The following is a 55,382-nucleotide window of genomic DNA, read 5'->3' on the forward strand; positions in this document are numbered from 1 at the left end:
ACCAGCTGGTGCAGGAGCTGATCAGCGACATCGCCGTCGACGTGGACGCCGCCCGGCTGCTCACCTGGCGGGTCGCCGACCTGATCGACCGCGGGCGGCCGTTCGCCGTCGAGTCCTCCAAGGCCAAGCTCTTCGCCTCCGAGGCGGCCGTCCGCGCCGCCAACAACGCCCTCCAGGTCTTCGGCGGCTACGGCTACATCGACGAGTACCCGGCCGGCAAACTCCTGCGCGACGCCCGTGTGATGACCCTCTACGAGGGCACCAGCCAGATCCAGAAGCTGCTCATAGGGCGTTCCCTCACCGGGGTCTCGGCCTTCTGAGGACGCGTCCGGCTGAGTACGCGTCTGAGTACTTCGGCGGATGTGGCGCGAGCCACATCCGCCGAAGCTCTCTGCCATGAGTGACACACCGGTCAAGCAGCAGAGTACGGCCGCCTTCTACGGCCAGGCCGTCGCCTCGTTCGCGGTCGCCATGGCGGCCACCGCCATCGGTATCTTCCGGCTGAACGCCGACGCCTGGGTGCGGGCCTTCCTGGCCGTCGCCGTCCTCTACCTCGTCACCTCCGCCTTCACCCTCGCCAAGGTCGTCCGCGACCGCCAGGAGGCCGGTCAGATCGTCAGCCGTGTCGACCAGGCACGCCTGGAGAAGCTGCTGGCCGAACACGACCCCTTCGAAAAGCTCTGAGCCGCCGCACTAAGCGCTCGCTCACCGTCGGCGGTATGGTGGTGCTCCTGTCATCGAGAGGGGCGAGCGAGCGATGAGTACGGCGGAGGAGACGACCGGCGGCGAAGTGGAGCCGTGGGAAGAGGTCACCCCTGACGCGGCCCGGCGGCTGCTCGTCGCCGCCGTGGAGGCCTTCGCCGAGCGCGGCTACCACGCGACGACGACCCGAGACATCGCGGGCCGCGCCGGAATGAGCCCGGCCGCGCTCTACATCCACTACAAGACCAAGGAAGAGCTGCTCCACCGGATCAGCCGGATCGGCCACGACAAGGCCCTCGACATCCTGCGCACGGCTTCGCGGCGGGAAGGCACCGCGGCCGAGCGGCTGGCCGACGCGGTCAGCTCCTTCGTCCGCTGGCACGCGGGCCGGCGCACCACCGCACGGGTCGTGCAGTACGAACTCGACGCGCTCGGCCCCGAGGCCCGCGCCGAGATCGTCGCGCTGCGCCGCCAGGTCGACGCCGAGGTGCGCGGGATCATCGAGGACGGCGTGGCCTCGGGCGAGTTCGACGTGCTGGACGTCCACGGCACCACGCTCGCCGTGCTGTCGCTGTGCATCGACGTGGCCCGGTGGTTCACCGTGAACGGCCCGCGCACCCCGGAGGAGGTCGGCGCGCTCTACGCCGACCTGGTCCTGCGGATGGTGGGCGCGAAGTAGCCGCCCGCCCGTCCGTCCGGCCTACACGTAGTACCGGGCCACCGACTCCGCGACGCACACCGGCTTGTCGCCGCCCTCGCGCTCCACGGTGAAGGCGACCGTCATCTGGACACCACCGGTGACGTCCTCGACGCCGGTGATCTTCCCGGTGGCGCGCAGCCGGGAGCCGACGGGGACGGGGGAGGGGAAGCGGACCTTGTTCGTGCCGTAGTTCACGCCCATCTTCACGCCCTCGACCCGGATCAGCTGCGGGCCGAAGAGCGGGAGCAGGGACAGGGTCAGGTAACCGTGCGCGATGGTGGTCCCGAACGGCCCCGCGGCGGCCTTCTCCGGGTCCACGTGGATCCACTGGTGGTCGCCGGTGGCCTCGGCGAACAGGTCGATGCGCTTCTGGTCGACCTCCAGCCAGTCGGTGTACCCCAGCTGCTCACCGACGGCCGCCCGCAGCTCGTCGGGGGAGGTGAAGGTCCTTGGTTCTGTCATGTTCCCGGCCTCTCGCTCGCATCTCTAAGCGACTGCTTAGCATGGCCGGGTGAGGGGCGCCTGTCAACGGACCGCGGCCGGTGCCGGGCCGCTAGGCTCTGAGGAGTGCCGCAGATTCCCGAGAAGATCCCTGAACTGACCGTCGGCCAGTTGTCCGCGCGCAGCGGCGCCGCCGTCTCCGCGTTGCACTTCTACGAGTCCAAGGGCCTGATCAGCAGCCGCCGCACGTCCGGCAACCAGCGCCGCTACAGCCGCGACACCCTGCGCCGGGTCGCCTTCGTCCGCGCGGCACAGCGGGTCGGCATCCCGCTGGCCACGATCCGGGACGCCCTGGCGGAGCTTCCCGAGGAGCGGACGCCGAACCGGGAGGACTGGGCGCGGTTGTCGGAGAAGTGGCGTTCGGAGCTCGACGAACGCATCAAGCAGCTGAACCGTCTGCGCGACCACTTGACCGACTGCATCGGCTGCGGATGCCTGTCCATGGAGAACTGCGTCCTGTCCAACCCGGACGACGTGTTCGGCGAACGGCTGACGGGGTCGCGCCTGCTGGCGGAGGGGCGCTGAAAGCCGGCCACGGGGCCCACGCGACGGGGCCCCGTACCGACAGGGCCCCACGCGCCTGGGCAACTGCGGCACCGTCGCCCTACTCGTACTCGGTGCCACCCTTCCGCGTCAGGTACGCCGGGCTGACCGCCTTGGCGATCGCCCGGCCCCCGGTCACCGCGCTGTACCGCTCGGCCACGGGACGGATCACCACTCCCTCCCGCAGGTGCAGCCCCCGCCCGGACACCGACTCGCGCCCGCTCGCGCACTCCAGCACCCGGTCGATGTCGTACGGCCCCGTGTACAGCCGGGGCACCACCGGCAGTTCGCCCTCCAGCGACTCCGCCGCGTCCAGCCACCGTACGGCGCCGTCCACCTCCGCCGAGACGTCGAACGCCGCGTACCCGAGCGTGTCCCGCCGCCCGTCCGCGCCGTAGGAGAGGTCCTGCACCCCCGCGCCGTACACCTCGCCGAAGATCCCGACCCGTCGCGCGCCCAGCCGCTCGCACAGCCGTGCCGCCGCCTCGGCGACCCCGTGCCCGCGCACCGCCCGCCAGTAGAGGTTGCGCGGATCCTCCCGCAGCGCCAGGGACTTGGCGCCGAAGCCCTTGGAGGACACGTACACCCGTCCCTCGTCGGCGACATACGTCAGCAGGCATGCCGAACCGTGCAGTTTCTCCGTCAGGACGACCGGCTCGCCCGGCGTGAAGATGTCCGGGTAGCGCTGGACGTTCTCGATGTCGACCCAGGGCAGCAGGTCCGGCGCCGACTCCACCTCGCCGTTCATGGTCGGCGGGATCGGCGGCACCCACTTGGTGATGCCCAGCCGCTCGGCGAAGTCCGTCCCCTCGGCCGCCGCCCTCGGCAGGTCGACGTCCGCCAGTTCCTTCGGGCGGCACACGATGCCCTGCGACAGCTCGCCGCGCAACCGTACCGCCTTGACCCGGTTGGCCTCGCCGCCCGCGAGCCGTCCGGTCAGCCCCAGCTCCTCGATCAGCCCGGGCGGGAGCACGGACTGCTCGGGGATGTAGACGGCGGCCTCACCGGTGCGGTACGCACCCTTGGCGACGACGGCCCGGTACAGGCCGACCTGGGCCAGCTCGAGCGCGTCGGCGTTCGGATGCTCGTGGACGGTCAGCACTTCGGCGGTGACCCGCAGGGTGGACATGGGACTCCCCGTGTTCATCGGTTCGGTTTCATCGCCTCCACTGTCCGCACGGGAATCGGCTGGAGCGAGCGGATTTGAGGGTGCTAACGTCGGCGCCTTCGGCCGCCGTCACCGTCGTGCACGCGGTGGCGACGCGAGCCGCTCCCAAGCACACGCCGCCGGCACCCGGACGGCGTCGGCGGGGGACGGAACCAGACCTGCGCCGCGATCCCGTGCACGATGCCCCCTGCTCGCCCGGCACGCGCCCGCCCGCGGGCGCGGGGGAAGCGACCCGGCGACACGTGCCGAGCCGCTCGGCCTGCCCTACGGCGACCGCTGGAACGACCCGTACTGGACCAGCCCCTCCGCGACCAGCTGAGCGTTGCCGTCCGCACGCCCGCCGTCCGGCAGCCACAGGGTGTCCTCCAGGCCGATCCGGGTGGCCAGGCCCAGCCGTCCGGCCAGCCGCAGCACCGGCCAGGTGCCGCCCTCCTCGCCGTGCAGCAGCACCGGCCGGTCGTGGGCGCTACCCAGTTCGGCCAGCAGGACCCGCGCCGATGCCTCGGCGGTCGCCGGGTCCGGGTCGGTCACCTCGGCCAGTACCCGCAGCACTCTCGGCCCGAGCGGCGAGGCCGCGAACCGGGCCGCACCGTCGGTGCCGGACCAGATGCCCGCCTCGACGCCCACGCCCCGCGCGAGCAGCTGCTCGGCGACCTCTTCGGCACCCGGCTCATGCCAGTCGACCGAGGCGAAGTCGGGCAGCACGGACCAGCCGCGCACCCGGGCGAGCCGTGCCGTCGGGTCGGGCTCGGCCCAGGCACCGGTGGTCACCCCGACCGGTACGGACACCCGGGACCGGATCGCCCCCAGGGCCGGCGCGAGGACGCGCGGGGAGAGGCTGTCGTGTCCGCACGGCGTCTTCGGGTGGACATGGACCGAGGTGGCCCCGGCCGTCACGGCGTCGGCCGCGGACCGGGCCAGGTCCTGCGGCGACAGCGGCACGCTCACGCCGTCCGCCGCGGAACGGCTCCCGTTCAGACACACCTGCACCATGCCTCGATGGTGCCGGTTCCCACGGACAACGGCCCCGCGGCGCCGCACAGCAGGGGGTGCGGCATCCCCTACGCACCCCCCAGAACACCCCCCGTTGAAACCACCGCTCAGGCCGACATCAGCAGCCGCCCCCGCCTTGCGAACTCCAGTGCCTGCGGGGTGAGAACCGGTCGCGGCACGAGGATGCCGCAGTCCGTGCAGACCGGGCCGGACGACGGCTCGTGGTCCAGGCCGTACCGCCAGACCAGGCGGTCGGCGCCGCACACCGGGCAGCCCGCGCCCGGTTGCCGCTCCAGCGCGGCGATCAGCCGGCGCAGCACCTCCGCCAGCGGCTCGGCGGGGTGGATCCGCGGGTCGTCGCACCAGGCGACCCCGAAGCCGCCCCAGGTCAGCCGGTGCCAGTCGTCCACGCTGCCCGGCCTGCGCAGCCCGTCGTGCTTCTCCTTCCTGCGCCGCTCGGTGAACTCGGTCTCGTAGGCGAGCCAGACACAGCGGGCCTCCTCCAGTTCCTCCAGTGCGGCCACGAGCCGCACCGGGTCGGGGGAGCGGTCCTCGGGGCCGAAGCCCGCCCGGGAGCACAGATGGTCCCAGGTCGCCCGATGCCCGTAAGGGGCGAACTTCTCAAGGCACTTGCGCAGCGAGTACCGCCGCAGTGCCAGATCGCAGTCCGGATCGCGTACCTGTCTCGCCAGACTCCGGAAACCGGCCATCGCCCTGCACCTCCGTCACACCTGCACCTGTACTTCGGTCACTTCGGCGTCATCGCACGGACGTCGCCGAATAGACGTATCGACAGGCGATTCGGCTCCATCTCTTCTCGTGATTCCGCTTGCGCACTACGGAAAGTGACGCTTGCTCATCTTCAAACCTGGGGATACCGGCGGTAACCTTCGGCCACCCCTGTCGCTAGGAGCTGCCATGCCACGGCGAACCCCACGTACCGCCCTTGACAGACTGAGAACGTCCCGCCGCCTCACCGGGTTCCTGAAGTCCGCGTCGATATGCGTGCTCGTCGCCGGACTTCTCTCCCCCCTCACCCAGACGCCGGCCGCCGCGGACGCCGCTGCCTCGAACGACTACTGCGGCGGCCAGTGTTCGGACATCCTGCCGCCCGGCGAGAACGGCAACGCGACCCTCGCGCAGATCCTGCTCAACCAGGCCTTCGGCACCCAGCCGTCGCATGCCGAGGACCAGCTCGGCCCGTACGCGAACCTCGCGAGCGGCTACTCGGGCCTGACCGACGCCAAGATCAACAACTTCTTCGACGACTCCTCCTTCGGCGTGCCGTCCGACCAGGTCGCCTCCACCGAGAAGCCGGGCGGGCGCGGCGACGTGACGATCGTCCGGGACAAGAAGACCGGTGTGCCGCACATCACCGGTACCACCCGGTACGGCACCGAGTACGGCGCCGGCTACGCGGCGGCCGAGGACCGGCTGTGGCTGATGGACGTCTTCCGGCACGTCGGCCGCGGCCAGCTGACCTCATTCGCCGGCGGCGCCGCCGCCAACCAGGGCCTGGAGCAGGAGTTCTACCGCAACGCGCCCTACACCGAGGCCGACCTCCAGGCGCAGATCGACAACGCCGTGGCGAAGAACGGCGCCCGCGGTCAGCAGGCCCTCGCCGACGTCAAGGCCTACCTCGACGGCATCAACGCCTACATCGACGCCTCCGACAGTGGACGTTACTTCCCCGGCGAGTACGACCTGACCGGCCACAAGGACCCGATCACCAACGCCGGCACCATCGGGCACTTCAAGGTCACCGACCTCGTGGCGCTGGCCTCCGTGATCGGTTCGCTGTTCGGTGCCGGGGGAGGCGGCGAGGTCAACAACGCCCTCTCGCTGATCGCCGCGCAGTCCAAGTACGGCGTCGAGGAGGGCACCAAGGTCTGGGAGTCCTTCCGTGAGCGCAACGACCCCGAGGCCGTCCTGACCGTCCACGACGGCGAGAGCTTCCCGTACGCCGCCGAACCCGCCGACGCCAGGGGCGAGGCCCTGCCCGACGCCGGCTCGGTCACCCAGGAACCGCTGGTCTACGACCGTACGGGCAGCGCGGCCACCACCGCCGCCGAGAGCACCTCCGCCAACGCCGCGAAGACCACGCTCAGCTCGGCCAGGCGCGGTATGTCCAACGCGCTCGTGGTCAGCGGCAAGCACACCGCCAGTGGCCACCCGATCGCCGTCTTCGGACCGCAGACCGGCTACTTCGCCCCGCAACTGCTCATGCTGCAGGAGATCCAGGGGCCCGGCATCAGCGCGCGCGGCGCCTCCTTCGCCGGTCTGGGCATGTACGTCGAACTCGGCCGCGGTCAGGACTACTCCTGGAGCGCGACCACCTCCGGCCAGGACATCATCGACACCTACGCCGTCGAACTGTGCCAGGACGACTACCACTACCTGTACCACGGCACCTGTACGGCCATGGACAAGATCGAGCAGAAGAACACCTGGTCACCGACCACGGCCGACGGCACGCCGGCGGGGTCGTACACGATGCGGGTCTGGCGGACGAAGTACGGCCCGGTGGAGTACCGCGCGACCGTCGGCGGCAAGAAGGTCGCCTACACCTCGCTGCGCTCCTCCTACCTGCACGAGGCCGACTCGATCATCGGCTTCCAGATGCTGAACGACCCCGGCTACGTCAAGGGCCCGAAGGACTTCCAGAGCGCGGCCCAGCACATCAACTACACCTTCAACTGGTTCTACGCCGACTCCCAGCACACCGCGTACTACAACAGCGGCGACAACCCGGTCCGGGCCGACGGGGTCGCCGCCGACTTCCCGGCCTGGGCCCAGCCGGCGTACGAGTGGCGGAACTGGGACCCGGCGACCAACACGGCCGACTACACCCCGGCCTCGGCCCACCCCAACTCCGTCGACCAGGACTACTACGTCTCCTGGAACAACAAGCAGGCCAAGGACTACGCGGCAGCCGGCTGGGCCGACGGCTCCGTGCACCGCGGAAACCTGCTCGACGACCGGGTGAGGAAGCTGGTCGCGGCCGGCGGGGTGACCCGCACCAAGCTGGTGCAGGCCATGGCGGACGCGGCCCTCGCCGACCTGCGCGCCGAGGACGTGCTGCCCAAGCTGCTCAGGGTGATCAACTCCTCGCCGGTGACCGACTCCACGGCCGCCGACGCGGTGAGCAAGCTGCAGGCATGGGTGACCGCGGGCGCCAAGCGCACGGAGACCTCCGCCGGTTCCAAGGCCTACGCCGACGCCGACGCGATCCGCATCCTGGACGCCTGGTGGCCGCTGCTGGTCAGGGCGGAGTTCGAACCGGGCCTCGGCACCGACCTGTACACCGCCTTCACGGGCAACGCGCCCATCGACGAGACCCCTTCCGCCGGACACGGCCCGACCGGCTCGCACGCCGGAAGCGCCTTCCAGTACGGCTGGTGGAGCTATGTCGACAAGGACATCCGGTCGGTGCTCGGTGAGAGCGTGCGGGGCGGGCTCGCCGAGAAGTACTGCGGCGGCGGCAGTCTCGGCGCCTGCCGGGACACCCTGATCGGCACCCTCAAGCAGGCGGCCGGGACGACCGCCGCCCAGGTCTACCCGGGCGACGACCAGTGCTCGGCCGGTGACCAGTGGTGCGCCGACTCCATCGTCCAGCGCACCCTGGGCGGCATCAAGCACGGCAGGATCAGCTGGCAGAACCGGCCGACGTTCCAGCAGGTGGTGGAGTACACCTCACACCGGTAGGCCGACGGCGGTTGGCGGCGGGTCAGGTGACACGGCCCGCCGCCAGCACCAGCCGCGCCAGTTCGGGGTGCAGGATGTCGCTGTGCGCCCCGGTCGGGGGACCCCCGCGCCGGACCACGGCCGCCGCGTCGACGTTCACGCACCCCGCCGCCGGCAGCGGTCCTGCGAGGGCCGCCGCGAGGTCCAGCCGGGCGGTCCCCGGCACCGCCTGCACCCCGTCATGGCCCAGCGCGCCCCATCGCGGGCCCAGCACGGCCGCGATCTCGCTGCCCGCACACGAGCGGTCGTCCCCGGACAGCCGGGAGGCCAGCGGATAGAACGTGCCGAGGGCCGAGTCGAGGTGCGAGTAGCAGCACACCAGCGGACCGTCGATCCGCCGCTGCCGGTCCCTGAGCGCGCCCGCCTGGCCCGGGTCCTGCGGCAGCCCGTCCGCGAACGCGTAGTGCGAGAAGGCACCCTGGAGGAGGGTCACGGACTTCACCGCGCGTACGTCGCCGGGCAGCCCGCGCAGCGCGAACGACACCAGCCGCCCGCCGAAGCTGTGCCCGGCCAGATGCACCCGCACCCCGGGTGCCGCGTGCGCCAACTGGCCGATCACCGGCCCGAGTCCGTGCTCGCCGATCGTCCCGGCACGCCGCTTCATCGTGTAGTACGCCGCCTGCCGCAGCAGCTCCTTGGCGCCGTCCCAGGGGTTCGGGATGCTGAAACCGGCCGGTGCGCCGGGTGACCGGACCGCGGCGAGGGCGTCGGCGAACGCGTCGCAGGCCGTCGCCGGGTCCCCGGTGAACACGGCCGGCTCGCCCTCCTCGCCGGTGTCGGCCACCCCGGGCGGCTCCGCGTCCACCAGCAGCCGCACCAGCCGCCCGAACTCCGTCAACCCCGCGGCACCGCCCGGCCGTTCGTCCAGCATCCGGGCCAGCTGGTCGATCACGGACGCGCGGCCCGGGAAGGTCTCCAGCAGTGCGCGCCGGGTGTCCTTGTCCAGCGCCGGGCCCGGTGCCGTCTCCGCCGCCACGGCCGCCGACGACTTCGGGAAGTCCGGGATCGGCTCGTCGCTGAACCGCATCGACGGCCAGATCACGCCCACGTAGCCGAGGCGGGCCCGTGGGGCCAGCGCCGGGATCGGCGCGTAGAAACGGCGGTACAGCGCGGTCGCGCCCGAGCGGTCGTCGTTCCAGCCGTGCGCGAAGACGATCAGGTCACGGACTCCGTGCTCCGTGACCTGCGCCACCAGACGGTCGCGTTCGGGGCCCGCCACGTCCCCGTCCGCGTCGAAGGTCAGCTCCCAGTAGGGAGTCACGCTCATCCCAGGATCCGCCATGTCAGGCTCCCTCGTCCCCCCTGAAACGATGCGTCGCGGACGTATCGTCCTGCTCCGGGGCAGAGTTGGCCATACACCGCGCCTCACTTGTACAGGAGATATTCCTTTCGGGTCCGCCGGAACGCGGCCAGCTCCTCCTGCCAGGCACCGGTCACCTCGTCGGTGCCCGCTCCCGCGTCGATCATCGTGCGCACCCGCGCGGAACCGGTGAGCTTGTCGATCCAGTTGTCCGCGCGCCACGCGAAGCCGCTCCAGACCTTCCTGACGGTCACCAGCAGCGCGACACCGGTGCGTACGGGGTCGTAGGCGGCCCGGTCGTGGACATGGATCTGCACTCCGCCGACCGTCCTGCCCTGGAACTTGGAGAAGGTGGGCGCGAAGTACGCCTCCCTGAACCGCACCCCGGGCAGCCCGAGCCCGTTCGCGGCGGCGGCCCAGCGGCCGTCGATGCCCTCGGCGCCGAGCAGTTCGAAGGGTCTGGTCGTGCCCCGGCCCTCGGAGACGTTGGTGCCCTCGAACATGCAGGTGCCCGAGTAGACGAGGGCCGTGTCCGGGGTCGGCATGTTCGGACTCGGCGGGACCCAGGGCAGTCCGGAGGCGTCGTAGAACTGCGTCCGTTTCCAGCCGCTCATCAGTACGGTGTCCAGCGCGACCGGCTTGCCCAGGAACCGCCCGTTGAACAGCCGTGCCAGCTCCGCCACGGTCATTCCGTGCGCCTGCGCGATGGGCCGGCGGCCGACGAAGGTGGCGAACTCCTCGTGCAGGACCGGGCCTTGGGCGTCCCGTCCGGTGACCGGGTTCGGGCGGTCCAGGACGACGAAGCGTTTGCCGGCGAGCTGGGCGGCCTCCATGCAGTCGTAGAGCGTCCAGATGTACGTGTAGAAGCGGGCGCCGACGTCCTGGATGTCGAAGACGACCGTGTCGACGCCGGCGCTGGTGAAGATGTCGGCGAGGGGCTTCCCGCTCTTCAGGTAGGTGTCGTAGACGGGCAGTCCTGTCGCCGGGTCGTTGTAGCGGCCCTCGGAGCCGCCGGCTTGCGCGGTGCCCCTGAAGCCGTGTTCGGGGCCGAAGACCGCCGTCAGCCTGACGCGGGGGTCCCGGTGCATCACGTCGACGATGTGGGCGGTGTCCCCGGTGATGCCGGTGGGGTTGGTGACGATGCCGACGCGCTGGCCGCTGAGCACCGGGTAACCGTCGGCTGCGAGCCTTTCGAAGCCGGTGCGGAGTGGTGGGCGGTGATGGGGTGCGCGCGGGGCGGCTGCCAGCGTGGCGGATGCGAGTAGGTTCCGTCGGGACAGGTGCATAGGGGTGGCCTCCGTCGTGTCGAGGTGCACGCCGTCTGTGGTTGCTCGCGCAGTTCCGCGCGCTCCTTGAGGTTGGTGCAGCCGCCCTTCCTTTTACACATACCGACTGGTTAGTCTGGCCCGGATCAGAGCCGATGCGCGCCGCGCGAAGTCGTGTCGAAGGAGACCGATGGTGGAAGCCGTGCAGGATGCGGGAGTGGTCGTCACCGGGGCCGGCGGTGGGATCGGGGCCGCGTTGGCCCGGCGGTTCGCCGCCGCGGGGGCCCGGGTGGTCGTGAACGACCTGGATGGCGAGAAGGCCAAGGCGGTGGCCGGGGAGATCGGCGGGATCGCCGTGCCGGGCGACGCCTCCGCGATCGTCGGCGACGCCCGGGACGCGCTCGGCGGCACCGTCGACGTCTACTGTGCCAACGCCGGTGTCGCCTTCGAGGACGGCGGCGCGGGCGGGCCGCTCGACGAGAGGTCCTGGGCGGTGTCCTGGGACGTGAACGTCATGGCGCATGTCCGCGCGGCACACGAGCTGCTGCCCGGGTGGCTGGAGCGGGGCGCCGGGCGGTTCGTGTCCACGGTGTCGGCCGCCGGGCTCCTCACCATGATCGGCGCCCCCTCCTACAGCGTCACCAAGCACGGCGCCTACGCCTTCGCCGAGTGGCTGTCGCTGACGTACCGCCACCGGGGTCTGAAGGTGCACGCCGTCTGTCCGCAGGGCGTGCGGACGGACATGCTGGCCGCGACCGGCAGCGCCGGGGACCTGGTGCTCCATCCGACCGCGATCGAGCCGGAGGCCGTCGCCGACGCCCTGTTCCGGGGCATCGAGGAGGACCGCTTCCTGATCCTGCCGCACCCCGAGGTGGCCGAGTACTACCAGGCGCGGGCCACCGAGCCGGATCGCTGGCTGAGCGGCATGAACCACCTCCAGCGCAAGTGGGAGGAGGGCCGGTGAGCGCCTCCCGGTACGCGGACCGGCCCTGGCTGGCCCTGCTCGACGACGTCCAGCGCGCTCCGGTGGACCCCGCCGGCTCCGTCGTGCACGCCCTGCGGGCCGCCGTCGCCGAGGCGCCCGACCGTGCCTTCCTCGCCTACTTCGACGCCCGGCTCAGCTACCGCGAGGTGGACGAACTGACCGACTCCGTCGCCGGCCACCTCGCCGCGCGCGGGCTGGAGCGCGGTGACCGGGTGGCCGTGCTGCTGCAGAACTCCCCGCACTTCGTCCTCGCGGTCCTCGGCGCCTGGAAGGCCGGCGCGACCGTCGTCCCGGTCAACCCCATGTACAAGTCGGGCGAGGTCGGGCACGTCCTGCGGGACGGCGACGTGGCCGCGCTGGTCTGCTCCGACCGGGCCTGGGAGTCGTATCTGCGCACCACGGCCGCCGACTCGCCCGTGCGGGTCGTCCTCACCGCCTGCGAGCGGGACTTCCAGACGCGCGACGACACGCGCGTGCTCGGTTTCGAGCGGCTGCCCCAGGCGCCGGACGCCGACGACCTCGTGGCCGTCGCCCGGCAGGGCGCAAAGGCACCCGAGGGCCGCGACCCGCGCCCGGACGACATCGCGCTGATCAGCTACACCTCGGGTACGAGCGGCACCCCCAAGGGCGCCACCAACCTGCACGGCAACATCATGCACAACGCCGAGCGGCAGCGGACCGGGCTCGCGCTGCCCGAGGCGCCGGTCTACTACGCGCTCGCCCCGCTGTTCCACATCACCGGCATGGTGTGCCAGTTCGCCGCCTGCCTGAACAGCGCGGGCACTCTGGTGCTCGCCTACCGCTTCGAGCCCGGACTCGTCCTGGAGGCCTTCGCCGAGCACCACCCGCACTACACGGTCGGCCCGTCCACCGCCTACATGGCGCTCGCGGCCCACCCCGACGCCACCGCGGAGCACTTCACCTCCTTCGTGAACCTGTCCTCCGGCGGCGCGCCCGTGCCGCCCGCCCTGGTGGAGGGGTTCCGCGAGCGCTTCGGGCCGTACATCCGCGTCGGCTACGGCCTCACCGAGTGCTCCGGCCCCTGCGCCGCCGTCCCGCCCGGCCTGGAGGCCCCCGTGGACCCCGTCTCCGGGACCCTGTCGGTGGGCCTGCCCGGCGCCGACACGCTCGTCAGGATCGTGGACGAGGAGGGCGCGGAGGTGCCCTTCGGGGAGCAGGGCGAGATCGTCGTACGCGGGCCCCAGGTCATCCCCGGCTACTGGCGGCGCCCGGACGCCACCGCCGAGACCTTCCCGGACGGCGAGCTGCGCACCGGCGACATCGGCTTCATGGACGCACACGGCTGGCTGTACGTCGTCGACCGCAAGAAGGACATGATCAACGCGTCCGGCTTCAAGGTGTGGCCCCGCGAGGTCGAGGACGTGCTGTACACCCACCCGGCGGTGCGCGAGGCGGCCGTCGTGGGCGTCCCCGACGGCTATCGTGGCGAGACCGTCAAGGCCTATATCAGCCTGCGTCCGGGCGCCGAGGCGGCCCCGGACGAACTCGCGGTGTACTGCAAGGAGAGACTGGCCGCGTACAAGTACCCGCGCCAGGTGGAGATCCTGCCCGACCTGCCCAAGACGGCGAGTGGGAAGATCCTCCGTCGGGAACTGCGTTCCCGGGCGCACGACAACAGCAACGCCGGTCAGTAGGCGACGAGGAAAGGCAGGTGGCGGCAGTGCCCAGGACGACGGACGGAGACGGGACGCCCGTTCCGCAGCGGCTGCTGGCCGCCGCCACCCGGCTCTTCGCCGAGCGGGGATACGACCGCACCTCCGTGCAGGAGATCGTGGAGGCGGCCGGCGTCACCAAGGGGGCGCTGTACCACTACTTCGGCTCCAAGGACGACCTCCTGCACGAGGTGTACGCGCGCGTGCTGCGCATCCAGCAGGAGCGGCTGGACCACTTCGCCGGCATGGACGCGCCGGTGGAGCAGCGGCTCAGAGGCGCGGCGGCGGACGTGGTCGTCACGACGATCGAGAACCTCGACGACGCGATGATCTTCTTCCGGTCCATGCACCATCTGAGCCCGGAGAAGAACAAGCAGGTCCGCGCGGAGCGCCGGCGCTACCACGAACGGTTCCGCGCGCTCATCGAGGAGGGCCAGAAGGAGGGCGTCTTCTCCACGGCGACGCCGGCCGACCTGGTGGTGGACTACCACTTCGGCTCCGTCCACCACCTGTCCACCTGGTACCGCCCCGACGGCCCCCTCACCCCCCAGCAGGTCGCCGACCACCTCGCCGACCTGCTGCTGCGGGCGCTGCGTCCGTAGCACGGGCGCCGTGCGGCCGGAGCCGCTTGCGGGGATCAGCCGATGATCTCCTTGAAGAACAGCACGGCCGAGGCCGCCGCGCCGCCGCCGACGCTGACCGCGACCGGCCACGCGTTGCCCGCCAGGGCCGCGAGGACGGTGGCGCCGGCGCCGGCCAGCGCGGCGAGCAGGAACACGATGGCGGCGCGCTGGGTGAGGAGCGGCCCGCTCCCGCCGGGCCGCGTGCGGTCACGCTGGGGCACCCTCGGACTCCTCACCTGATGTCGTGGGCCGCGGCGCCCACCGGTTCCGGGGCCTGTGGGTTCACGCCGTCCCGGTCCGAGAGCCGCCACGGATCCTGCGCGGGACGGACGAGCGTGAAGTCGATCCGGCCGTCCGCGTGCGCACGGACGCCGTGCACCGCCGGTTCGGGCAGGCTGTTGTAGTGGAACGGCGTCGAGAAGTAGTAGGCGCCGGTGTCCGGGACGACGACCAGGTCGCCCGGGCGGAGCAGGGGCAGCGCGCGGTCACGCGCCAGCAGGTCGCCGGCGAAGCAGGCCGGACCCGCGACGTCCTGGCGCACGGGACGGTCCCGCCTGACCCTGCCCTGCCCGTCGTACGCCTCGATCCGCAGCGGCCAGGCGTCGGGGTTGAACACGGTCCGGGTGGCGACCTGAACGCCCGCGTGGGTGATCGCGATCGGGCGGCCCCCGGCGGCCTTGGTGTACTCGACGTACGCGGCCAGGAAGCCGTTCTTGGCGAGGAGCGAGCGGCCGAACTCGGTGACGACCTGGTACCTGCCCCCGAAGAGACCCGGGGCGTGGGCCCGCAACTGCTCCACGTACGTCGCGAACGTGGGCGTGACCTCGTCGTCGGCGAAATTGACAGGGAGCCCGCCGCCGATGTCGATGCCCGCGACCCGGCCCGGGCCGAAGGCCGCCTCGACCTGGCCGGCGAACTCCACCGCCTGCGCCACCCCGCGGGCCATGAGATCCAGGGGGCAGCCCTGGGACCCGGTGTGCGTGTGCACCCAGGTCAGCCACGGATACGCGCCGAACGCCCGCATCAGCCGTTCCCGGTTGCCCGGGTCGGTCAGCGGGACGCCGAACTTCGAGGTGCTGGTGGCCGTGCTCATCGCGGCGATGGCGCCGCCGCCGACCTGGCAGTTGACGCGCACCCCGATCCGCGACGTCGAGGCGCGCCGCGCGAGGATCCCCCCGATCCGCTCCAGTTCCTGGAAGTTGTCCGCGTTGACGGACACCCCGTGGGCCAGGGCCCGCTCCAGCTCCGCCCGGGTCTTGGCGGGAGCGTCGAAGACGATCCGGTCGGCGGGGAAGCCGGCCTCCAGCGCCCGGGCCAGCTCGCCCGCGGTCGCGACCTCGCAGCCCATGCGGAGCCCTGCCAGCTCCCGGAGCACCGGCACGAGGCAGTTGGCCTTCGCGGCGAACGTGTGCAGGACGCCCGGCAGTTCGGGCGGGCCGGGAAAGGCGTCGCGCAGGGCCCCGACCGTGGCCTCGACCCCGTCGAGGTCGACGAAGGCGGCCAGCAGGGCCCCTTCCGGGTCCAGCAGTCCCTGGCGTACGGCCTCCTGCAGGATGCGTTCACGCCGTGCGGCGGCGTGGGTCACAGCGGTCATGGCGAGCCTTCCGGGGTCGGGATCGTAAGGCCCGGGCGCGTGGTCCCCGGGCGCATCCCCAGACTGGCCGCCGCGCCACCCGGCCGTCTTCGTCGATTCGGCACAGGCACCCCGCCCATGACGGTGACGGGCGGCACCGACGCACCGGGTGGGCCGCGCCGTTGTGGGCGCCGACGACAACGGCGCCCCCCGTTGGTGCGGACGGACGAACGGCGGACCGGCCAGCCGTCCCGTCACGGTCCTGCCGGTGGCCCCGGTGTCGCCACGTCGTGCTCCGCCACGCGCAGTTGCAGTTGTGCCAGCAGGCGCGCGTCCGGGTCGTCGAGGTCGAGCCCGCAGACCTTGGTGATCCGGCTCAGCCGGTAGCGCAGGCTGTTGGGGTGCAGCGAGAGGCTGCGGGCGGCGGCGGACACGTCACCGAAGTGGTCCAGGTAGGCCCGCAGGGTCTGCACGAGGCTTCCGCCCTGCTCGGCGTCGGACGCGGCCAGCCGCTCCACCGACGTCCCCGGCGGCAGCCGTACGTCCCGCAGCGCCTCGACCACCTGCAGAATGCCGATCCTGTCCGCCACGTCCTCGACCCGGGCCACCGTGCGGGGGTCTCCCGGGCCGGTGAGGGCCCGGAGGACCAGCTCGGCGTCCCGGCGAGACCTGGCCGCCGCGGCCGGCGACGGGACCGCCTCGCCCAGTCCGACCCGCACCTGCCGGCCCGTCGCGGCCGACAGCTGTGCGGCCAGCGACGTGCCGAGTTTCGTCACCTGTTCACGGGCGGCCAGCGGATCCCGCGCCAGCGCGCCCACCAGGACCAGTGCCCGACCGCCCGCCGGCACGACCACCACCCGGTGACCGAGCGCGGTGCAGTGCAGGCTGAGCAGGCCGTACATGCGTGACGGCTCCTCGAACGGCGCCGACTGCGGGTCAGGCGCGCCGAGACCCACCGCCAGCACGGCGCAGGGCTCCTGCGCCGGCAGCGCCATGCGCTCGGCGAGCAGTTCGGCGGATCCACGCTCCTCCAGCAGCGCACGCGCGGCGTCCTCCACCAGACGGCTGTCGGCGCCGCGCGTGCGGTGGTGGAGCAGGTGGGCGGCCGCCGCCCGGGACGCCGCCCGCAGGGCCTCCGCCGCGTTCGGGGCCAGGGGCCGGCCGGCGACCGCGGCCACCCAGACGGACCCCAGCACCTCGCCGCCCGCCCGCACGGCGCACACCAGGCGCTCCGGGTCGTCCCCCTGGGCCCGCCGGTGCAGGACGTCGTCCGTGGTCCACAGTGCGCGGAACAGCCCCGCCTCCCGCATGGCGGCCACCCGCCAGGGCGGCACGCGCCGCCCCAGGATGGTCAGCCGGCGCATCTCGTCCACGTTCTCCTCGGTCGACGAGTGCGCGAGGACCCGGGACTCGGTGTCCTCGATGGTCACCGAGCCGCCCACCAGGGCGGCCACCGCATCGGCCAGCCCGTCGAGGTCGCCGAGGGCCGGTCCGGGCGCCCCGGGCACGGGCGGCGCCCCCACCGAGGCCAGCCCGGCCCGCAGCACGCCGACCAACTGGTCCCAGGGGCACCAGCGGGTACGGAACAGCACCGCCGTACCGGCCTCTTCGGCGGCCGTCCGCAGCGCGGCGGCGGCCCTGCCGGTGCGCTCGGTGCGCTCGGAACCGAACACCACTCCGACGGCTCCCGCCGCGCCGGCCGGGCGCACGACGTCCAGTGCCTGCGCCGATCCGGCGTCGATGCCGACGGCGAGTAACAACACCCCCCGTCCGATCTCGGGGTCCAGCGCGTCCAGCACGCCTACACCGCTGACGGGCACGTCCAGTCCGGCCGGTGCCGTGTCCAGCTCCAGGACCCCCGGGCCCACGACGGACAGCAACCGCTCCAAGGTCGCCCGGGGCTCCGTGGCCCTGCTCCACTCCGAGTGATCCCGCAGGTCCGCCACGCTTCGCCTCCTCGCGCCGCCGGCTGCCGTGCCGGTTCCGGAAGAGGTACGACATCACAGACCGGCCGTGCGCTCAACGGTGCACGCAGGACAGGGGGAAGGCGCGACGCGGGGGGCGGTACATGAGAAGGCGCGACGCGAGGGGAGGCAGAACACGGGAAGGCGCGACGTGGGGAGGCGGCACGCAGGGAGGCGCGACGTCGGGACGGTGTGGCAACACGGGAAGGCACCCGGCACCGTCCGTACGGAAGGTGCCGGGTGCACCGTGCTGGACGGCGCGGGCGGTCCGAGCCAGGCGGTCCGAGGCAGGCGGTCCGGGGCAGGGCCGCGGCGAGCCGGTGCGGCGGCGGGTGCCGCACCGGCCCCCGCTCACAGGTGCTTCTTCAGCTCGCGCCGCGCCAGCGACCGCTGGTGGACCTCGTCGGGGCCGTCGGCGAGCATCAGCGTGCGGGCGCTCGCGTACAGATCGGCCAGCGGGAAGTCCTGGCTCACCCCGCCCGCGCCGTGCAGCTGGATGGCCCGGTCGAGGATGCCGGCCACCGCACGCGGAGTGGCGATCTTGATGGCCTGGATCTCCGTGTGGGCACCCCTGTTGCCGACGGTGTCCATCAGCCAGGCCGTCTTCAGCACCAGCAGCCGCAGCTGCTCGACGGTGACCCGGGCGTCGGCGATCCAGTTCTGGACCACTCCCTGCTGGGCCAGCGCCTTGCCGAACGCGGTACGCGAGACCGCCCGGCGGCACATCAGCTCGATCGCCCGCTCGGCCATGCCGATCAGCCGCATGCAGTGGTGGATGCGGCCCGGGCCGAGCCGGGCCTGGGCGATGGCGAAGCCGCCGCCCTCCTCGCCGATCAGGTTCGTGACCGGCACGCGCGCGTGGTCGAAGACCACCTCGGCGTGGCCGCCGTGGGAGTGGTCCTCGTAGCCGAAGACCTGCATCGCGCGCTTGACGGTCACGCCCGGCGTGTCACGCGGCACCAGGACCATCGACTGCTGACGGCGGATGTCGGCGCCGTCCGGGTCCGTCTTGCCCATCACGATGAAGATCCTGCAGTCCGGGTTCATCGCGCCGGAGATGTACCACTTGCGGCCGGTGATGACGTAGTCGTCGCCGTCCCTCTCGATGTGCGTGGTGATGTTGGTGGCGTCCGAGGAGGCCACCTCCGGCTCGGTCATCGCGAACGCCGAGCGGATCTCGCCGGCCAGCAGCGGCTCCAGCCACTGCTTCTTCTGCTGCTCGTTGCCGAACTGCGCCAGCACCTCCATGTTCCCGGTGTCGGGCGCGGCGCAGTTCGTCGCGGTGGGCGCGAGATGCGGGGAACGGCCGGTGATCTCGGCCAGCGGCGCGTACTGGAGGTTCGTCAGCCCGGCACCGTACTCGGCGTCGGGGAGGAAGAGGTTCCACAGGCCCCGCCTGCGGGCCTCGGCCTTCAGTTCCCCGACCACGGCCGGGGTGTCCCACGGGGAGGCCAGCGCGGCCCGCTGCTCCTCCGCCACCGCCTCCGCCGGGTACACGTACTCGTCCATGAAGGCCAGCAGCCTGGCCCGGAGTTCCTCGGTGCGCGCGTCGAACGCGAAGTCCATGGCGGGTCAGCCTTCCTGAAGAGTGGTCAGTCCGTGGTCGATGAAGACGGGCACGAGATCGCCGATCCGGTCGAAGCCGCGGCCGACGGTCTGGCCGAGCGTGTACCGGTAGTGGATGCCCTCCAGGATCACGGCGAGCTTGAACCAGGCGAACGCCGTGTACCAGGAGACGGCCGACACGTCCCGCCCCGAGCGCTCGGCGTACCGCTCGACCAGCTCCTGCGGGGACGGGTGCCCGGGGGCCTCCGCGGTCGTCGACACGGGGGAGTCGGGCGTGCCGAGCGGCTGGCTGTACATCACCAGCAGGCCCAGGTCGGTGAGCGGATCGCCGAGGGTCGACATCTCCCAGTCGAGGATCGCCGTGATCCGGTCGTCGCCCCCGATCAGGACGTTGTCGAGCCGGTAGTCGCCGTGGACGACGGCCGGGGCGGGGGAGACGGGCAGGGACCGGCCGAGGGCCGCGTGCAGTTCGTCGATGCCGGCCAGCTCACGGTTGCGGGAGGCGTCCAGCTGCTTGCCCCAGCGGCGCAGCTGCCGGTCAAGGAAGCCCTCGGGCCGCCCGAAGTCCTCGAGGCCCACCTCGGCGGGATCCACCGCGTGCAGCTCGACCAGCGTGTCCACCAGGGACAGCACCGCGTTCCGGGTGCGCTCGGGGCCCAGCGGGGCGAGCTGCTCGGCGGTGCGGTAGGGGGTGCCCTCGACGAACTCCATGACGTAGAACGGCGCCCCGAGCACCTCCTCGTCCTCGCACAGCAGCACCGGGCGCGGCACCGGCACGGACGTCGGGTGCAGGGCGCTGATCACGCGGTGCTCGCGCTTCATGTCGTGCGCGGTGGCCAGGACATGGCCGAGCGGGGGCCGGCGGACGACCCACTTCGAGGTGCCGTCGGACAGCGCGTAGGTGAGGTTCGACCGTCCGCCCTCGATCAGCCGGCCGCTCAGGGGGCCGGTCACCAGACCGGGGCGCTCGCGGTCGAGGAGGGCGCGCAGCCGGTCCAGGTCGAGTCCGGGCGGGTGGTCGGCGCTCATACATCACTCCTACGAACGGGTGAACAGGACCCGACTCATGATGCCGACCGGTCGGTATGTCGTCCAGTGCGTCCGCTCAACAGGAGGTCAAACGTGACCGGAGCCACGATACGGCCGACGGCTCCCCGGCGTACTGCCCGGGGAGCCGCCGGCCCCTGCGGTACGGCCGGTCAGTGGTCGTCCCAGTGGCCGTCGTGCTCGGCGTGCCGGTGCCCGTCGTGCAGATAGTCGACGTGGTCGCCGTGCGGCACCTGGGCGTGCCCGCACTCGTCGTAGTGCACGTGCTCGTGGCCCTCGTGGACGGTGTGCCCGGCCGGCTCGCACTCGTCCCAGTGGCCCTCGTGTTCGCGGTGCAGGTGTCCGTCGTGCGCGTAGTCCAGGTGGTCGCCGTGCGGTACGGCGTTGTGCCCGCAGCCCGGACCGTGCCTGTGTGTGCCGTGTTCGGTGTGTTCCTGGTGAAGGATGGTCATGGTGCTCGCCTTCGGGGGTACGGGGGTCTGGCGACGGACAGGCTACGTGGCCGAATGGTGCATATCGGTGCATACCGGTTGCGTGGCGCACGAGTACCCCGGAGGGTCTAGGACATGAAGGGCATCAGCTACGGCCACTACGGCGGACCCGAGGTGCTGGAGTACGGTGAGGTGCGCGACCCGAAGGTCGGCCCCGACCACGTGCTGGTCAAGGTGCGTGCGGCGGCCGTCAATCCGGTCGACTGGAAGTGCCGCGAGGGCTATCTCGACGCGCTCCTCGACGCCGTCTTCCCGGTCATCCCGGGCTGGGACGTCAGCGGGGTGGTCGTCCAGCCGGGCGCCGCGGTCACGGAGTTCGCCGTCGGCGACGAGGTCATCGGCTACTGCCGTGAGGACTTCCTCTCCCGCGGCACCTTCGCCGAGTACGTCGCCGCGCCCGTGCGCACGCTGGCCCGCAAGCCGCGCAACCTGTCCTTCGAGGAGGCCGCCGGACTCCCGCTCGCCGGGCTCACCGCCTACCAGGTGCTCGTCAAGGCGCTGGAGGTCCAACGCGGCGAGACGGTGCTGGTGCACGCGGCGGCCGGCGGGGTCGGCTCCCTCGCCGTCCAGATCGCCGTCCACCTCGGCGCCCGCGTCATCGGCACGGCGAGCGAGCGCAACCACGACCATGTGCGCGGCCTCGGTGGCGAGCCGGTGACGTACGGCGAGGGCCTGGCCGAACGGGTGCGCGGGCTCGTTCCGGAGGGCGTGGACGCGGTCTTCGACACCATCGGCGGCGACACCTTGAAGACCTCGGCCGGCCTGCTCGCCCCGGAGGGCCGCCTGGCCTCGATCGCCGACCCGGAGGTGGTCGGCTACGGCGGCTCCTACTGCTTCGTCCGCCCCGACGCCGAGGACCTCACCGAACTGGTCACGTCCAGGAGACCTTCCCGCTGGAGCGGGCGGCGGACGCGCACCGGCTGAACCAGGAGGGCCGCACCCGGGGGAAGATCGTGGTGACGGTGGACTGGGAGACCGAGGAAGCCGCGCCGGGCTAGACGACGAGTACGGTGGCGCAGGCCGCCAGCGCCACCGCGTACAGCACCGCCGCCGTCGCGTGCCGGGGGGCGAGCGCGGGCGGCCGGACTCCGGAGGCCAGGGCGCGGATGCGCAGGTGGGCCACGCGGAGGAAGCCCAGCCACAGGGCGCAGCACACCGCGCATGCGACGACCCCGCCGGCCGAGGGCCCGCCGTGCAGCGCGGTCTTTATGCCGAGCACGGCGGCCACGGCGGCGGACAGGGTGGTACGGCGCCAGGCCAGCCGGGTCCGCTCCGGTTGCAGCCCCGGGTCCCGCCCGGCCGTGCTCATCCCTCCCATCCGACCAGGACCACCACGACCATGGCCACGGCCACCACCGCGACGACCAGGCTCAGCAGCGCCGGGAACCGGGAGGCGGGCAGGTCCTCGCCGCGCCGGATCGCCCGCTCGCAGCGCACCCAGTGGTTCACCGCGCGCAGGGAGCACAGCACCCCGGCGCCGAGCAGTGCGAGCGCGAGCCCGACCCGCCACGCCCAGCGCAGGTCCGGCAGGAACTGGTCCACCGCGAATCCGCCGCCGATCAGCGCGAGGGCCGTGCGCAGCCAGGCCAGGAAGGTGCGCTCGTTGGCCAGCGAGAACCGGTAGTCGGGTGTGCCGCCCTCGTCGCGCACCTGCTCCGGCGCGAACCACAGCCGGATGTTCCGTACGAATTCGCTCACGCGGTCGACCCTACCGGCGCCTCACCCACGGTTCCGGAACGCCTTCAGCCGCTCGTACGCCGCCAGCCCGTCCGGCACCCACTCCCACGAGCCGAGCCGCCGCTCGACCTCCTCCTCGGGCAGGAAGCCGTGCCACTGGACCTCTTCCACCTGGGGGTTCACGGGCAGCTCGCAGCACACCTCGTACACCGCCGACCACCAGCTGTTCCCGGCCCCGTCCTCGTACAGGAACTTGAAGAGGAAGGCCGGCCGCGGCAGCCCGCGCACGCCCAGCTCCTCCTCGGCCTCCCGCAGTGCCGCCTCGTCGTAGGACTCGCCCGCCCCGACGACCCCGCCGACGAACATGTCGTACAGGGCCGGGAAGACCAGCTTGGTGGCCGTGCGCCGGTGCACGAAGAGCCGCCCGGCCGCGTCCCGGGCCTGGATGAACACACAACGGTGGCGCAGACCCTTCGCATACGCCTCGCCGCGCGGGTACTGGCCGATGACCTGGTCGTTCTCGTCGACGATGTCGAGGATCTCATCTGCGGGGTTCATGGCTCCATCCAAGCGGGGTGACCGGTTCCGGCCAAGCCGGGTGCGTGCCCCGTTCCCGGTAGGGGCCCGCTCAGCGCCGCTGGAGGCCCGGCGCCGACGGCTCCGCCTCCGCCGTGCCGCACGGCATCGCCGGGTGCAGCCCGAGCAGCATGATGCCCGCCACCACCGCCGCGAGCCCGGCCGCCTCCCAGGCCAGCGCCCCCGTGTCGGTGTGCAGCCGGTCGCCGAGGAAACCGACGCCGCACAGGATCCCCGCGAGCGGCTCGGCGGCGGTGAGCGCCGGCAGGGACATGCGCAGCGGGGCCGTCTCGAACGCGCTCTGCACCAGGACGAGCCCGGTGACCCCGCACGCCAGCACGCCGTACGGCTGCCAGCCGGTGAACAGCTCGGTGAAGCCGCCTTCGGAGAAACGGGTGCCGCTCACCCGGGTCAGCGCGTCCTGCACGCCGTACAGCAGCCCGGCGGCGGTGGCCAGCAGCACCGGGCCCCAGCTCAGCCGGGAACGCTTGCCGTACGTCGTGAGCACGAGGGCCGCGCCCACCATCGCGCCGATGATCAGCCAGTGCCGCAGCGGATCGGCGATCGCGCTGCCGCCGCGCGGCTCGCCCGCCGTGATGAACGCGCTCACCCCGCCCGCGAGCAGCAGCAGTCCCGCCCAGCCCTGGCGGCCCAGGGACTGTTTGGTCTGGTGCCGGGAGAGGGCCAGCGCGAACAGCAGGTTGGTCGCGAGCAGCGGTTCGACCAGGGAGATCTCGCCCTTGCCGAGGGCGATCGCGCCGAGCACCATGCCGGCCACCATCAGACCGAGCCCGCCCAGCCAGCGCGGCACGCGCATCAGGTCGAGCAGCAGCCGGAAGGACAGGAAGTCGCTGAGCGGAGCCTTCTCCGCGGCGTTCTGCTGGAGCACGAATCCGAAGCCCAGACAGCAGGCGGCACTCACGGCGAGAAGGAGAACCAGAACGGACACGCTGCGTACCTCGATCATCCGGCCGGACCACGGGTGCGTAGTGGCCGACTGTAGCGCTCCCGGGACTCGGAGTACCCGGAAGTGCCCGGAACCGGGCGGTTGACTCGCCATGGTCCGTGGCCGGGCGGCCCGGCGCCATGGCGTACGCCACAGCCACCCACCGGGACCCCCCGCGGCGCCCCGGCCCACCTGCGCGGAGTCCTCCAAGTTCCCTGTGCACGACGGTAGTTGAAGGGAGCAATCGCCTCGTTCCGCTTGACGCGATCCTTGGCTGGGGGTTTGCTGTGCGTGATCGGTCGATGGCAGCCCGAGAAACAGGAAGTCCCGCGGTGCCCCCTCTCCCACCCGTGCTCGGCGCGCGCCGTACCCGCTCGGACCAGTCCGGTGACACCGCCCCGGACGGCTCCGGCGCCTTCGACGACGCCCTCGACGACGTTGAGCTGTGCACCGCGCGCGCCGCCCTGGCCCAGGGCAGGCGCCAGGCCGCCCGCTCCCTGCTGCTGCACACCGGTGACGACTGGGACCGCCGCGGTCACCGCCTGACCGTGCTCGCCCGGGAGCCGTACGCCGTGGCCTGGGCCGGCGACTGGCTGCAGGCCGAACCCGGCTCCGCCGACGCCGCCGCGCTGTACGCCCTCGCCCGGGTCGAGCGCGCCCTGCGCGGCAAGGAGGATCCCGACCGGGCCCGCGAGGCCTGCGCCGAGGCCGCCGCACTCGCCCCCGCCGATCCCACCCCCTGGCTGGGGTTACTCCAGCTGGCCCGCACCCTCGGCCCGGAGCACGAGGTGCTCGGCGCCTTCGCCGAGCTGCGCCGCCGCCACCCCGAACACCACCACGCCCACCATCTCCTCCTGGCCCGCCTGGCCGAACGGCCCTCCGGCGGCCGGGCCGCCGAGGACCACGAGGTGTACGACCTCGCCGAGCTGGCCGCCGCCGAGGCCCCGGCCGACTCCCCGCTCGCCGTCCTGCCGGTCGTCGCCCTCGCCGAGCGCTACCGGGTGCTCGTCGCCGCCGGCCTGGCCCCCGCCGAGCCCGCCGCCTCTGGCCACTGGTCCGGCCCGCGGGCCCGCCGGATCCTGCACGCCGGCTTCGACTGGTGGCTGGAGTGGGAGCACGACGAACACCCCCGCCGCCACATCGACCTCAACCACCTGGCCTTCGCCCTGTCCTGTGCCGGCCGCCCGGCCGAGGCGGCGGCCCTCTTCCAGCGCATCGGCCGGCACGCCACCCCGGACCCCTGGTCCTCCGTGCACAGTGACCCCCTGGTGGCCTTCCGGGCGGCCCGTGCCCGCGCACTGGGGCACTGAGGGACTGAGTCGTACGGCTTTCCGGGACGTACGTAAGAAGTGATGACGAAAGTCTGACCACTGACCCGGTTCCCTGGCCCCGCAAGGCCCCGAGTGCTCGAATGAACACGTGAACCCTGAACAATTCGAGGAACAGCACGGCAAACCCGTCGGCCGCCGCGTCTTCCTCGGCACCCTCGGTCTGGGCGCGTTCGGCGTCGTCGCCGCGCCCGCGCTGCAGCGCGGCCTGGAGGGCTTCCTCGGCGCCGTCGCGGGCAAGGACCCCACGGGACTGACCGGCCTGCTGCCCAACGGCGGCGGCTTCCGCTACTACTCCGTGGCCGCCTCCGTGCCCCACCGGGACGCCGCGGACTACCAGCTGAAGATCGGCGGACTGGTGGACCGCCCGCGCACCTACACCCTCGCCGACCTGCGTGCCCTGCCGCAGACCCGGGTGGTCAAGGACGTCCAGTGCGTCACCGGCTGGCGGGTCCCCGGCACGCCCTTCGAGGGCGTGCGTCTCTCCCACCTCCTGGACGCGGCCGGAGTCCGCTCCACCGCGAAGGCGATCCGCTTCGACTGCTTCGACGGCACCTACTCCGAGAGCCTCACCCTGGCCCAGGCCCGCCGCCCCGACATCCTGGTCGCCCTGCGCATGCAGGACAAGGACATCTCCCACGACCACGGCGGCCCGGTCCGCCTGTACGTCGCCCCCATGTACTTCTACAAGTCGGCCAAGTGGCTCTCCGGCATCACGGTCACCGACCGGGTCGAACCCGGATACTGGGAGCACCTCGGCTACGACGTCGACGCCTGGGTGGGCCGGTCGAACGGACGGACCGATGAGCCTACGAGCTGACACCCCGGCCCCGCCGGGCGCCCGCATCCGCCGCTTCGGCCGGGCCCCACGCTGGGTGCACCGCACGACGGCCGCGCTGATGGGCGTCTGCGTGGTCACGGCGGCCGTCCTCTACATTCCCCAGCTGGCGGTCATGGTCGGCCGCCGCGAACTGGTCGTCCGCATCCACGAGTGCGCCGGGCTCGCCCTGCCCGTGCCGGTGCTGCTCGGCCTCGCCTCCCGCGCCTTCCGCGCCGACCTGCGCTTCCTCAACCGCTTCGGCCCGCACGACCGGGTGTGGCTGTGGGCGGCACTGAGCCGGGACAAGCGCCGCTCCTCGCGTCCGGCGGGCAAGTTCAACGCCGGCCAGAAGATCTACGCCGCGTGGATCGCCGGCGCCACGCTGGTCATGCTCGGCACCGGCCTGATGATGTGGTTCACCCACCTCACGCCCCTGGTGTGGCGCACCTCGGCGACCTTCGTGCACGACTGGCTGGCCCTGACCATCGGCGTGGTCCTGGCCGGCCACGTCGGCATGGCCCTGGGCGACCCGGAAGCGAGGCGGGGCCTGCGGACGGGGTCGGTGAGCAGGGAATGGGCGGAACGGGAACACCCCTTGTGGCGTGAGTGACCTCGACGGCGACGTGCGCCTCCTCGGGCCACCCGGCGTCAGGCGGATCGTCGGCCCGCAGGAGGGTGCCGGCCCCGGCCGCGTACCCGAGCGCCTCCGGCACCAGGTCCGTCACCGTCACCCGGGCCGCGCCGGCCGCCTTCGCCGCCGCGACCACCAGGCATCCGATCGGCCCGGCCCCGGTCACCAGCGCATGCCTGCCGGACACGTCCCCGGCCCGCCGCACCGCGTGCGGCGCCACCGACTCCGCCGGTACGGCGATCCGCGCCGCGAAGGCACCCTGGACGTGCGGGAAGCGGGCGGCGCTGCCCGGACACCGGGTGTCCCGGCACACGTGCGCCCGTCCGTCGGCCGGGCCGTCGGCGACGTCGCACACGGCCGTGTGGATCCGGTCCCCGGGTGGTCCTGACGCCGCCGCGGCCAGCCGGTCGGGGTCGCGCCCGTTGAGGACCACCGCGCAGCCGGCCTCGGCCCTGTCGAAGAGCGGGTGAGTCGTCCCCGTACCCCTAGATGATCAGTGACAGGAGCAGGACCAGGCCGCCGGCGACCACCGAGATGATCGTCTCCATGACCGACCAGGTCTTGATCGTCTGCCCGACGCTGAGCCCGAAGTACTCCTTCACCAGCCAGAATCCGGCGTCGTTGACATGGCTGAAGAAGAGCGAGCCGGCGCCGATCGCGAGGACCAGCAGGGCGGCGTGCGTGGTCGACATGTCGGCCGCGAGCGGTGCGACCAGGCCCGCCGCCGAAACCGTCGCCACCGTCGCCGAACCCGTCGCCAGCCGGATCGCGACCGCGATCAGCCAGGCCAGCAGCAGCGCCGGTATCGACCAGTCCTTGGAGATGTCCAGGATCATCTGGCCCACGCCGGAGTCGATCAGCGTCTGCTTGAAGCCGCCGCCCGCGCCGACGATCAGCAGGATGCCGGCGATGGGCATCAGACCCTTCTCGACGGTCTGCTGGAGGCGCTCCCTGCTGAACCCGGCGGGCCGGCCCAGCGTGAAGAAACCGACGATCACGGCGGCGAGCAGCGCGATCAGCGGGGAGCCGATGACGTCGAAGACCCGCCGGGTGTGGTGCGCCGGGTCGTCGACGACGATGTCCACCAGCGCCTTGGCCAGCATGAGCACCACCGGCAGCAGCACGGTCGCCAGGGTCGCGCCGAAGCCGGGACGGCGCTCCAGTTCGTCCGAGGCGCGCTGCGGCAGCATCCGGTCGGGGGCGGGGACGTCCACCCAGCGGGCGGCGACCTTCGAGAACAGCGGGCCGGCGATGATCACCGTCGGGACGGCGACCAGGATGCCGAGCGCCAGGGTCACGCCCAGGTTGGCCTTGACCGCGTCGATCGCGATCAGTGGGCCGGGGTGCGGCGGGATCAGGCCGTGCATCACGGACAGACCGGCCAGGGCCGGGATGCCGATGCGCATCACGGAGTAGTTGCCGCGCTTGGCGACCATCAGCACGACCGGGATCAGCAGCACGATGCCGACCTCGAAGAACAGCGGCAGACCGATCACGGAGGCGATCAGCACCATCGCCCAGGGCATGGCGCGCCCTTGGGCCTTGGCGAGGATCGTGTCGACGATCTGGTCGGCGCCACCGGAGTCGGCGAGGAGCCTGCCCAGGATCGCCCCGAGCGCGATCAGGACACCCACGCCGGCGACGGTGACGCCGAGCCCGGTGGTGAAGCTGGTGATGGCCTTGTCGAGCGGGGCTCCGGCGACCGCCCCGAGCGCCAGCGACCCGACGATTAGCGCCAGGAAGGCATGGAGCTTGAACTTGGTGATGAGCAGAACGATCACCGCGATGCCCACCAGGACGGCGATGCCCAGCTGGGCGTGTCCGGCGGAGGTGATCGGCGGAGGTGCGTCCGCTGCCAGCATCTCGACGCTGAGTCTGGTCACGGGGGTTCCCTTGTGGTTACGGGGGACGGGGGTGAGGTGTTACTCGGATGCGTCGGGAAGCGCGTCCAGGGCCCGCACGGCACGCTCGACGATCTCCTGCGGGCTGCCGCTGACGTCCACGGCGACTCCCGCCTCGTCCGGCCCCAGGGGCTGCAGCGTGGCGAACTGGGAGTCCAGCAGCGCGGTCGGCATGAAGTGCCCGCGGCGCTGCGTCATCCGGTCCTCGATCAGCTTCCGGTCGCCCGTGAGGTGCACGAACACGACTTCGGGAGCGGCGGCCCTGAGCCGGTCGCGGTACGACCGCTTCAGCGCCGAGCTGCTGACCACCCCGCCCAGCCCGGCCCGCCCGTGCGCCCAGTGGCCGATGGCGTCCAGCCAGGGCCACCGGTCGGCGTCCTCGAGCGGGATCCCGGCCGACATCTTGTGGATGTTGGCCTGCGGGTGGAAGTCGTCGCCCTCGGCGTACGGGACGCCCAGCCGCGCGGCGAGCAGGGGACCGATCGTGGTCTTGCCCGTCCCCGCGACGCCCATCACGACGACGACCTGGGGGGTTCGCATGTACTGCCTCGCTGTCTTCCTCGACCTCCGACGCCACGGCGGCGTCGCCACACTGAAACCCATTAGGTACGACTAATTCAAGAGCCTGTGATGTTTAAGTCTGACTTTTTAGCTCGGTGATCCACGCCGTACGCTGAGTGCATGACCACACCGGGCCGGGGCCTGCACGGCCATGTACTGGACACCCTCGGCCCCGCGATCACTGCGGGCGAGTACCCGCCGGGCAGCGTGCTGCGCACCGACGAACTCGCACAGCACTTCGAGGTGTCACGCTCCGTGATGCGCGAGGCGGTCCGGGTGCTCGAGTCCATGCACCTGGTCGAGTCCCGCCGCAGGGTCGGCGTGACCGTCCGCCCGAAGTCCGAGTGGAACGTCTACGACCCGCAGGTAATCCGCTGGCGCCTCGCCGGTGCCGACCGTCCGCACCAGCTGCGCTCGCTGACCGTGCTGCGCTCGGCCGTCGAACCGGTCGCGGCCGGCCTCGCCGCCAGGCACGCCACGCCGGAACAGTGTGCGCGGTTGACCGAGTGCGCGCTCGGCATGGTGGCCAACTCACGCGGCCACAGGCTGGAGGACTACCTGGTCCACGACATCGCCTTCCACCGGGTCGTCCTCGCCGCCTCGGGCAACGAGATGTTCGCCCGGCTCGGCGACGTCGTCGCGGAGGTCCTCGCCGGCCGCACCCACCACGAGGTCATGTTCGAGGACCCCGACCCGGCGGCCGTCACCCTGCACGTGCAGGTGGCCGAGGCGGTCCGCGCGGGCGATGCGACCCGCGCCGAACAGCTGACCAGGGAGATCACCGTGGGCGCCCTCCAGGAACTGGACATCCTGGCGCCCTAGTTCGGAGCCTCAGTCCAGGAAGTCACCGTCCACGTACACCCACGCCCCGTCGACCCGCTCGAACCGGCTCCGCTCGTGCAGCGAACCGCCCCGGTAGGACGCCCGGAAGGTCACCGTGCCCGTGGTGTGGAAGGCGGACCCGTCGGTGGCATCCAGGATCTCCAGGCCCGTCCACTTCATCCGGGCGTCGAGGTCCAACCGCTCGGGCCGGGTCCGCGGATGCCAGGTGCGCAGCAGGTACCGAGCGTTCCCCTTCACGAACGCGCTGTACCGGGAGCGCATGAGCGACTCGGCGGTCGGCGCGGCGGCGGTCCCCGCATGGAAGCGGCCACAGCAGGCGTCGTAGGACCCGGGGAGTCCGCAGGGGCAGGTGCGCGAGGTCATGCCCCCCATTCTGCCCGTACCAGGGGAGGCGTCGGCGTGGGGCCGGGTGCACAGTGGAAGGGCAGCGCGGCCCAGGGAGGCGCACGATGACCCGACCCATGACCAGCCATCCCCAAGCCATAAAGGAGTGGCGGCTGAACCTGTACCTCTCCGAGCGCGACCCGGACACCACCGCCCGGATCATCCTGGACACCGGCGACAACGTCCTGGAGAGCCACGCGGAGGCCCGCAGGAACCCGTACGACCCGGATGTGCCGGACATCGGCGACGAACTCGCCGCCGGCCGGGCGCTCATCGCCATGGGCCGGATGCTGCTGCGCGCCGCCGACGGGGACATCAGGGCGGTGGGAGCGGCCGATACGGAGGAGGACCTGGCACCCCTGTGGCTGGACCGGGAATGACGCCCCTCACCTCCCCTTGCGCAGGAAGCGGCGCAGCCTCGTCAGCGGCCAGGTGTTGATCACGTCGTCCGGGGTGAGCCAGCCGCGCTGCGCGGTGCCCACCCCGTAGCGCAGCTGGGCCAGATGCGGAACGGAGTGCGCGTCGGTGTTCACCGCGAACGTCACCCCGTGCTCCTTGGCACGCAGGATGTCCTCGTCGCGCAGGTCGAGACGGTCCGGCTGGGCGTTGACCTCCAGCGCGGTGCCGGTGCGCGCGCACGCCGCGAACACCTCGTCCCAGTCGGCGTCGACGCCCGGCCGCTTGCCGATCAGCCGGGTCGTCGGGTGCCCGATGACGTTGACGTACGGGTTCTCGCAGGCCCGCACCAGCCGCCGGGTCATCGCCTTGCGGTCCAGGTCGAAGTGCGAGTGCAGCGAGGCCACGCACAGGTCGAAGCCGGCCAGGAACTCCGCCGGCCAGTCCACCTCACCCTCGGGATCGATGTTGAGCTCCGTGCCGTGCAGCAGCCGCATCCGGTGGTGGGCGCCGTCCAGCTCCCGCAACCGCTCCCGCTGGGCGAGGATCTTCTCGTCGGTCATGCGCTGCATGTACAGGTTGGGCGCGTGGTCGGTGACCGCGTAGTACGCGTAACCGCGCTCGGCCGCCGCCGTCACCATCTCCTCCAGCGGGGCGAGTCCGTCCGTGAGATCGGTGTGGGTGTGCAGGTCACCGCGGATGTCCTGCTCGGTCACCACCTCGGGCAGCTCGCCGTGCAGGGCCGCCTCGATCTCCCCGCGGTCCTCCCGCAGCGTCGGCGCGATCCACGGCAGCCCGAGCCGGGCGTACACCTCCTCCTCCGTGCGGGAGGCCAGCGAGTCCCCGCTCTCCGCGTCGAACAGGCCGTACTCGGAGAGCTTCAGGCCCTGGTGCACGGCGATGGTACGGGTGCGGATGTTGTGCGCCTTGGAGCCGGTGAAGTACTGCATCGCGGCACCCCACGACTCCGGCGGTACCACCCGCAGATCCACCTGGAGCCCCTTGCCCGTGCGCACCGAGGTCTTCTTCGACCCCCGTGCGACGACCTCCGCGGTGGCCGGCAGCTCGCACAGCGCCGCCATGAACGGCTCCGACCGCTTCGCCGCGACCAGCACGTCCAGGTCGCCGACGGTCTCCCGCATCCGGCGCAGGGAACCGGCGTAGCCACAGCGCCTGCAGCCGGTCACCCCGGAGAGCTCGGCGACGATCTGCTCGGCGGTGTCCAGCGCCAGCGACAGCGGCACCCGGGCACCCGCCCGCTGCAGCAGCTCGATGCCGTGCCGGATGTTGTCCTGCGTCTTCTCACCGAAGCCCTTCAGATCGGCCAGCGCGTCCGCCTCGATCGCCGCGGCCAGCTCGCTCACCGACGAGATGTGCAGGTCCTCGTAGAGCCGCAGCGCCTTCTTGGGGCCCAGGGTGGGGATCGTGATCAGCTCCCGGACCCCGGCGGGGATCTTCGCCCGGCGCTCCTCGACCACCGTCATCTTCCCGGTGCGCAGGTACTCGACCACCTTGTCGGCGATCGACCGGCCCACGTTCGGGATCTCCCTGAGCCCGCTCTCGTCCAGCTGCGCGATGTCGGCCGGATACCCGCCGATGGCACGCGCCGCCTTCTCGTAGGCGCGCGCCTTGAAGGCGTCGCCTCCCGTGATCGCGATGAGGTCCGCGTACTCCTGAAGGAGCGCCTCGACCTCCTCATTGGGCCGGGCCACCCTTCAAGTCTAGGGAACCTCGCGGAGCACCGGCAGCGGCGGCAGCGTCGTCCCGTACACCCACGCCTCGAACAGCCCGTCCACCGGCTCGTCCGCGAACCGGGCCACGTGCGCGGTGAACGCCGCCGTCGTCACCGACCCGTTCCGGTGCAGCCGCACCCAGGCGCGCAGCATACGGAAGAACGCGTCGTCGCCCAGCGCACAGCGCACCGCGTGCAGGGCCAGCCCGCCCCGCTCGTAGAGCCGGTCGTCGAACATCGACGTGCGGCCGGGGTCACTCAGCCGCAGGTCCTGCGGCAGCGTGGACAGCAACCGGTGGGCCGCGGCGGCCGGTTGCTGGGCGCCGCGCCCGTCCGAGCGCTCGGCCCACAGCCATTCCGCGTACTTGGCGAAGCCCTCGTTCAGCCAGATGTGCCGCCAGTCGGCGACGGACACGCTGTTGCCGAACCACTGGTGCGCCAGCTCGTGCGCCACCAGCCGTTCCGAACCCCGGGAGCCGTCCACATGGTTGGAGCCGAACAGCGACAACCCCTGCGCCTCGACCGGAACGTCGAGTTCCTCCTCGGTCACCGCGACCGCGTAACCGTCGAACGGGTACGGCCCGAACAGCTCCTGGAACAGCTCCATCATCGCGGGCTGCCGCGCGAAGTCCCGGGAGAACTCGGGCAGCAGCCGCGCCGGGATGTGTCCGTGCTGCGGCACACCGCCCGGTCCCGGGTCGCCCAGCAGCACCGTCTGGAACCTGCCGACCGCCAGGCCGACGAGATAGCTGGACGTGGGCGCGGACTGCTCGTACACCCAGGTGGTGGTCGAGGCCTTCGTGGTGCGGGTCAGCAGGCGCCCGCCCGAGACCACCGCGTACGCGGACGGGGTGGTGACCGAGATCAGGTACGACGCCTTGTCGGCGGGCCGGTCGTTGCACGGGTACCAGGACGGCGCCCCGACCGGCTGGCTCGCCACCAGCGCCCCGTCCGCCAGCTCCTCGAAGCCGAGGCCGCCCCAGGGGCTGGACACCGGTCCGGGGTTGCCGGACCAGTGCACCTCCACGGTGAAGGCCGCCCCGGCCCGCACGGGCTTGGCCGGGCGGATGCGCAGCCGCCCGCCCCGGTGCGAGTACTGCGGCTGACGGCCGTCCACCCGCACCCGTCCGATCCTGAAGTCGGCCAGGTTGAGCTGGAATTCGGCGAGCGGCGCCGGGCCGGCGATGGCGTTGATCCGGGCCGTGCCGGACAGCCGGTTCGGGCCCGGGCGGTAGTCCAGCGCGAGTTCGTAGCGGTGCACCCGGTAGCGGGCATCACCATTGTCCGGGAAGTACGGATCCGGACCGGCCGACTGCTGAACTGCCACTGCTGTGTCTGCTCCCTGCGCTGTGCCACCACTGCGTGCCGGTGCCCCGCGTCCCGGCGGCCCGCGCTCAGGGACGCCATGCCTCGATCGGGTTGCCGAGCCAGCGGGTGTCGTCCGGGACGGACTCCGCGGCCATGACGAGCGACGCGGGACCCAGGGTCGTACGGGCCCCGACCGTGCTGCCGGGCAGCACGATCCCGCCAGGGCCCAGCGTGGCGCCCGCGCGGAGGACCACAGTATCCGTCCGCAAGATCCGGTCGTGGAAGAGGTGCGTCTGCAGCACACAGCCCCGGTTGACGGTGGCGGCGTCCTCCAGGGTCACCAGGTCCGCCTCCGGCAGCCAGTAGCTCTCCACCCACACTCCCCGGCCGATGTGCGCGCCGAGCCCGCGCAGCCACGCCGTCATCACCGGCGTCCCCGGCACGGCCCCGGCCAGCCACGGCACCGCGAGCACCTCGACGAACGTGTCCGCCAGCTCGTCCCGCCACACGAACGAACTCCACAGCGGATGCTCCCCGGCCCGGTGCCGCCCCACCAGCAGCCACTTCGCGACGACGGAGACGACCGCCGCGACGACCCCCGCCCCGAGCAGCACCACCCCGGACAGGGCCCACGCCCACGGGCCCAGCGCACACAGCGCCGCCACCGTCAGCACGGCCAGCGCCGCACTGCACAGCACGGGCACGATCCGGCACAGCTCCACCAGCCCGCGCGCCCACAGCAGCCGGGCGGGCGGCTCGTACGTACGGCTCTGATCCCCGCCGGCGGCACTGCGCGGCAGCCTCACCGGCGGCAGCCCCAGATACGAGGTGCCCTTCTTCGCCTTCTTCGGCGTCGCCGACAGCACCCCGACCAGGCCGCCGTCCGGCACGCTCCGCCCCTGCGCGGTCATCCCGGAGTTCCCCAGGAAGGCCCGCCGCCCGATCTCCGCACGCCCGATCCGCACCCAGCCGCCGCCCAGCTCGTACGGAGCCGTCAGCGTGTCGTCGGCGAGGAACGCCCCGTCGCCGACCGTGGTCAGGCTCGGCAGCGCGAGCACGGTCGACACCTCGGCGCCCCGCCCGATCCGCATCCCCAGCAGCCGCAGCCACACCGGCGTGACCAGCCCCGCGTACAGCGGGAACAGCGTCTCGCGGGACCGGTCCATCAGCTGGGTCACGGTCCACGCCTGCCAGCCGACCCGGCTGTGCGTCGGATGCGTACCCTCGCGCAGCCCCGCACTCAGCAGCCGTACCCCGGCCAGGATCAGCAGCGCGTACGCCAGCCCGTACGCGAGCGTGGCCGGGACCAGCGCCGGCGCGGCCCCGCGCAGGGCCTGGACGAGCGAGCTGCCCGGCGCCACGAAGACCCCGGCGGCCAGCAGCGCGGCCACGCCCGCGAGCAGCGGCAGAGCGCCGAGCCCGATGCCCGCCACGGCGTACATCACCCGCCAGTAGGTGCCGCGCCGCGGCCGCTCCTCGGGCCAGGTGCGCTTGGCCTTGCCGACTTTGACCGCGGGCGCGCCCGCCCACCGCTGACCGGTCGGAATCTGCCCGCCGACCGCCGAACCCGGGGCCACCTCGGCCCGCTTGCCGACGCGGGCGCCCGGGAAGAGCATGCTGCGGGTGCCGACGACGGCGTGTGCGCCGACCTTCACCGGGCCGATCTCCAGCCGGTCGCCGTCCAGCCAGTACCCGGACAGGTCCACCTCGGACTCGACGGCCGCGCCCCGGCCCAGCTTGAGCATGCCGGTGACCGGCGGCAGCGAGTGCAGGTCCACCTCGGGCCCGACCTTCGCGCCCAGCACCCGCGCATACCGCTCCAGCCAGGATCCGGTGAGGGCGGTGGCCCCGCTGACCTCGGCGAGCCGTTCGGCGGTCCACAGCCGCAGATGCACGCTCCCGCCGCGCGGATACCGTCCGGGCGTCAGGCCCCGCAGCAACAGCCGTGCCCCGCCCGCCGCCAGCGCGATCCGGCCGGGCGGGGTGAAGAACAGCAGCGCGCCGGCCGCGAGCAGCCACCAGGGGGCGGCCGGCAGCCAGGCGTAGGCGGGCAGCAGGCTTCCGAGGGCGGCCAGGACCAGCGTCCAGCGCAGCCCCAGCAGCGTGACCAGTGGGAGAAGCAGCAGCAGCTGGACCGCCTGGGCACGGACCGGTACCGGCGCGACCGTACGGGCCTTGCCGTCGTCCTGCGCCGAGGCCTCCAGCCGCCGGGCCAGCTTGCGCAGGGTGGGCTGCTGGTAGACGTCGAGGACGGCGGCGCTCGGGTAGCGCGTGCGCAGCCGGGTGGTGAGCTGGGCGGCGGCCAGACTGCCGCCGCCGATCGCGAAGAAGTCGTCACAGGCGCCGGTCACGGGGATACCGAGGACATCCGCCCACTGCTCGGCGAGCCACGCCTCGGTGCCGTAGAGCTCGGCCCTGGGCGTCTCCACACCTTCCAGGGGCCAGGGCAGGGCGTTCCGGTCCACCTTCCCGGACGTACGGGTCGGCAGCTCGGCGACGGGCGCGAGCAGCGGCACCAGCGCGGCGGGCAGCTCGGCGCGCAGCCTCTCGACGGCCGCCGCCTGATCCCAGCCTTCCTGGGTGACCACATACCCGACGAGGAGCTGATTGCCGCCGCGGGCGGTGCGTACGGCGGCAGCGGCCCCGGCGACGCCCGGCAGGGCCTGCAGCGCGGCGTCCACCTCGCCCAGCTCGATCCGCCGCCCGCCCAGTTTGATCTGCTCGTCGGCCCGCCCGAGGAAGACCAGCCCCTGGGGGTCGGCTCTGACCAGGTCACCGCTCCGATAGGCCCGCTCCCAGCCCAGCGAGCGCAGCGGCGCGTACTTCTCCGCGTCCTTCCCGGCGTCGAGGTACCGTGCGAGCCCGACCCCGCCGATGACGAGCTGTCCGCTGCCGCCCATCGGCACCGGCTCCCCGGCCCCGTCGACGACGGCCAGCTCCCAGCCGTTCAGCGGCAGCCCGATCCGCACGGGCCCCTCACCGGTCATCAGCGCCGCACAGGCCACGACGGTCGCCTCGGTCGGCCCGTAGGTGTTCCACACCTCGCGCCCCTCGGTGACCAGCCGCTGCGCCAGCTCGGGCGGGCAGGCCTCGCCGCCGAAGATCAGCAGCCGTACGTCGTTCAGGGTCTCGGGCTCCCACAGCGCGGCCAGCGTGGGCACGGTCGAGACGACGGTGATCTCCTGCTCCACCAGCCAGGGCCCGAGATCGGCCCCGCTCCTGACCTGCGACCGGGGCACGGGCACCAGACAGGCGCCGTACCGCCAGGCCAGCCACATCTCCTCGCAGGACGCGTCGAAGGCGACGGAGAGACCCGCCATGACCCGGTCGCCGGGCCCGATCGGCTCCTCCGCGAGGAACAGGGCCGCCTCCGCGTCCACGAACGCGGCGGCGCTGCGGTGCGTGACGGCCACGCCCTTGGGCTTGCCGGTCGACCCGGAGGTGAAGATGATCCAGGCGTCGTCCCCGGCACCGGGGCGGGCGGCGGGGGAGCCGGGGACACCCTGGACGGTGAGGCTGTGCCCGGCCCCGACGACGGCCCGCACCCCGGCCTCCCCGAACACCAACTCGGCCCGCTCGTCCGGGTCCTCGGCGTCGACGGGAACATAGGCGGCGCCGACGGCGAGTACGGCGAGGATCGCGACGTACAGCTCGTTGGTACCGGAGGGCACGCGCACCCCGACCCGGTCCCGGAGCCCGACCCCGGCGGCTGCCAGCCGCAGCCGCAGCCGCTCCACCTCGCCGGCCAGCGCACGGTAGGTCAGACACGTCGTACCGTCGTCCAGGGCGGGCTCGTCCGGGTGCGACCGCACGGCCGCCTCGAAGACGTCGACCAGCGTGCGCGGTGAGGCGGCGGGCCCGGCGGAGAAACGTGCCCTGTCGCCGAACTGCGTGCGGATCTCTTCGTCGAGCAGGCCGAGAGCGCTGCTCTCGTCTATGGCTGCCATCGGGTCCTCACGTCGTGTCCGGCTGGCTAACACTGAGTAACAAGCCGGAAATATTAGTACGACGCTAGGGTTCGCCCCTTCCTCCAGCCGCTCGGGAGGGCCGTCCGGGTGACTGAGCCGCGCCGCCACCGGGTCGCTGACCTGCGGATCTTCAGGTCGGACGAGAGATGGCCCACACGCACGGTCAACGACCGGACACCAAGGGTGATGTTCAGGGTGTTTTCAGGAGGTCTCCGACGGTCCGGCGAACCTTGGAGACGACGTCTTCGTCTCCGAGGCGCAGTGCCGTGTTGGCCGCACACAGGGCGGAGTCGATCTGGAAGACCGCGAGGTCGATGTCGAGTTCCGCGATCTCATGGGCTGCGACGGCGTTCCGCAGTTCCTTCTCGATGGTGTCGAGCCATTCCTGCTGATGGCGGAACAGGGCGTCACGGATCGCCCCCGGCTTGCTGTCGAAACGGGCGGCGTTCGCGACCCGGAAGCAGCCGCCTTCGAACAGCGGGGTCGTGGCGTACTCGATCCAGTGCTCGACCAGAGAACGCAGCCGTTCGACTCCGGGTGCCGCTGTCCACGCCGGGCGGACGACCGCGTCGATGAACATGTCGCGCGCATAGTCGATGGTCCCGAGCTGGAGCACTTCCTTGGATCTGAAGAGCGTCTGGATGCCCGCCTTGCTCATGCCCGTGTCGGTCGCGAGACGGCCGAAACTCACGTCGTCCAGCCCGTCGAGGGAGGCGATGTCGACGGCACGGCGCAGTACGACCTCACGTGCCCGCGCACCTCTGAGCAGTCGCTTGTCAGTGATCGACGCCCTGTCCGCCCGCGTGACGAAGGCTCGCTCCTCAGTGCCCATACGGTCGATCGTACCTCTTGGGAGGGATCCTTCCGGCCTGTCCGGGACGTACGGCGACGCAGTGAGGCCCCGACCTCACGGTCGGGGCCTCACTGCGTATCTCCAGTGTCCGAGGGGGGACTTGAACCCCCACGCCCGATAAAGGGCACTAGCACCTCAAGCTAGCGCGTCTGCCATTCCGCCACCCGGACAAGGTGTCTGTCGTGCGGGGGAGCCCTTTCGGCGGGGTTTCCCTCGCGGCGACGAAGGAAACATTACCAGGCTTTCGGGAGTGGCTGATCACCCCCGGCCCCCCGGCCGGTCGCGCGTGAACGGCGTGTGACGGGCCGGGACCGGTCTTGGGCCGCGGGCGGGGGAGAGGGAGGATGAGGAGGGACCACCAGCAGCGACAGCGCGGGAGGAAGCACGTGAGCGAGACGGACACGTCCAGGGGCGTCACCGGCGAGGACGAGGTCGTGGACCTCTGCCGCGAGCTGATCCGGTTCGACACCAGCAACTACGGCGACCACTCCGGACCCGGCGAGCGGCAGGCCGCCGAGTGGGTCGCCGAGAAGCTCGCCGAGGTCGGGCTCGAACCGGAGATCTTCGAGTCGCACCCCGGCCGCGCCTCGACGGTGGCCCGTATCGAGGGGGACGACCCCTCCCGGCCCGCGCTGCTGATCCACGGTCACCTGGACGTCGTACCGGCCAACGCCGGCGACTGGACCCACCACCCGTTCTCCGGCGAGGTGGCCGACGGGTGCGTGTGGGGGCGCGGGGCCGTCGACATGAAGGACATGGACGCCATGACCCTGGCGGTCGTGCGCGACCGGCTCAGGAGCGGGCGGCGGCCCCCGCGGGACATCGTCGTCGCCTTCCTCGCCGACGAGGAGGCCGGCGGTACGTACGGCGCCCGCCACCTGGTCGACCACCACCCCGGACTGTTCGAGGGCGTCACCGAGGCGATCAGCGAGGTCGGCGGCTTCTCCTTCACGGTGGACGAGCAGCGTCGCCTCTACCTGATCCAGACGGCCGAGAAGGGCATGCACTGGATGAAGCTGACCGTGGCCGGCACCGCCGGGCACGGCTCGATGATCCACCGGGACAACGCCATCACCGAGCTGTCCGAGGCCGTCGCCCGGGTCGGACGGCACCGGTTCCCGGTGCGGGTCACCAAGACCACCCGGGCCTTCCTCGACGAACTGGGCGACGCGCTCGGCACCGAGCTGGACCCGGAGGACATGGAGTCCACCCTCGCCAAGCTCGGCGGCATCGCCAAGCTGATCGGCGCGACGCTGAGCAACACCGCCAACCCCACCCAGCTGAACGCCGGCTACAAGGTCAACGTCATCCCGGGCGAGGCCAGCGCGCACATCGACGGACGGTTCCTGCCGGGCTACGAGGAGGAGTTCCTCGCCGACCTCGACCGGCTGCTCGGACCGAACGTCCGCCGCGAGGACGTGCACGCCGACAAGGCCGTCGAGACCGGCTTCGACGGGGCGCTGGTGGAGGCCATGCAGTCCGCGCTGCTGGCCGAGGACCCGACGGCCAAGGCGATCCCGTACATGCTCTCCGGCGGTACCGACGCCAAGTCCTTCGACGACCTCGGCATCCGCGGCTTCGGCTTCGCCCCGCTGAAGCTGCCGCCGGAGCTGGACTTCGCCGGCATGTTCCACGGCGTGGACGAGCGGGTCCCGGTGGACGGGCTGCGGTTCGGGGTGCGCGTGCTGGACCGGTTCATCGACGCGTCGTGAGGTCCTGGGCCGAGGTAATCGGCCGCCCGTACGAGATCGACTGGAACGGGTGAATGCGACGATCGGTTCGTAGCTTCATTAGTTCCTCCTCGTTACAGGTGATGTGACTCCGCGCCTTGGAGTCGTATTGCCAACAAGGAGGAATAATGATCAAGAAGGTCGTCGCTGCTGCGGCTGCCACCGGTGGGCTGGTTCTCGCGGGCGCGGGCCTCGCCGTCGCAGACTCCGGGGCCCAGGGTGCCGCCGTGCACTCGCCGGGCGTCGTCTCCGGCAATGTCATTCAGGTCCCCGTGCACGTCCCGGTGAACGTCTGCGGCAACACGGTCAACGTGATCGGGCTCCTGAACCCCGCCTTCGGCAACACCTGCGTCAACAAGTGACGACGACCTCCTGAGGGGGGCGTCTTTTTCGAGCCGTCGGCCCCGGAGCGCGCGCCATGCGCTCCGGGGCCGACCGGCCTCTTGCGCGGAGTCATGATCCGCGAGGGTCGCAATCGCGAGGCACAGCAGGATCGAAGGCAGGGGAAATCAGAATGCGACAGGGCACCCGCAAGGGCCTGATGACGATGGCGGCGGCCACCGGTGTGATCGCCGCCGCGAGCGGCTATGCCCACGCCGACGCGGGCGCGGCCGGCGCCGCCGCCGGCTCACCCGGCGTACTGTCCGGCAACACGGTGCAGGTGCCGGTGCACGCGCCGGTGAACGTCTGCGGCAACACCGTGAACGTCGTCGGGCTGCTCAATCCGGCCGCGGGCAACTCATGCGCCAACCACGGCGGCGCTTCCGGGGGACACGGCGGCTCCGGCGGAGCGCACGCGAGCGGCCACACCGGCGGCTCGCCCGGCGTCGGATCCGGTAACACGGTGCAGGCGCCGATCGACGCCCCGGTGAACGTCTGCGGCAACAGCGTGAACGTCATCGGAGTCGGCAACGCCGCCGCGGGCAACGACTGCGCCAACCACGGCGGCTCCGGTGGTTCCGGCGGTGCGCACGCGGGCGGCCACACCGGCGGCTCGCCCGGCGTCGGATCCGGTAACACGGTGCAGGCGCCGATCGACGCCCCGGTGAACGTCTGCGGCAACAGCGTGAACGTCATCGGAGTCGGCAACGCCGCCGCGGGCAACGACTGCGCCAACGGAGGCGGTGACCACCACACCCAGCCACCGGGCGGAGGCCACGGCAACCCGCCCGGACAGCCGGGACACCCCGGTCATCCGGGCCACCCGGGACACCCCGGCCAGCCGGGCCACCCCGGCCAGCCGGGTCACCCGGGAAGCCCGACGACCCCGCCCGGCCAGGGCGGCCACACGCCGCAGGGGCCCCATGGGTCCAGCCAGGTCACGCAGCACGGCGGCCGCTCCGGGCAGCCGCTGACCAACGGCCAGCTCGCGCACACCGGCAGCGAGCTGCCGCTGGACCTCGTGCTGCCGGTCGGCGCGGGCGCGCTGCTCGCGGGCGCGGTGCTCTACCGCAAGACGCGGGCCACGGCGTAACCGGAAGCCCCGACCGGGGAGCGCAGTGAACGGAGCGGGCCCCGCCATCTCAGACGGGGCCCGCTCCGGTTCAGGTCGCCGGCGTCACCACGTGGCACGCACCTGGCGGATGATCCGCCGGCGCAACCGCACCCTGCGGCTGCCGTCGCGCAGCAGGCTCAGTCGGTCCAACTCCCAGTGTCCGTACTCGGCATGGTCCGTCAGCAGACGTGTCGCCTCCTTGCGGGAGACCCCGCGAGGCACGTACACGTCGACAAATTCGTATTCCGGCATCGCATCTATTGTGCGGGCTGGGGCCAGGTACGGATAGCGTCTGCACTATGTCTGATGCTGCGCAGCCCACCGCTGCCGAGGTACGCGCCGCCGCCGAGGCGATCAAGACCGCGCTCGACCGTCATCTGGCCGCGGTCGAACGCAGGTCGGGGGAGGACGACCCGGCCGTCCTGGAGGCGTTCAACCAGCTGGCCGCGGCCGCCGAGGTGTACGACGAGCTGCTGTACGACCGCTATGACGAGGTCACTCCCTTCGAGATCCCCGGTGCGGAGGAGCTGCCGCCGTACGCGGGCCCCGAGGAACCCCACGCGATCAGCGTGCTGATCCGCCGCGACTACGCCGTGGCGGAACCCCAGCGGCTGCTGGCGCAGGCCCAGCGGGTCGAGGCGGCGGAGTACTCGGCTCCCGGTGGTCTGGCCGAGGGCGCCGCCGGCACGGTTCCGGGAGCGCTCGGCCTCCTGTTCGGCGAGTTCGAACCGGACGAGATCGCCTCCCGGCACAAGGAGTTCGGTCTGGAGGAGGGTGACTCCACGCTCTGGGTCACCGCCACGGACGAGGCGCCCGAGGCCGGGGAGTGGCTGGAGACGCCGTTCGAGCACATCGATCCGCAGCAGGTCGTGTGCCGGTTCGATGTCAGCGCCGTGTTCGACGAGGAAGCGGACGACGACGAAGAACTCGAGTTCGTCGAGGACGAGGGCGAGGGCGAGGCTCTGGAGCCGCTGGACAGCGAGAAGTGAGCGGAGCCGGCGGCGCCGTAGCGGCCTGGGACCGGTACGGCACCGCCGGGCCCCGCCGGCGTGGCTGAACGCCGTCGCGGCCGAGCCGGCCGGCACGGCGCAAACAGGGTGCTCAGCTCGCCGGCGCCTGAGTGCGCAGCAGCGTCTGCAGCCGGGTCGTGCGGGGCTTGGCCGGGGTCTCCGCCACCGCCTTCGGCAGGGCCTGTTCCACACCGTGGACCACGGACAGATGCCGCTCCGCCCGGCCGAACGCCGTGTACACCCAGGGCCTGCTGAGCGCCTGCGCCGCATCGCCGGGCAGCACCACGACCGCCGCCGGCCAGCGGGCCCCCACCGCCTGGTGCGCGGTCAGTGCCCAGCCGTGCCGTACGGCCTCCTCCACCCGCTCGCGCGGTACGACCACCGGGGCTCCCGCGCACGACAGGTGCAGCCCGTCCGCGTCGGCCTTCACCACCACGCCCGGCACCGCACGGCCCGGAGCGGGGGAGTGGACGATCCGGTCGCCGGGGTCGAAGCCGCCGAAGCGGCCGGGGCCGGGGTTGAGGCGTTCCTTCAGCGCGGAGTTGAGGGCACGGGTGCCCGCGGCGCCGCCGTGCCCCGGAGTGATCACCACGGTCTGGCCGGCCGGGACACCGATCGCCCGCGGCACCGAGTCCGCGACCAGCTGAACCGTCCGGTGCACGGCCTCCCCCGCGTCCCGCACCGGGACGATGACGATCTCCTTGCCCGGAGCGGCCACCTGGTTCAGCTCGCCGACGCCGATACCGGAGACCAGCTCGCCGATCGGTCCCGGGTCGGGGACGCGGGAGACGATCTGCGGGCAGACGCGGGCGGCGAGCAGATCGGCGAAGACCCGGCCCGGACCGGCCGACCACAGCACCGCCGGGTCACCGCTGAGCACCAGCCGGGCCCCGTCGGGCAGCGACTCCGTCAGCATCGCGGCGCTCTCCACGTCGAGTTGCGGGGCGTCGAGCACGATCAGCAGGTCCAGTTCCAGCGCGCCGTCCGCGTCCCGGCCCGGTCCCTCGGCGCCGGACAGCAGGCCGGCGACCGTGCCCACGCTCTGCTCCGCCGGGCCGGCACCGGGCAGTGCGGCGAAGCGGTGGCGGCCGTCGGGCGTGTGGCAGACGGCGAACGCCCGCAGGCCCGCGGCGTGGGCCGCACCGAGCAGGGCGGCCGGTTCGGCGCGGGCCGCCTCCCCGCCCGTGTGCAGCACCAGGCCGTGCCCGGCGACCGCGCGGACCAGCTCGGCAGCCCCGCCGGAGACCGACTCGGCGGCCGTCTGCCAGGCCTGCTCGGTCTCCTCGGCCAACGAGTTGACCAGCCGGCCCAGGCCGTCGGCGAGGCTCTCCTCGGCCAGCGCGTACCGCTCCAGGCCGACGAGGACCCGCACCGGTCGCTCCTGTTCCTCGTCGGTGTCCTCGACCGTGGGGGCACCGGCCTCCTGCAGCGCGTCCTGGAAGGCCAGGGCCTCGCCCTCCGCGAGGGTGCCCTGCACCGCCGCCTCCGGGTCCGGCACGCTCTGCCGGCCCAGCGCCGCGGTCAGCGCGGGCAGGTCCAGTGCGGTGTGCCCGGCCAGGGCCGCCTGCTCCAGCAGCCACACCGTGACCGCGCGGCCCCGCCGCTCGTCGTCCGGGCCGCAGGCGGCGCCGAGCAGCGTGCGTGCGAAGCCGTCGGCCTGGTCGGGCCGTACGCCGCCGATCCGCAGCAGCTGCCAGGGATCCGTGCGCAGCGCCGCGTCGGCGCCCTCGCCGAGAGCCGCGGCCACCTGGGCGGCGAGAGCCTCGGGCGCGCCGCCCTCGGCGAGCACCCGGCGGACTTCCTCCACCGTGTGCGGTGCCGCAGCGGCGGGCGTGGCGGCGGCCGGGGCGGGCGCGGGGTGCGGCCGGCGTACGGGCTCCGGAGCCGGGCGGCGGGGCGCCGGCGCGGGCTCGGCGAACACCGCGCCCGCCGGCTTCTCGCCGCTCTCCACGGCCCGCACCGCCGCGAGCAGGTCGGCGGCCTTGCCGCTGAGCTTCGTGCCGCTCTGGATCGGGCTCCTCTCGGCCTTGCGCCGCTCGATCCGCTCCCGCTCGATCCGCTGCGCGGCCAACTCGGCCTCCGCCTCGGACAACCGGGCCGCGTCCGCGCCGTCCGCACCCCCCTTGCCGTCCGCGTCGCTGCTGTCGCCGCTGTCGCCGCTGTCGCCGTGCGAGCCTTCGGCACCGCTCTCGTCGGTGACTTCGCTGCCTTCGGCGCCACCGTCGCGGTCCGCACGGCCTTCCTCGGGCGCGGTGTCCCGGCCCGGGGTCCCGGGTGTGTCCGGCGTCCCCGGCCCGGCTGCCTCCGTGGTCTCCGGCTCCGTGCTCACAGCGTGCTCCAGTCGTGATCGGGATAGCGGTGCACGGGCGCCGACACATCGTCCAGCGCCCTGCAGATCTCGTCAGGAAGACTAAGGGCCTCCACTGACAATGCCGCCGTGAGCTGCTGCGCGGTGCGCGCGCCGACGATCGGGGCGGCCACGCCGGGCCGGTCCCGGACCCAGGCGAGGGCCACTTGGAGCGGGGTGACGGCGAGCCCGTCGGCGGCGGTCGTCACCGCGTCCACGATGCGGGTCGCCGTGTCGTCCAGATACGGTTCCACGAACGGGGCCAGATGCTCGGAGGCGCCGCGTGAGTCCGGGGGAGTGGTGTGCCGGTACTTGCCGGTGAGGACGCCCCGGCCGAGAGGGGAGGAGGGCAGCAGACCCACGCCGAGGTCCAGAGCGGCGGGCAGCACCTCGCGCTCCACGCCCCGCTGCAGCAGCGAGTACTCCATCTGTGTGCCGGCCAGCCGGGTTCTCGCGCCGGGCGCCGCGATCTGCCAGGTGGCCGCCTTCGCCAGCTGCCAGCCGCAGAAGTTGGAGACGCCGACGTAGCGGGCGCGGCCGCTGCCCACCGCTATGTCGAGGGCCTGGAGCGTCTCCTCCAGCGGGGTGCCGGGGTCGTGGGCGTGGACGTGCCACAGGTCGACGTAGTCCGTGCCCAGCCGGGCCAGGGACGCGTCGAGTGCGGCCAGCAGATGGCCGCGGGAGCCGTCGAAGCGGCGGTCGGGGTCGGGGACGCTGCCCGCTTTGGTGGAGATCACCAGGTCCCGGCGTGGCACCAGCCCGTCCATCAGCTGCCCGAGCAGATACTCCGCCTCTCCGTCGCCGTACACGTCCGCGGTGTCGACGAGGGTTCCGCCGGCTTCCCAGAACGCCTTCAGCATGTCCGCGGCGTCGTGCTCGTCGGTGTCCCGGCCCCAGGTGAGGGTGCCGAGTCCGATGCGGGACACGCGCAGGCCGGTACGGCCGAGATGCCTCTGCTCCATGCGGGCGAGATTACTGGCCAGAACCGGTGCGGTGGGTTGCCTGTGGATAACCGGGTCGGACGCCGGGCGCCCGGTGCCGCAGGTGTGTATCCGCGCTAAGGTCACCCCCGACAACGACGTTACTCACGGGTAAGAGGAGCGGCCATGGAGCTCGGGATCAACCTCGGCTACTGGGGTGCGGGAATGGACGGGGACAATCTGGCCGTGGCCCAGGAGGCCGACCGGCTGGGCTTCTCCGTGTGCTGGGCCGCCGAGGCCTACGGCTCCGACGCGGCGACGGTGCTGTCCTGGGTCGCCGCGCAGACCGAGAGCATCGACGTCGGCTCGGCCATCTTCCAGATCCCGGCCCGCCAGCCCGCGATGACCGCGATGACGGCCGCGACGCTCGACTCGCTGTCCGGCGGGCGGTTCCGGCTCGGGCTCGGGGTGTCCGGACCGCAGGTCTCGGAGGGCTGGTACGGCGTCAAGTTCGACAAGCCGCTGGCCCGCACCCGTGAGTACGTGGAGATCGTACGGAGGGCCATGACGCGGGAGCGGCTGACGTACGAGGGCGAGCACTGGACGCTGCCGCTGCCCGGCGGCCCGGGCAAGCCGATCAAGCTGACCGTGCACCCGCAGCGCGAGCACATCCCGCTGTACATCGCCGCGATCGGCCCGAAGAACCTGGAGCAGACCGGCGAGATCGCCGACGGCGCCCTGCTGATCTTCCCGGCCGCCGAACACCTGGAGGAGACCACCCTGAAGTACCTGCGCGCGGGGCGGGCGAAGGCCGGCAGGACCTTCGACGGGTTCGACGTGTGCCCGACCCTGCCGATCGCCGTCGGCGACGACAAGGACGTGGCCCGCCTCGCGGACACCTTCCGCCCCTACACCGCGCTGTACGTCGGCGGCATGGGCAGCGCCAAGCAGAACTTCTACAACCAGCTCGCCCAGCGCATGGGGTACGAGAAGGAAGCCGCCGAGATCCAGCAGAAGTACCTGTCCGGCGACAAGCAGGGCGCCGCGGCAGCGATCCCGCAGGACCTCATCGACAAGACGACGCTGCTGGGTTCCGTGGACCGTATCGCCGACCGGATGAGGGCCTACGCGGCCGCCGGTGTCACCACGCTCAGCCTGTCCCCGGCCGGCTTCACACTGGAGGAGCGGATCGCCTCCCTGCGGGCCGGCAGCGAGGCCCTGGAGCGCGCCGGTCTGGCCTAGGAGTCTTCAGCGGCCGTGGTGGGGGCTCGGGGGGTCTTCCCCGCCACGGCCGTCACCGGGAACAACGCGCTCGGTGCCGCGCGGTTACGACGCTCGTGTTCCTTCTTCCGGCCGAGCGGGGACGGACAGCTGTTGCGGCCCTCTTCTGTTCGCATCCGACTCCATCGCCGCCGGCGGGGAGTCCCAGGGCGACTGGGAGAACGGACGGATCGCCGCGCTGGTGCCGTGGACCGAACGCGCGCCGGACCCGAAGATCGCCCGCCACGGCGCCGACGAGGCCCACGAGTGCGCCTGAGCCGCGGAGGCAAGGGCCTCACAGCCACCCGCGCCGCTTGAACAGCCGGTACAGCAGCACCTCCAGGGCGGCCATCACGAGGATCACCGCCGGATACGACCACAGCCAGTGCAACTCCGGCATGTGGTCGAAGTTCATTCCGTAGATCCCCGCGATCATCGTGGGGACCGCCGCCATCGCCGCCCACGCGGAGATCTTCCGCATGTCGTCGTTCTGCCGCACGCTCATCTGCGCCAGATGAGCCGACAGGACGTCCGACACCAGCCGGTCCAGGGCCTCCACGGACTCGTTCACCCGCGTGAGGTGGTCGCCCACGTCCCGGAAGAACGGGCGGGCCTTGTCCTGCACGAAGGGCACCCCGGCACCGAACTGTCCCGTGCCCGCCAGCCGGGCCAGCGGCAGCGCCAGCGGGCCGGTGGCCCGGCGGAACTCCAGGACCTGCCGTTTGAAGCCGTAGATCCGCGACGCGGTGTGACGCGAGCCGCCGCCCTCCGGCAGGAACACCTCCGCCTCCAGCTCCTCCAGATCGTTCCCCAGCTCCGTCGCCACCTCCAGGTAGTGGTCGACGACGGCGTCGGAGACCGCGTACAGCACGGCGGTCGGGCCCTTGTCGAGCATCTCCGGCTCGTCCTCCAGCCGACGCCGTACGGCGGCCAGCGGCGAGCCCTCGCCGTGGCGGACGGTGACCACGAAGCAGTCGCCGATGAAGACCATGATCTCGCCCGCCGAGACGGTGTCGCTCTCCGGCTCGTACACGACCGGCTTCAGGACCATGAACAGCGAGTCGTCGTACACCTCCAGTTTGGGCCGCTGATGCGCCTTGAGCGCGTCCTCGACCGCGAGCGGATGCAGCCCGAACTCCTGGGTGACCAGGTCGAACTCCCGCTCGGACGGCTCGTGCAGGCCGATCCAGACGAACCCGCCCGCCGCCCGCGCCTCGGCGAGCGCGTCGGACAGGTCCTCCGGGCCCTCGGTGCGGAGCCCGTGCCGGTAGATGGCGCAGTCCACGATCACGGAGCGCATTCTCCCTTCGCCCGTTCGCCGGTGCAGGTCCTCATACGCCTACCCTGGGCCGCATGCCCACGCTGATCCTCGTCAGGCACGGACGTTCCACCGCCAACACTTCCGGGGTGCTCGCCGGGTGGACGCCAGGCGTCGCCCTGGACGAGCGCGGCGCCGCCCAGGCCGCCGCCCTGCCCGGCAGGCTCGCCGCACTGCCCCTCGCCGAGGTCGTCACCAGTCCCCTCCAGCGCTGCCAGGAGACCGTACGGCCGCTGCTGGAGGCCCGCCCGGGCCTGCGCGCCCACACCGACGAGCGGATCGGGGAGTGCCACTACGGCGACTGGTCCGGCCGCAAGCTCGCCGAGCTGAAGGACGAGCCGCTGATGGAGGTCGTCCAGGCCCACCCGTCGGCCGCGGCCTTCCCCGGCGGTGAGTCCATGCGGGCCATGCAGACCCGTGCGGCCGAGGCCGTACGCGAGTGGAACGCGCGCGTGGAGCGCGACCACGGCGCCGACGCCGTCTACCTCATGTGCTCCCACGGTGACATCATCAAATCCCTGGTCGCCGACGCCCTCGGACTCCATCTCGACCTCTTCCAGAGGATCTCCGTGGAACCGTGTTCCGTCACCGCGATCCGCTACACCCGCCTGAGGCCGTTCCTCGTTCGCCTCGGCGACACCGGGGATTTCGCTTCGCTCGCCCCGCGCGAGGAACCTGGTGAGGGCGACGCACCGGTCGGGGGTGGTGCGGGCGCACCGTGATCGTCGGCCGCAGTAGGGTGAAGCGGTCCGCGCAGTCGCCCCTCCGCAACGGCCCGCACCGCCGAAACCCCCGAACTCACTCGCCGAACTCACTCTCAGCCGAACTCACTCTCAATGGAGACAGGACGTGTCCCGTCAGGTGTTCCTCTACGACCCGCCGGACCGCTTCGTGGCCGGCACGGTCGGACTGCCCGGGCGCCGTACGTTCTTCCTCCAGGCCACCGCAGGCTCCCGGGTGACCAGCGTGGCTCTGGAGAAGACCCAGGTGGCCGCGCTCGCCGAGCGCATGGACGAACTGCTCGACGAGGTCGTACGCCGTAGTGGCGGCAGCGCCGCCGTCCCCGCCGTGGCGCCCACCGAGATCGCCGACACCGCCCCGCTGGAGAGCCCCATCGAGGAGGAGTTCCGCGTCGGCACCATGGCGCTGGCCTGGGACGGCGAGGAACAGCGCATGATCGTCGAGGCGCAGGCTCTCGTGGAGCTGGACGCCGACACCGAGGAAGACCTCGCCGAGGCCGAGGAGCGGCTGCTCCAGGACGAGGAGAACGGGCCCCCGATGCTGCGGGTCCGGCTGACCGGCGCGCAGGCCCGGGCCTTCGCCAAGCGCGCCCTCGACGTCGTCAACGCCGGGCGGCCGCCGTGCCCGCTGTGCAGCCTCCCGCTCGATCCGGAAGGACACGTATGTCCGCGCCAGAACGGATACCGCCGCGGGGCGTGACGGCTGCCGACGCGGAGGCCGACACTGCCGCCGCCGAGCTGCTCGCCGGGGGCGAACTGACCGTGCGCGGCCGGATCCGCGAGGCGTCCAACGCCGCGCTGTTCTGCACCGTCGCCCTCGACGGCCGGGAAGCCTCCTGCATCTACAAGCCGGTCGCCGGGGAGCGCCCGCTGTGGGACTTCCCCGACGGCACCCTGGCCGGCCGCGAGGTGGCCGCCTACGAGGTCTCCGAGGCCACCGGCTGGGGGCTGGTGCCGCCGACGGTGCTGCGCGACGGGCCGTACGGCGAGGGCATGTGCCAGCTGTGGATCGACGTCCAGGCCGACGCGGAGCTGCTCGCCCTGGTCGACGCGGAGGAGCCGGAGCCGGGCTGGAAGGCGATCGGTCTCGCCGAGGTCGGCGAGGGCCGCACCGCGCTCCTCGTGCACGCCGACGACGAGCGGCTGCGCCGGCTCGCCGTCCTCGACGCGGTGATCAACAACGCCGACCGCAAGGGCGGCCATCTGCTGCCCACCCCCGGCGGCCGGCTCTACGGCATCGACCACGGTGTCACCTTCAACAGCGAGAACAAGCTGCGCACCCTGCTGTGGGGCTGGGCCGGGGAGCCGTTGACCGCCGAGGCCGTCGACGTCCTCGAGGGACTGCGGGAAGCCCTCGGCGGGCCGCTGGGCGAGCGGCTGACCGGACTGATCACCCCGGCTGAGATCGACGCCGCACGCGCGCGTGTCGACGCGCTGCTCACCACGGGGGTGCACCCGGAGCCCAGCGGGGAGTGGCCGGCCATCCCCTGGCCGCCCGTGTAAGCACACCGGCCGCGTATGTACAAGACCGCACATCCGGCCATCCAGCGCGATCCCATTCGTATACGCAGCTCGTGGCCGGTTAGGCTCATGTACATGCATGCCTGGCCCGCTTCCGAGGTCCCCGCCCTGCCTGGTCAGGGCCGCGACCTGAGGATCCACGACACCGCGACCGGCGGTCTGGTCACCCTCGACCCCGGTCCCGTCGCCCGAATCTACGTCTGCGGCATCACCCCGTACGACGCGACCCACATGGGTCACGCGGCGACCTACAACGCGTTCGACCTCGTTCAGCGCGTGTGGCTCGACACCAAGCGGCAGGTCCACTACGTCCAGAACGTCACCGACGTCGACGATCCGCTGCTGGAGCGCGCGGAGCGGGACGGCGTCGACTGGGTCGCCCTCGCCGAGCAGCAGACGACCCTCTTCCGCGAGGACATGACCGCCCTGCGGCTCCTCCCGCCCCAGCACTACATAGGCGCCGTCGAGGCGATACCCGGCATCGTCCCGCTCGTGGAGCGGCTGCGCGACCTCGGCGCGGCCTATGAGCTGGAAGGCGACATCTACTTCTCCGTCGAGTCCGACCCGAACTTCGGCAAGGTCTCGAACCTGGACGCGGCCGCCATGCGGCTGCTGTCCGCCGAACGCGGCGGCGACCCGGACCGCCCGGGCAAGAAGAACCCGCTGGACCCGATGCTGTGGATGGCGGCCCGCGAGGGCGAGCCCAGCTGGGACGGCGCCTCCCTCGGCCCCGGCCGCCCCGGCTGGCACATCGAGTGCGTGGCCATCGCCCTGGACCACTTCGGCATGGGCTTCGACGTCCAGGGCGGCGGTTCCGACCTCGCCTTCCCGCACCACGAGATGGGCGCCTCGCACGCCCAGGTGCTCACCGGCGAGTTCCCCATGGCCAAGGCCTACGTCCACGCCGGCATGGTCGCCCTGCACGGCGAGAAGATGTCCAAGTCCAAGGGCAACCTGGTCTTCGTCTCGGCGCTGCGCCGCGACGGCGTCGACCCCGCCGCCATCCGCCTGGCCCTCCTCTCCCACCACTACCGCGCCGACTGGGAGTGGACCGACCAGGTCCTCCAGGACGCCGTCACCCGCCTCGGCCGCTGGCGCGCGGCCGTCTCCCGCCCCGACGGCCCCTCCGCCGACGCCCTGGTCGAGGAGATCCGCGAGGCCCTGTCCAACGACCTGGACGCCCCCACGGCGGTCGCGGCCGTGGACCGCTGGGCGGCCCGGCAGGAGGAGCAGGGCGGCACTGACACGGGCGCACCGGGCGTCGTCACGCGCGCGGTGGACGCGCTGCTCGGCGTGGCTCTTTAACGCCGTGAGGGCCCCCGCCCCGTAAGGGGCGCGGGGAACGGCGCGACACGCCACAGCGGACCCGCAGACGCGCAACGGCCCGTCGCGGCAGCCCATGGCGCATCGGCAACAAAAAGAAGGGGCGCTTCCCCACAAGGGAACCGCCCCTTCGCCATACCTCAGTCCTCCGACCCGTCCTCGTCATCCTCTCTGGACCCCCCGCCCGCGGCCGGAGGCCTCTGCTTCCCGCCCGGAGGGCCCACGTCCCGGCGCCGCAGATACCGCTCGAACTCGCGGGCGATCGCCTCCCCGGACGCCTCCGGCAGCTCCGCGGTGTCCCGGGCCTCCTCCAGCGTCTGGACGTACTCGGCGACCTCGCTGTCCTCGGCGGCCAGCTGGTCCACGCCCACCTGCCAGGCCCGCGCGTCCTCGGGCAGCTCCCCCTGCGGGATCCGCAGGTCCAGCAGGTCCTCCAGACGGTTGAGCAGCGCCAGCGTGGCCTTCGGGTTGGGCGGCTGGGAGACGTAGTGCGGTACGGCCGCCCACAGCGACACCGCCGGGACGCCGGCGTGCGTGCACGCCTCCTGCAGGACGCCGACGATGCCCGTCGGGCCCTCGTACTTGGTCTCCTCCAGGTCCATGCGCTGCGCCAGGTCCGGGTCCGACGTCACCCCGCTGACCGGCACCGGCCGCGTGTGCGGGGTGTCACCGAGCAGGGCGCCCAGGACGACCACCAGCTCCACGCCCAGCTCGTGCGCGAAGCCGAGCAGCTCGTTGCAGAACGAGCGCCACCGCATGGACGGTTCGATGCCGCGGACCAGGACCAGGTCGCGCGGCTTGTCGCCGCCGACGCGGACCACCGACAGCCGGGTCGTCGGCCAAGTGATCTTCCGCACTCCGCCGTCCATGAACACCGTGGGCCGGTTCACCTGGAAGTCGTAGTAGTCCTCGGCGTCCAGTGCCGCGAACACCTCGCCCTTCCACTCGCGTTCCAGATGCGCGACCGCCGTGGAGGCGGCGTCGCCGGCATCGTTCCAGCCCTCGAACGCGGCCACCATGACTGGGTCGATCAGCTCGGGAACCCCCTCCAGCTCGATCACCCAGTGCCTCCTTCCGACGTGCCCTCGCTTGACTCACCAACCTTACGGCGTCCGGCGGGGGCGCCCGCAGCCCCCTTGCGTGGGGGAGTGAACGGATCACTGCCCCGTTCGCCACCGTGGAACACCCCTCGTCAACAGGGAGCCGGGACGGCTGCGCACCGGCGTTTCACAGGGTGCTGCGCAACCACTGCTCCACGCTCGCGATGTGTACGGTCGCCCAGGAGCGGGCGGCCTCCGCGTCCCGGTCGCGCAGCGCGGCGAGGATCGCCCGGTGCTCGCGCAGGGTGCGGCCGACGGCGTCCTCCTGGGTGAGGCCCCGCCAGATCCGGGCCCGGGTGGTCGGCCCCGACAGTCCGTCCAGGAGCGAGCACAGCACCGAGTTGCCGGCGCCACGCACGATGCCGCGATGGAACTCCAGGTCGGCCGCGACCAGTTCCTCCACCGAGGGTTCGTCGCCCAGCGCGTCCAACTGACTGGACAGGGCGTCCAGTTGCTGTTCGCTGATCCGGAAGGCCGCCATCGCCGTCGCGGCCGGCTCCAGGATCCGGCGCACCGCCAGGAGCTCCAGCGCGGTGTCGTCGCGGTGGAAGTCCACGACGAAACTCAGCGCCTCCAGCAGCAGTTGCGGGTCGAGGCTGGTGACGTACGTGCCGTCGCCCTGGCGCACGTCCAGGATCCGGATCAGCGACAGGGCCCGCACGGCCTCGCGCAGCGAGTTGCGGGACAGGCCCAGCTCGGCGGCCAGCTCACTCTCCTTGGGGAGCCGGTCGCCGGGGCGCAGCGCACCGGAGACGATCATGTCCTTGATCTTCTCGATCGCCTCGTCGGTGACTGCCATGCCCGGCCTCCTGTCGCCCGCCCCATGCCTCGGACATCGGATGTCCGGGCACATTATGCGGTCCTCACCGACCAGCGTCCGGGGGCCTTGCCCCGGGCCGGCTTCCGGGCCGGGCGCACGGCGCAGGCGAGAGGGGCGGCCCCGTCGGCGCGGGGTCGCCCCTCTCGGTCGTCCGGACCCGGTGCGGCGGTCCGGCGCTGCGGTGGCGGCCGGTCCCGGTCAGGGAAGTGGACCGGCCGCCACCGGGGTCTACTTCTTGTCGAGCAGGTCCTGCACCTTCGCGCGGACCTCGTCCGTGGCCAGGCCCCGGATGGTCAGCGTCGTACGGCGGCGCAGCACGTCGTCCGGCGTCTCGGCCCACTCGTGGTCGCGGGCCCACACGACCTGCGCCCAGATCTCCGGGGCGTCGGGGTGGACGCGCTCGGCCAGCTCCGGGTTGTCGTTGGCCAGGCGGGCGATGTCGAAGGCCAGGGAGCCGTAGTGGGTCGCCAGGTGCTTGGCGGTGTCGGCGGCCATGCGCGGGCCGGGGGCCGGACCGTCCACCAGCAGGCGGTGCGCGACCGCGCGCGGGTTGGCGACGCCGGGCAGCGGCAGCTTCTTCGGCAGCGAGGAGATCGGCTCGAAGTCGTCGCCGAGCGGGTGGCCCGGCAGCGCCTCCAGCTTCTGCATGACCGTACGGCCGATGTGGCGGAACGTCGTCCACTTGCCGCCGGCGACGGACAGCATGCCGGCCTTGCCCTCGGTCACCACGGTCTCGCGCTTGGCCTTGGCGGTGTCGCCGGGGCCGCCCGGCAGCACCCGCAGACCGGCGAACGCGTAGGTGATCAGGTCGCGCTTGAGCTGCTGGTCCCGGACGGAGAACGCGGCCTCGTCCAGTATCTGGGCTATGTCCTTCTCGGTGACGGACACGTCCGCCGGGTCGCCCTCGAACTCCTCGTCGGTGGTGCCGAGCAGCAGCATGTCCTCCCAGGGGAGGGCGAAGGTGATGCGGTACTTGTCGATGGGGGTCGCCAGCGCGGCCTTCCACGGAGACGTCCGCTTCAGGACCAGGTGCGCG

General features: G+C 72.4%; 52 protein-coding genes, 1 tRNA gene and 3 pseudogenes (2 of these 56 running past the window's edge). 24 read left to right on the forward strand and 32 right to left on the reverse strand.

All coding sequences use genetic code 11. The annotated features are described in order from the left end of the window. The 3 genes from ACZ7GZ_RS19455 to ACZ7GZ_RS19465 all read left to right on the forward strand — a co-directional run. Positions 1-320, forward strand: the 3' portion of a protein-coding gene (locus tag ACZ7GZ_RS19455; RefSeq protein ID WP_471025713.1) for an acyl-CoA dehydrogenase family protein. 832 nt of this gene lie to the left of the window's left edge; the window shows 320 of its 1,152 coding nt (coding positions 833-1,152); its start codon lies beyond the left edge, outside the window; the stop codon is at positions 318-320. 76 nt (positions 321-396) lie between these two features. Beyond that, positions 397-684 (forward strand): YiaA/YiaB family inner membrane protein, encoded by a 288-nt coding sequence (locus ACZ7GZ_RS19460; protein ID WP_471025588.1) that lies wholly within the window; start codon positions 397-399, stop codon positions 682-684. Between the two features lie 73 nt (positions 685-757). Beyond that, complete coding sequence (locus ACZ7GZ_RS19465; RefSeq protein WP_471025590.1) at positions 758-1,381, forward strand: TetR/AcrR family transcriptional regulator; 624 nt, start codon at positions 758-760, stop codon at positions 1,379-1,381. Between the two features lie 21 nt (positions 1,382-1,402). Here ACZ7GZ_RS19465 and ACZ7GZ_RS19470 read toward each other — a convergent pair whose 3' ends face one another. Further along, the gene (locus ACZ7GZ_RS19470; RefSeq protein ID WP_471025593.1) at positions 1,403-1,864 is read right to left on the reverse strand and encodes a MaoC family dehydratase; all 462 of its coding nucleotides are present in this window, start codon (positions 1,862-1,864) and stop codon (positions 1,403-1,405) included. A gap of 105 nt (positions 1,865-1,969) precedes the next feature. Here ACZ7GZ_RS19470 and soxR point away from each other — a divergent pair, with 105 nt between their 5' ends. Then, positions 1,970-2,428 carry a redox-sensitive transcriptional activator SoxR gene (gene soxR, locus ACZ7GZ_RS19475; RefSeq protein WP_471025595.1) on the forward strand — a complete coding sequence of 153 codons (459 nt, stop codon included), beginning with the start codon at positions 1,970-1,972 and terminating at the stop codon, positions 2,426-2,428. A 79-nt stretch (positions 2,429-2,507) separates the two neighbouring features. Here the strand turns inward: soxR and ACZ7GZ_RS19480 are convergent, their stop codons facing one another. From ACZ7GZ_RS19480 to ACZ7GZ_RS19490, 3 genes are all read right to left on the reverse strand, one after another. Next, positions 2,508-3,575 (reverse strand): RNA ligase (ATP), encoded by a 1,068-nt coding sequence (locus ACZ7GZ_RS19480; RefSeq protein ID WP_471025597.1) that lies wholly within the window; start codon positions 3,573-3,575, stop codon positions 2,508-2,510. 303 nt (positions 3,576-3,878) lie between these two features. Continuing rightward, positions 3,879-4,607 (reverse strand): 3-keto-5-aminohexanoate cleavage protein, encoded by a 729-nt coding sequence (locus ACZ7GZ_RS19485; RefSeq protein WP_471025599.1) that lies wholly within the window; start codon positions 4,605-4,607, stop codon positions 3,879-3,881. Positions 4,608-4,714: 107 nt separating this feature from the next. Next, positions 4,715-5,317, reverse strand: a complete 603-nt coding sequence (locus tag ACZ7GZ_RS19490) for a hypothetical protein (protein ID WP_471025601.1) — start codon at positions 5,315-5,317, stop codon at positions 4,715-4,717. 208 nt (positions 5,318-5,525) lie between these two features. Between ACZ7GZ_RS19490 and ACZ7GZ_RS19495 the strand changes: the two genes are divergently transcribed. After that, positions 5,526-8,312, forward strand: coding sequence for a penicillin acylase family protein (locus ACZ7GZ_RS19495; protein WP_471025603.1), 2,787 nt, complete (start codon positions 5,526-5,528; stop codon positions 8,310-8,312). Between the two features lie 22 nt (positions 8,313-8,334). Here the strand turns inward: ACZ7GZ_RS19495 and ACZ7GZ_RS19500 are convergent, their stop codons facing one another. Both ACZ7GZ_RS19500 and ACZ7GZ_RS19505 read right to left on the reverse strand, forming a co-directional pair. After that, complete coding sequence (locus ACZ7GZ_RS19500; RefSeq protein WP_471025605.1) at positions 8,335-9,633, reverse strand: serine-threonine protein kinase; 1,299 nt, start codon at positions 9,631-9,633, stop codon at positions 8,335-8,337. A gap of 83 nt (positions 9,634-9,716) precedes the next feature. Next, the gene (locus ACZ7GZ_RS19505) at positions 9,717-10,937 is read right to left on the reverse strand and encodes an exo-beta-N-acetylmuramidase NamZ family protein (protein WP_471025607.1); all 1,221 of its coding nucleotides are present in this window, start codon (positions 10,935-10,937) and stop codon (positions 9,717-9,719) included. A 169-nt stretch (positions 10,938-11,106) separates the two neighbouring features. On the opposite strand from ACZ7GZ_RS19505, the gene ACZ7GZ_RS19510 reads away from it, so the two are divergent. Genes ACZ7GZ_RS19510 through ACZ7GZ_RS19520 form a run of 3 tightly spaced genes read left to right on the forward strand, consistent with a single transcriptional unit; the run spans position 11,107 to position 14,176 of the window. After that, on the forward strand, positions 11,107-11,880 hold the full coding sequence (locus ACZ7GZ_RS19510; RefSeq protein ID WP_471025609.1) for an SDR family oxidoreductase: 774 nt from the start codon (positions 11,107-11,109) through the stop codon (positions 11,878-11,880). Next, entirely contained in the window at positions 11,877-13,556 is a 1,680-nt protein-coding gene (locus ACZ7GZ_RS19515) for a class I adenylate-forming enzyme family protein (protein ID WP_471025611.1), read from the forward strand. The genes ACZ7GZ_RS19510 and ACZ7GZ_RS19515 overlap by 4 nt, the downstream gene beginning before the upstream one ends. 26 nt (positions 13,557-13,582) lie before the next feature. Next, positions 13,583-14,176: a TetR/AcrR family transcriptional regulator gene (locus ACZ7GZ_RS19520; protein WP_471025613.1), complete on the forward strand. Its 594-nt coding sequence runs from the start codon at positions 13,583-13,585 to the stop codon at positions 14,174-14,176. 35 nt (positions 14,177-14,211) lie between these two features. On the opposite strand, the gene ACZ7GZ_RS19525 is transcribed toward ACZ7GZ_RS19520, so the two are convergent. The 6 genes from ACZ7GZ_RS19525 to ACZ7GZ_RS19550 form a co-directional block, all read right to left on the reverse strand. Then, positions 14,212-14,418: a hypothetical protein gene (locus ACZ7GZ_RS19525; protein ID WP_471025616.1), complete on the reverse strand. Its 207-nt coding sequence runs from the start codon at positions 14,416-14,418 to the stop codon at positions 14,212-14,214. A gap of 11 nt (positions 14,419-14,429) precedes the next feature. Further along, positions 14,430-15,791, reverse strand: coding sequence for a type III PLP-dependent enzyme domain-containing protein (locus ACZ7GZ_RS19530; RefSeq protein ID WP_471025619.1), 1,362 nt, complete (start codon positions 15,789-15,791; stop codon positions 14,430-14,432). Positions 15,792-16,024: 233 nt separating this feature from the next. After that, entirely contained in the window at positions 16,025-17,716 is a 1,692-nt protein-coding gene (locus ACZ7GZ_RS19535) for a PucR family transcriptional regulator (protein ID WP_471025621.1), read from the reverse strand. A 369-nt stretch (positions 17,717-18,085) separates the two neighbouring features. Beyond that, positions 18,086-19,300, reverse strand: a complete 1,215-nt coding sequence (locus ACZ7GZ_RS19540) for an acyl-CoA dehydrogenase family protein (protein WP_471025624.1) — start codon at positions 19,298-19,300, stop codon at positions 18,086-18,088. Positions 19,301-19,306: 6 nt separating this feature from the next. Then, positions 19,307-20,329: a phosphotransferase family protein gene (locus ACZ7GZ_RS19545; RefSeq protein WP_471025627.1), complete on the reverse strand. Its 1,023-nt coding sequence runs from the start codon at positions 20,327-20,329 to the stop codon at positions 19,307-19,309. 170 nt (positions 20,330-20,499) lie between these two features. After that, positions 20,500-20,799 (reverse strand): hypothetical protein, encoded by a 300-nt coding sequence (locus ACZ7GZ_RS19550; protein WP_471025630.1) that lies wholly within the window; start codon positions 20,797-20,799, stop codon positions 20,500-20,502. Between the two features lie 114 nt (positions 20,800-20,913). On the opposite strand from ACZ7GZ_RS19550, the pseudogene ACZ7GZ_RS19555 reads away from it, so the two are divergent. Further along, positions 20,914-21,836: pseudogene (locus ACZ7GZ_RS19555) on the forward strand (NADP-dependent oxidoreductase). Here ACZ7GZ_RS19555 and ACZ7GZ_RS19560 read toward each other — a convergent pair. From ACZ7GZ_RS19560 to ACZ7GZ_RS19575, 4 genes are all read right to left on the reverse strand, one after another. Beyond that, positions 21,833-22,156 (reverse strand): DUF202 domain-containing protein, encoded by a 324-nt coding sequence (locus tag ACZ7GZ_RS19560; protein WP_471025633.1) that lies wholly within the window; start codon positions 22,154-22,156, stop codon positions 21,833-21,835. The pseudogene ACZ7GZ_RS19555 and the gene ACZ7GZ_RS19560 sit on opposite strands and share 4 nt — an antisense overlap. Beyond that, complete coding sequence (locus ACZ7GZ_RS19565) at positions 22,144-22,536, reverse strand: YidH family protein (RefSeq protein WP_450798991.1); 393 nt, start codon at positions 22,534-22,536, stop codon at positions 22,144-22,146. Before ACZ7GZ_RS19565 ends, ACZ7GZ_RS19560 begins: the two co-directional genes overlap by 13 nt. Before the next feature lie 21 nt (positions 22,537-22,557). Further along, positions 22,558-23,073, reverse strand: a complete 516-nt coding sequence (locus ACZ7GZ_RS19570; protein WP_471025636.1) for an NUDIX hydrolase — start codon at positions 23,071-23,073, stop codon at positions 22,558-22,560. Between the two features lie 70 nt (positions 23,074-23,143). Then, positions 23,144-24,040, reverse strand: coding sequence for a DMT family transporter (locus ACZ7GZ_RS19575; RefSeq protein ID WP_471025639.1), 897 nt, complete (start codon positions 24,038-24,040; stop codon positions 23,144-23,146). A 329-nt stretch (positions 24,041-24,369) separates the two neighbouring features. Here ACZ7GZ_RS19575 and ACZ7GZ_RS19580 point away from each other — a divergent pair, with 329 nt between their 5' ends. The 3 genes from ACZ7GZ_RS19580 to ACZ7GZ_RS19590 all read left to right on the forward strand — a co-directional run bounded on the left by ACZ7GZ_RS19580 (position 24,370) and on the right by ACZ7GZ_RS19590 (position 26,795). Continuing rightward, positions 24,370-25,347: a hypothetical protein gene (locus ACZ7GZ_RS19580; protein WP_471025642.1), complete on the forward strand. Its 978-nt coding sequence runs from the start codon at positions 24,370-24,372 to the stop codon at positions 25,345-25,347. Between the two features lie 109 nt (positions 25,348-25,456). Further along, positions 25,457-26,185 carry a molybdopterin-dependent oxidoreductase gene (locus tag ACZ7GZ_RS19585; RefSeq protein ID WP_471025644.1) on the forward strand — a complete coding sequence of 243 codons (729 nt, stop codon included), beginning with the start codon at positions 25,457-25,459 and terminating at the stop codon, positions 26,183-26,185. After that, positions 26,169-26,795: a cytochrome b/b6 domain-containing protein gene (locus tag ACZ7GZ_RS19590; RefSeq protein WP_471025646.1), complete on the forward strand. Its 627-nt coding sequence runs from the start codon at positions 26,169-26,171 to the stop codon at positions 26,793-26,795. Before ACZ7GZ_RS19585 ends, ACZ7GZ_RS19590 begins: the two co-directional genes overlap by 17 nt. A gap of 355 nt (positions 26,796-27,150) precedes the next feature. Here the strand turns inward: ACZ7GZ_RS19590 and ACZ7GZ_RS19595 are convergent. From ACZ7GZ_RS19595 to ACZ7GZ_RS19605, 3 genes and pseudogenes are all read right to left on the reverse strand, one after another. Further along, positions 27,151-27,309: pseudogene (locus ACZ7GZ_RS19595) on the reverse strand (gluconate 5-dehydrogenase); the annotation flags it as partial. Continuing rightward, positions 27,302-28,699, reverse strand: a complete 1,398-nt coding sequence (locus ACZ7GZ_RS19600; protein WP_471025648.1) for a GntP family permease — start codon at positions 28,697-28,699, stop codon at positions 27,302-27,304. The gene ACZ7GZ_RS19600 and the pseudogene ACZ7GZ_RS19595, both read right to left, overlap by 8 nt. Before the next feature lie 39 nt (positions 28,700-28,738). Beyond that, positions 28,739-29,257: a gluconokinase gene (locus ACZ7GZ_RS19605; RefSeq protein WP_471025650.1), complete on the reverse strand. Its 519-nt coding sequence runs from the start codon at positions 29,255-29,257 to the stop codon at positions 28,739-28,741. Positions 29,258-29,398: 141 nt separating this feature from the next. Between ACZ7GZ_RS19605 and ACZ7GZ_RS19610 the strand changes: the two genes are divergently transcribed. Then, positions 29,399-30,100 (forward strand): FadR/GntR family transcriptional regulator, encoded by a 702-nt coding sequence (locus ACZ7GZ_RS19610; protein ID WP_471025652.1) that lies wholly within the window; start codon positions 29,399-29,401, stop codon positions 30,098-30,100. A 9-nt stretch (positions 30,101-30,109) separates the two neighbouring features. On the opposite strand, the gene ACZ7GZ_RS19615 is transcribed toward ACZ7GZ_RS19610, so the two are convergent. Continuing rightward, a complete protein-coding gene (locus tag ACZ7GZ_RS19615; protein WP_471025654.1) occupies positions 30,110-30,484 on the reverse strand; it encodes a YchJ family protein in 375 nt (124 codons plus the stop codon). An 86-nt stretch (positions 30,485-30,570) separates the two neighbouring features. On the opposite strand from ACZ7GZ_RS19615, the gene ACZ7GZ_RS19620 reads away from it, so the two are divergent. After that, entirely contained in the window at positions 30,571-30,885 is a 315-nt protein-coding gene (locus ACZ7GZ_RS19620; protein ID WP_471025657.1) for a dsRBD fold-containing protein, read from the forward strand. A 6-nt stretch (positions 30,886-30,891) separates the two neighbouring features. Here ACZ7GZ_RS19620 and polX read toward each other — a convergent pair whose 3' ends face one another. The 5 genes from polX to ACZ7GZ_RS19645 all read right to left on the reverse strand — a co-directional run bounded on the left by polX (position 30,892) and on the right by ACZ7GZ_RS19645 (position 38,932). Next, entirely contained in the window at positions 30,892-32,613 is a 1,722-nt protein-coding gene (polX, locus tag ACZ7GZ_RS19625) for a DNA polymerase/3'-5' exonuclease PolX (RefSeq protein ID WP_471025660.1), read from the reverse strand. A 9-nt stretch (positions 32,614-32,622) separates the two neighbouring features. Continuing rightward, positions 32,623-33,960: a M1 family metallopeptidase gene (locus tag ACZ7GZ_RS19630; protein WP_471025662.1), complete on the reverse strand. Its 1,338-nt coding sequence runs from the start codon at positions 33,958-33,960 to the stop codon at positions 32,623-32,625. Positions 33,961-34,027: 67 nt separating this feature from the next. Continuing rightward, positions 34,028-37,888, reverse strand: coding sequence for a Pls/PosA family non-ribosomal peptide synthetase (locus ACZ7GZ_RS19635; protein ID WP_471025664.1), 3,861 nt, complete (start codon positions 37,886-37,888; stop codon positions 34,028-34,030). A gap of 211 nt (positions 37,889-38,099) precedes the next feature. Beyond that, positions 38,100-38,741: a TetR/AcrR family transcriptional regulator gene (locus ACZ7GZ_RS19640; RefSeq protein WP_471025667.1), complete on the reverse strand. Its 642-nt coding sequence runs from the start codon at positions 38,739-38,741 to the stop codon at positions 38,100-38,102. A gap of 106 nt (positions 38,742-38,847) precedes the next feature. Continuing rightward, positions 38,848-38,932, reverse strand: a tRNA-Leu gene (locus ACZ7GZ_RS19645). A 216-nt stretch (positions 38,933-39,148) separates the two neighbouring features. Here ACZ7GZ_RS19645 and ACZ7GZ_RS19650 point away from each other — a divergent pair. The 3 genes from ACZ7GZ_RS19650 to ACZ7GZ_RS19660 all read left to right on the forward strand — a co-directional run bounded on the left by ACZ7GZ_RS19650 (position 39,149) and on the right by ACZ7GZ_RS19660 (position 41,966). Beyond that, entirely contained in the window at positions 39,149-40,474 is a 1,326-nt protein-coding gene (locus ACZ7GZ_RS19650) for a M20/M25/M40 family metallo-hydrolase (RefSeq protein ID WP_471025669.1), read from the forward strand. A 146-nt stretch (positions 40,475-40,620) separates the two neighbouring features. Further along, on the forward strand, positions 40,621-40,854 hold the full coding sequence (gene chpH, locus ACZ7GZ_RS19655; protein WP_031162172.1) for a chaplin ChpH: 234 nt from the start codon (positions 40,621-40,623) through the stop codon (positions 40,852-40,854). 152 nt (positions 40,855-41,006) lie between these two features. Beyond that, a complete protein-coding gene (locus ACZ7GZ_RS19660; RefSeq protein WP_471025671.1) occupies positions 41,007-41,966 on the forward strand; it encodes a chaplin in 960 nt (319 codons plus the stop codon). Positions 41,967-42,050: 84 nt separating this feature from the next. Here ACZ7GZ_RS19660 and ACZ7GZ_RS19665 read toward each other — a convergent pair whose 3' ends face one another. Further along, complete coding sequence (locus tag ACZ7GZ_RS19665) at positions 42,051-42,239, reverse strand: DUF5703 family protein (RefSeq protein ID WP_014671721.1); 189 nt, start codon at positions 42,237-42,239, stop codon at positions 42,051-42,053. A gap of 47 nt (positions 42,240-42,286) precedes the next feature. Between ACZ7GZ_RS19665 and ACZ7GZ_RS19670 the strand changes: the two genes are divergently transcribed. Next, the gene (locus ACZ7GZ_RS19670; RefSeq protein ID WP_471025674.1) at positions 42,287-42,976 is read left to right on the forward strand and encodes a hypothetical protein; all 690 of its coding nucleotides are present in this window, start codon (positions 42,287-42,289) and stop codon (positions 42,974-42,976) included. Between the two features lie 112 nt (positions 42,977-43,088). Here ACZ7GZ_RS19670 and ACZ7GZ_RS19675 read toward each other — a convergent pair whose 3' ends face one another. Together ACZ7GZ_RS19675 and ACZ7GZ_RS19680 are read right to left on the reverse strand one after the other, a co-directional pair. Then, on the reverse strand, positions 43,089-45,326 hold the full coding sequence (locus ACZ7GZ_RS19675; protein ID WP_471025675.1) for a helix-hairpin-helix domain-containing protein: 2,238 nt from the start codon (positions 45,324-45,326) through the stop codon (positions 43,089-43,091). Next, positions 45,323-46,306, reverse strand: a complete 984-nt coding sequence (locus ACZ7GZ_RS19680; RefSeq protein ID WP_471025677.1) for an aldo/keto reductase — start codon at positions 46,304-46,306, stop codon at positions 45,323-45,325. Before ACZ7GZ_RS19680 ends, ACZ7GZ_RS19675 begins: the two co-directional genes overlap by 4 nt. Before the next feature lie 144 nt (positions 46,307-46,450). Between ACZ7GZ_RS19680 and ACZ7GZ_RS19685 the strand changes: the two genes are divergently transcribed. Both ACZ7GZ_RS19685 and ACZ7GZ_RS19690 read left to right on the forward strand, forming a co-directional pair. Continuing rightward, positions 46,451-47,506 carry an LLM class F420-dependent oxidoreductase gene (locus ACZ7GZ_RS19685; RefSeq protein ID WP_471025678.1) on the forward strand — a complete coding sequence of 352 codons (1,056 nt, stop codon included), beginning with the start codon at positions 46,451-46,453 and terminating at the stop codon, positions 47,504-47,506. A gap of 160 nt (positions 47,507-47,666) precedes the next feature. Then, positions 47,667-47,783, forward strand: a pseudogene (locus ACZ7GZ_RS19690) (ferritin-like domain-containing protein); the annotation flags it as partial. A 36-nt stretch (positions 47,784-47,819) separates the two neighbouring features. Here ACZ7GZ_RS19690 and corA read toward each other — a convergent pair. Then, positions 47,820-48,815 (reverse strand): magnesium/cobalt transporter CorA, encoded by a 996-nt coding sequence (gene corA, locus ACZ7GZ_RS19695; protein WP_471025680.1) that lies wholly within the window; start codon positions 48,813-48,815, stop codon positions 47,820-47,822. 62 nt (positions 48,816-48,877) lie between these two features. Between corA and ACZ7GZ_RS19700 the strand changes: the two genes are divergently transcribed. The 4 genes from ACZ7GZ_RS19700 to mshC all read left to right on the forward strand — a co-directional run bounded on the left by ACZ7GZ_RS19700 (position 48,878) and on the right by mshC (position 52,408). Continuing rightward, positions 48,878-49,564, forward strand: coding sequence for a histidine phosphatase family protein (locus tag ACZ7GZ_RS19700; protein ID WP_471025681.1), 687 nt, complete (start codon positions 48,878-48,880; stop codon positions 49,562-49,564). 127 nt (positions 49,565-49,691) lie between these two features. Beyond that, on the forward strand, positions 49,692-50,282 hold the full coding sequence (locus ACZ7GZ_RS19705) for a DUF3090 domain-containing protein (protein ID WP_471025683.1): 591 nt from the start codon (positions 49,692-49,694) through the stop codon (positions 50,280-50,282). Next, positions 50,246-51,085 (forward strand): SCO1664 family protein, encoded by an 840-nt coding sequence (locus ACZ7GZ_RS19710; RefSeq protein WP_471025684.1) that lies wholly within the window; start codon positions 50,246-50,248, stop codon positions 51,083-51,085. The genes ACZ7GZ_RS19705 and ACZ7GZ_RS19710 overlap by 37 nt, the downstream gene beginning before the upstream one ends. Positions 51,086-51,178: 93 nt before the next feature. Further along, complete coding sequence (gene mshC / locus ACZ7GZ_RS19715; RefSeq protein ID WP_471025687.1) at positions 51,179-52,408, forward strand: cysteine--1-D-myo-inosityl 2-amino-2-deoxy-alpha-D-glucopyranoside ligase; 1,230 nt, start codon at positions 51,179-51,181, stop codon at positions 52,406-52,408. Between the two features lie 158 nt (positions 52,409-52,566). On the opposite strand, the gene ACZ7GZ_RS19720 is transcribed toward mshC, so the two are convergent. The 3 genes from ACZ7GZ_RS19720 to ACZ7GZ_RS19730 all read right to left on the reverse strand — a co-directional run. Further along, positions 52,567-53,487: a PAC2 family protein gene (locus ACZ7GZ_RS19720; protein WP_471025689.1), complete on the reverse strand. Its 921-nt coding sequence runs from the start codon at positions 53,485-53,487 to the stop codon at positions 52,567-52,569. Between the two features lie 166 nt (positions 53,488-53,653). Continuing rightward, positions 53,654-54,325, reverse strand: coding sequence for a FadR/GntR family transcriptional regulator (locus ACZ7GZ_RS19725; protein WP_471025692.1), 672 nt, complete (start codon positions 54,323-54,325; stop codon positions 53,654-53,656). Positions 54,326-54,574: 249 nt separating this feature from the next. After that, positions 54,575-55,382, reverse strand: partial view of a glycerol-3-phosphate dehydrogenase/oxidase gene (locus ACZ7GZ_RS19730; RefSeq protein WP_471025694.1) — the 3' portion only. Its footprint extends 809 nt past the window's final position; only the last 808 of its 1,617 coding nucleotides appear in the window; its start codon lies off the right edge, out of view; it ends in the stop codon at positions 54,575-54,577.

Source organism: Streptomyces sp. NPDC037288 (genome assembly GCF_055603265.1).

What these genes read in the sequence shown, in the direction of transcription:
- ACZ7GZ_RS19680 (WP_471025677.1), bottom strand. Translation starts at nt 46,306, where the DNA reads ATGGAGCAGAGGCATCTCGGCCGTACCGGCCTGCGCGTGTCCCGCATC.
- ACZ7GZ_RS19710 (WP_471025684.1), top strand. Translation starts at nt 50,246, where the DNA reads ATGTCCGCGCCAGAACGGATACCGCCGCGGGGCGTGACGGCTGCCGAC.
- ACZ7GZ_RS19615 (WP_471025654.1), bottom strand. Translation starts at nt 30,484, where the DNA reads ATGACCTCGCGCACCTGCCCCTGCGGACTCCCCGGGTCCTACGACGCC.
- ACZ7GZ_RS19685 (WP_471025678.1), top strand. Translation starts at nt 46,451, where the DNA reads ATGGAGCTCGGGATCAACCTCGGCTACTGGGGTGCGGGAATGGACGGG.
- ACZ7GZ_RS19470 (WP_471025593.1), bottom strand. Translation starts at nt 1,864, where the DNA reads ATGACAGAACCAAGGACCTTCACCTCCCCCGACGAGCTGCGGGCGGCC.
- ACZ7GZ_RS19545 (WP_471025627.1), bottom strand. Translation starts at nt 20,329, where the DNA reads ATGAGCGCCGACCACCCGCCCGGACTCGACCTGGACCGGCTGCGCGCC.
- ACZ7GZ_RS19640 (WP_471025667.1), bottom strand. Translation starts at nt 38,741, where the DNA reads ATGGGCACTGAGGAGCGAGCCTTCGTCACGCGGGCGGACAGGGCGTCG.
- ACZ7GZ_RS19670 (WP_471025674.1), top strand. Translation starts at nt 42,287, where the DNA reads ATGTCTGATGCTGCGCAGCCCACCGCTGCCGAGGTACGCGCCGCCGCC.
- ACZ7GZ_RS19560 (WP_471025633.1), bottom strand. Translation starts at nt 22,156, where the DNA reads ATGGGAGGGATGAGCACGGCCGGGCGGGACCCGGGGCTGCAACCGGAG.
- chpH (WP_031162172.1), top strand. Translation starts at nt 40,621, where the DNA reads ATGATCAAGAAGGTCGTCGCTGCTGCGGCTGCCACCGGTGGGCTGGTT.
- ACZ7GZ_RS19610 (WP_471025652.1), top strand. Translation starts at nt 29,399, where the DNA reads ATGACCACACCGGGCCGGGGCCTGCACGGCCATGTACTGGACACCCTC.
- ACZ7GZ_RS19665 (WP_014671721.1), bottom strand. Translation starts at nt 42,239, where the DNA reads ATGCCGGAATACGAATTTGTCGACGTGTACGTGCCTCGCGGGGTCTCC.
- ACZ7GZ_RS19490 (WP_471025601.1), bottom strand. Translation starts at nt 5,317, where the DNA reads ATGGCCGGTTTCCGGAGTCTGGCGAGACAGGTACGCGATCCGGACTGC.
- ACZ7GZ_RS19480 (WP_471025597.1), bottom strand. Translation starts at nt 3,575, where the DNA reads ATGTCCACCCTGCGGGTCACCGCCGAAGTGCTGACCGTCCACGAGCAT.
- ACZ7GZ_RS19510 (WP_471025609.1), top strand. Translation starts at nt 11,107, where the DNA reads ATGGTGGAAGCCGTGCAGGATGCGGGAGTGGTCGTCACCGGGGCCGGC.
- ACZ7GZ_RS19540 (WP_471025624.1), bottom strand. Translation starts at nt 19,300, where the DNA reads ATGGACTTCGCGTTCGACGCGCGCACCGAGGAACTCCGGGCCAGGCTG.
- ACZ7GZ_RS19725 (WP_471025692.1), bottom strand. Translation starts at nt 54,325, where the DNA reads ATGGCAGTCACCGACGAGGCGATCGAGAAGATCAAGGACATGATCGTC.
- ACZ7GZ_RS19485 (WP_471025599.1), bottom strand. Translation starts at nt 4,607, where the DNA reads ATGGTGCAGGTGTGTCTGAACGGGAGCCGTTCCGCGGCGGACGGCGTG.
- ACZ7GZ_RS19570 (WP_471025636.1), bottom strand. Translation starts at nt 23,073, where the DNA reads ATGAACCCCGCAGATGAGATCCTCGACATCGTCGACGAGAACGACCAG.
- ACZ7GZ_RS19700 (WP_471025681.1), top strand. Translation starts at nt 48,878, where the DNA reads ATGCCCACGCTGATCCTCGTCAGGCACGGACGTTCCACCGCCAACACT.
- ACZ7GZ_RS19465 (WP_471025590.1), top strand. Translation starts at nt 758, where the DNA reads ATGAGTACGGCGGAGGAGACGACCGGCGGCGAAGTGGAGCCGTGGGAA.
- ACZ7GZ_RS19495 (WP_471025603.1), top strand. Translation starts at nt 5,526, where the DNA reads ATGCCACGGCGAACCCCACGTACCGCCCTTGACAGACTGAGAACGTCC.
- ACZ7GZ_RS19550 (WP_471025630.1), bottom strand. Translation starts at nt 20,799, where the DNA reads ATGACCATCCTTCACCAGGAACACACCGAACACGGCACACACAGGCAC.
- ACZ7GZ_RS19605 (WP_471025650.1), bottom strand. Translation starts at nt 29,257, where the DNA reads ATGCGAACCCCCCAGGTCGTCGTCGTGATGGGCGTCGCGGGGACGGGC.
- ACZ7GZ_RS19660 (WP_471025671.1), top strand. Translation starts at nt 41,007, where the DNA reads ATGCGACAGGGCACCCGCAAGGGCCTGATGACGATGGCGGCGGCCACC.
- ACZ7GZ_RS19505 (WP_471025607.1), bottom strand. Translation starts at nt 10,937, where the DNA reads ATGCACCTGTCCCGACGGAACCTACTCGCATCCGCCACGCTGGCAGCC.
- mshC (WP_471025687.1), top strand. Translation starts at nt 51,179, where the DNA reads ATGCATGCCTGGCCCGCTTCCGAGGTCCCCGCCCTGCCTGGTCAGGGC.
- ACZ7GZ_RS19635 (WP_471025664.1), bottom strand. Translation starts at nt 37,888, where the DNA reads ATGGCAGCCATAGACGAGAGCAGCGCTCTCGGCCTGCTCGACGAAGAG.
- ACZ7GZ_RS19530 (WP_471025619.1), bottom strand. Translation starts at nt 15,791, where the DNA reads ATGACCGCTGTGACCCACGCCGCCGCACGGCGTGAACGCATCCTGCAG.
- ACZ7GZ_RS19620 (WP_471025657.1), top strand. Translation starts at nt 30,571, where the DNA reads ATGACCCGACCCATGACCAGCCATCCCCAAGCCATAAAGGAGTGGCGG.
- ACZ7GZ_RS19460 (WP_471025588.1), top strand. Translation starts at nt 397, where the DNA reads ATGAGTGACACACCGGTCAAGCAGCAGAGTACGGCCGCCTTCTACGGC.
- ACZ7GZ_RS19590 (WP_471025646.1), top strand. Translation starts at nt 26,169, where the DNA reads ATGAGCCTACGAGCTGACACCCCGGCCCCGCCGGGCGCCCGCATCCGC.
- ACZ7GZ_RS19500 (WP_471025605.1), bottom strand. Translation starts at nt 9,633, where the DNA reads ATGGCGGATCCTGGGATGAGCGTGACTCCCTACTGGGAGCTGACCTTC.